The sequence below is a fragment of the Pseudomonas sp. GLN_2 genome, assembly GCF_043106005.1.
Classification (GTDB): domain Bacteria; phylum Pseudomonadota; class Gammaproteobacteria; order Pseudomonadales; family Pseudomonadaceae; genus Aquipseudomonas; species Aquipseudomonas alloputida.
Genome location: NZ_JBICMC010000035.1, coordinates 54,040 through 111,710, shown reverse-complemented (window position 1 = coordinate 111,710; position 57,671 = coordinate 54,040). Strand labels below are relative to the sequence as shown.

The window sequence follows — 57,671 nt, the reverse complement described above, 5'->3', positions numbered from 1 at the left end:
CAAATCTTGCGACAGCTCCCAGGCACGATCACGTTCGCGGGTACGGCGCTCAACCCGCTCGCCGAGCATCTCGTTCAGCTGACGCAGCGCCTGGGTGGCCTGGCGTTGCGTGTGGATGTCCTGCAGTACGCCTGAAAAGCGAACGCACTGATCATCGACGAACTGGCTCTGGCCGCTGCTCAGCAACCAGCGGGGCTCCAGGCCATTGGGTTGCGCGATCCGAAACTCCACGCGGTAATGACCGCCGCTTTCCGGGCGCATGGCATGTTCCACTGCCTCGCGCACCAGTGGCAGGTCATCGGGGTAGATGCCGGCGTAGAACACTTCAAGGCTCATTTCGGTGCTGGTGGGCACGCCGAACAAGGTCTTGCAGCGGTCATCCCACAGCAACAGGCCCTCTTGCGGGCGCAGGTCCCAGGTGCCCATGCCGGCGGCGTCGATGGCAATGCGAGCACGTGCTTCGACGTCCGCCAGGGCCTCTTCGGCGCGGCGGCGGCGTTGGCGTTCCTGCACTTCGCTCAGGGCTCGGCGCACGGCTTTGGGCAGCAGTGGCAGGTTCTTCTTCAGCACATAGTCGGTCGCGCCCAGGCGGATCATTTCCACCGCGTGCTCTTCGCCATAAATGCCGGACAGGAATATGAACGGGATGTCGGGTGCCAGGCGTTGGGCGATGGCCAGCACTTCGGTGCCGGATGAGCCTGGTAGCACGCAGTCACACAAGATCAGGTCGTAGCGGGCCTGGCGCAGGGCATGTTCGACACCTGCATGGTCGAACACCAGCTGTGACTGAACATGCAGCCCGCTGCGCTCCAGGCGCATCAGGGTCAGCTCGGCGTCCATCGAGCTGTCTTCGACCATCAGTATTTTCAACGGCGTTTGCTGCATCGTCGCGGCGGCCTCAGTTGCTACCGCGACGGTTCAGTCGCAGTGAGCCGGGTGGCGGTTCGTTTAGCACTGCCCAGAATACCCCGAGGTCGGAGATGGCGGTGACGAATTCCTTGAACTCCACGGGTTTGACCACATAAGCGTTTACCCCCAGCTCGTAGGCGCGCAGCAGGTCGGGCTCTTCGCGCGAAGAGGTCAGCATCACGGTGGGGATGCTGCGCAGTTCGGCAGTGGCGCGCACTTCCTTGAGCACTTCCAGGCCGTCGACCTTAGGCAGTTTCAGGTCGAGTAACAGCACGGCAGGGTTGCCGTCATCGCGCTCGGCATAGGCGTTGCGGCGCAGCAAGTAGTCGAGCGCATCGGCGCCGTCACGCAGCACGATGACCTCGTTGGCCAACTGGCTGCGCTCCAGGGCCAGCAGGGTCAGCTCCAGGTCTCGGGGATTGTCTTCGACCAGCAGAATGGGCTTGAGCATGATGGTAGCGGTGCCTCAGGTAGCAGTGTTTCGGGGTAGGGTGAAGTGAAAGCTGGCGCCCTGGTCGATCTGGCCAGTGGCCCAGACTCGACCGTCATGGCGCTCAATGATGCGGCGTACGCTCGCCAGGCCAATGCCGGTGCCTTCGAAATCTTCCATGCGGTGCAGGCGCTGGAAGACGCCGAACAGCTTGTTGGCGTAGGCCATGTCGAAGCCCACGCCATTGTCGCGGATGCAGACCTCGGTTTCGTCAGGGTGCTGTACGGCACTGATTTCGATGCGAGCAGGCGTACGGCCGCGAGTGTACTTGATGGCATTGGCTATCAGGTTGTGCAAGGCCATGTTGATGAATGCCGGGTCGCCGATCACCTTGGGCAGCGGGGCGATGTCCCAAACGATTGCGCGGCCTTCGTAATCGGGGGCCAGCTCGCTGCGAATGGCCTCGACCAGGGCGTTGAGGTCGACGTCGGACAGGCGCAAGGCCGAGCGGCCCATCTGCGAGAAGTTGAGCAGGTTGTCGACCAGGCTCCCGGCAAAGTGCGCCGCTTCACCGATATGCTGCAGGAAGCGCTTGCCGCGTTCGCTCAGGCCCTGGCCTTCGATTTCGCCAAGCAGTTCGGTATAGCCGGCGATGTGCCGCAGCGGGGCGCGCAGGTCGTGGGAAACACTGTAGGAAAACGCTTCGAGCTCCTTGTTGGAGCGGCGCAGTTCGCCAGCCAGTTGTGCCAGCTCTTCGGCCTTGCGCAGGACAATGCCCAGTACCGCGGTGCGCAGCTCCATCACGCCCTCGATCACCAGTGGGTCCCACGCCTGACAATAGCCGCGCAGTTCTTCCTGCCAGCGTTCAAAACTGTGCCGCGGGTCGAGGTTGCCCTGTGGCCCGACCTGCTTGGTCGGCTGGCCGGCCCAGTTGACCGTGCGTATCTGCTCGGGGCGGAACCACAGCAGGTAGTGCGAGTGGATCTGCGAGATGGCCACTGCCAGCACCCCGCCAGCATGGTTTGCCAGCTCGGGTAGCTCAGTGATGTCGCGGCGCAGGTTGTCGCTATGGAACACGCTGTCTTCGTCACGTTGGCCTAGCCAGTGCACCAGCGCCGTCACCTGGGCCTCAGGCGGGGTCTGGCCAATCAGGTCACAGCGGTCGGCCGAGATCACTGCCGCGCCCTGGGCGTCGGCGAAGGCCAGCAGCACGTGAGGCAGGTCGCGCAAGCCTTCACTGACGCTGTCGTGGTCGGCCATGGACGAGATCATGCGTACGATGTGTTGGCGCAGCGCCAGCAGCTTGCGCGTGCTGGCATGGGACTCGCGGGACTCTATCTGCAACGACAGTACGCTGGCCAACAGCTCGCAGGCCGTGCGGGTGCGCAGGTCCACCGGGCGTGGCTGCTGATGGTGGCAGGAAATCAGTCCCCACAGCTCGCCGTCGACCACGATCGACAGCGACATCGAGGCCAGCGTGCCCATGTTGCGCATGTACTGCAGGTGCACGGGTGACACGCTGCGCAGTACAGCGAAACTCATGTCCAGCGCCTTGCCAGTGCGCGGGTTGGTTGCGGGCAGCAGTGGCGAGGGCTGATAGTTGGCATCCTCGATCACGCGGATACGGTTGACCCGGTACAGCGCGCGCGCCTGGCGCGGGATGTCTGCAGCTGGGAAACACAGGCCTGCGTAGCTGGGGTAGCCCGGGTCGGCTACCTCGGCCAGCACCTGGCCATTGCCTTCGGCATCGAAACGGTAGGCCTTGACCCGCCCAAAGCCGGTAATGCGCTTGAGCTGCAGCACCGCTTGTTGCAGAAGGTCTTCGATACTGCCGGCCAGTTGCAGACTGGCGACAAAGCTGCGCACCAACGGGTAGTAGTCGCCTTGCCCGACCAGGTCTGCTGGCAGGCGGGGCGGTTCGAACTCGGCAATCAGTACCTGATCGTGGCAATGGACCAGCATGTGCAGCTGGGCACTGATGGGTGCGCCCTGGCGCAAGCGCACGTCGCCAATGTGGAAGGGGAAGACTTCGTCTTCGGGAAGCCGTGTGAGGTGCGCGTGCAGGTCAAAGCCCTCGTGAACCAGGTCGGCGAAGTGGCAACCGATCAGTTCGCGGGCTGGCAAGCCCAACCAGTGCTCGACATTTTCACTGGCCTGCAGCACGCACAGGTCGGTGGCATCCAGCACCAGCAGAAAGCCGTGTGGCTGGATGCTGCCCGGAACCTGGATCGGTTCTTGGGCACAGCGCTCCATGGCGTCTGCCAGTGAGTTGTCTGCAGTCATGATTGAAAAAGCTCCTGTCATGTCCGTCCGTGTACGGCACAGGTGTCTGGCGCGGGACGAATACGATTCACCCTAACAGAATCCCGGCGAATTTACCGGCTCCTGGCCATTGGAGGCACGGGGAGGCCACGGGTTCTGTGCGGTACAGGCTTTTTTTGATGCGACCGTATCGCTTTATCGCTAATACAAAAAAATGGCGTTATGCCACATCGGTTGCGCCGCCTCACTGCTACGCTCAGTTCAGGACGTTTCGATAAGGATAACAAGGTGACGGAGCGCATGCTGGCCGCGCTGTTCGGCCTGTTGTTCAGCGGCAGTACCGTGGCGGCGGATTTTCTCGTGGAAGTGCGGGTACTGGTGCAGCGTGGCTGCATGCTGGTCAACCAGACCCGCGATGCGGGAGCTCAGGCCCTGGGACGTATCGACCTAGGGGCGACGGCGCGCCTGGATGGCCCTGGCGCGCCCTTGAGTGGTGTGCTGCTGAGCCAGCGTCCGCCGCGCCTGGAGTGCAACCCGGATACGCCCTATCAGGTGCGCGTCGACGGTGGCCAGCATGGTGGCGTCGGCGAACTGCGCTACCTGGCCAGCGACGATCGCCAGGCGCGGCCCATTCCTTACCGCTTGTACCGTGACGCTGCCTGGCGTGAGCCTCTGGCGGTGGGGGTAGCCCAGTCGGCGCGTGTGCCGGGCAGCGGTTCGGTGGAGTTGCCGCTGTATGCACGTATCGACAAACTGGCCTGGGTGCCGGATGCAGGGGTTTATGCCGACCTGCTGAAAGTCACCGTCACCTGGTAGGGACGCCACCATGCACAAGGACGCCATGCCATGAGCCGCACTTCGATCCTGTTGCTCACCCTCGGCCCGCTGCTGGTCCCCGGCGGTGCGGTGCATGGCAGCACCACCGGTTTCATCCAGGCGCGGCTGGTGATCAGCGCGTCTTGCCAGATCAGCAGCAACGAGACGCAACCGGCCGTGCTGGGTGACCCAGGCGTACTGGACTTTGGCGAGCGCGGTCCGAACTGGGACCAGCCGTTGCGCAGCCAGGTGGACGAAGTGGGCGGCCAGGGCAGCCTGCAGATCAGTTGCACGCCTGAGGTTCGAGCCTTCAACGTGCGTATCAATGGTGGCCTCAATGGCGACGATGGCATTCGCCGCCTGAGCAACGGCCGTGAACTGATTCCTTATCAGCTGGCGGTCGACCCAGGCGGTAACAGCCGCTACGGCGTCGGCCAGGCGCGGGCCTTCACCATTCGCAGCAGCCAGCAAGTACCGATTCCCATCTACGGTGTGGTAGTGGCGCAACCGCGTGCGCTGCCGGCCGGGCTTTACCGCGACACCCTCAGAGTGACCCTGGACTGGTAACCACGCAAGGAGACTCCGATGCGAACGAACCTTTCATATTGCGTCCTCGCAGGCCTGGGCCTGGCGTTGGCTTCCCAGGCCCAGGCGGCCACGGTGACGGGGAGTATCAGCTCGACCCTGACGCTGACTGCGGCGTGCCAGGTCAATGGCACGTCGGGCACGTCGGGGCTTAACTTTGGTGCCTTGGACTTCGGTACCCAGGATGCCTTGTTCGTTACCGCCGATGCCCAGGTGCTGGGAGGCGGAGGTGGCGCCATGAGCATCCTGTGCTCGGCAGGTACGGTGCCTGTGATCAAAGTGAGTGCAGGCCTGCATGATGGCCAGTCGAGCGGTGGCACCCGGGCGCTCGCCGATGGTTCTGGCAACTTTGTGCCGTATGACCTCTATACCGACGCGGGGCGTACGGCGTTGCTGGCGGTCGACGACACCATCACCCTGCCGACCAGTACCGGCGCCGCTCAGACGGTCAACCTTTACGGCAAGGCCGTCGGCAAGCCGGGCCTGCCCGCAGGGGTCTACAGCGACACGATCTCGGTCGAGTTGTCGTTCTGACCCATGCGCGGCTGGCTGGCAGGTAGCCTGACTGGCGTCAGCATGTTGTTGGCCGCCCCATTGGGGGCAGTGACCACCAGTACCTTCACGGTGACGGCGCAAGTTGTCGCCGGGTGCCTGGTGGTGGGGGGTGTCACCAGCTACGGCACGCTCGATTACGGCTCGCAGTCGGCGCTGTCCACGGGGCTGCTCAGCACATCGCTGGGTGGTTCTACCGTGACGTTCCAGTGCACGCCGGGCGTGGCCATGAGCATGAGCCTGGACGGCGGGCAAAACAGTGCCAGTGGCACACGCAACCTGAAGCGCACCAGTGGCACGCAAGTGCTGGCCTACCAGTTGTACCGGGACGCCGCCTATAGCCAGGCCTTGGGAATCGGCCAGAGCGTGGCGGTGAGCTATTCCGACCCGGCGGCGATCAAGCTTCCGGTGTACGGGCGGGTCCAGCTGACCGGCACGTTGCCGGCAGGGACCTATACCGATGTGGTGCAAGTGACGGTGACCTGGTAACGGCCAGCGCCACCCCTGACAAGTGTCTAAGGAGAGCTGCATGCGGGCAGGCGCGAAGTGGACGCGTGGATTGACTGGATTGTTGTCACTGGCAAGCCTGCCGGCCTGGGCGGCCACTTCGGTGCTGATCTGGCCAATTGACCCGGTGCTGGAGGCCGACCAGAAGGCAGGTGCGTTGTGGCTGGAAAACCGTGGCACTGCACCGGCAAACCTGCAGGTGCGGGTATTCGCCTGGCGCCAGGGTGACTACCAGGAGCAGTTCCAGGCGCAGCGCGAGATTATCGGCAGCCCGCCGGTCGCCAACATTGCACCCGGGCAGAAGCAGCTGATCCGCCTGACCCGTACCGGCCCTTCACCCGCCGGCCAGGAGCAGGCCTACCGCATCATCATCGACGAGATTCCGCCCGCCATCCCGGTCGACAAGGCCGAGCCCGGCGCGACGGCGGCCATTCGTTTGCAGATGCGCTATTCGGTGCCGCTGTTCGTCTACGGCGAAGGGCTGTGGGGCAAGGCCGACCCTGACGGCAGACGCAATGCCGAGGGCGTGGGCAAGCCGCAGCTCAGTTGGCGCCCGGTGACGGTGCAGGGCAAGCCCTACATTGAACTGCGTAACACGGGCCCGGTCCATGCGCGGTTGACCGATGTGGTCGTGCAGCAAGGCAGCCAGAGCAAGCCACTGGCTGAAGGCCTGCTGGGCTATGTGCTGCCGGGGGCAAGCATGCGCTGGCCGGCTCCCATCGCATCCGGCAACGGCAGCGTGCTCATGGGCAGGGTCAATGGTCAGCGCTCGGCGGACGCCATCCGCCAAGGCCAATGAGCCAACGGCTGAATGAAGTGCAGGGGCCAAGGAGGACCCGGCAATGGTTGGAAACCGTGTGTGAAGTGGCTCCCGGCGACGACGTGCCGCTGGTGCCTGGGGCTGGCCATGGTCAGCCCCGCGCTGGTGCTGGCCGACGACTTGCCCCCACCGCCCACGGAGATGTCCGCCATCGCCGAGGCCACCCTTTACCTCGACCTGGTGGTGAACCAGATGCCCAGGGTTGAACTGATACCGGTGCAGCAGCGGGCCGGGCGGTTGTACCTGGACAGCGAACTATTGCGTGCAGCCGGCGTTTCGCTGCCGGGCAACCCCCAGGGGGAGGTGGCCCTGGACAGCATTGCGGGGCTGCATACCGATTACGACAGTCAGAACCAGCGCCTGCTGCTGCAGGTGCCGCCGGCCTGGTTGCCTGACCAGCAAGTAGGTGATCGCAACCTTTACCCGGCCAGCGATGCGCGCAGCAGTTTTGGCGCCTTGTTCAACTACGACCTGTATCTCAACGACACCGATGAAGGCGGCACCTACCTGGCCGCCTGGAACGAGCTGCGCCTGTTCGACAGCTGGGGTACCTTTTCCAGTACCGGGCAGTGGCGCCAGTCTTTCAATGGCGCACAGGCGGACGATACGCGCCGAGGTTTCATGCGTTACGACACCACCTGGCGCTTTACCGACGAGCAGCGCCTGCTGACCTACGAAGCCGGTGACTTCGTGACGGGTGCGTTGCCCTGGAGCAGTTCGGTGCGCGTGGGCGGGGTGCAGCTGTCACGCGACTTCGCGGTGCGTCCGGATCTTGTCACTTACCCGTTGCCTGCGTTCGCCGGTGAAGCGGCGGTCCCCACGTCGCTCGACCTGTTCATCAACGGTTTCAAGTCCAGCACCACCGAACTGCAGCCAGGCCCGTACACCCTGACCAACGTGCCGTTCATCAACGGGGCCGGGGAGGCGGTGGTGGTCACCACGGATGCCCTTGGCCGTCAGGTGTCGACCACCTTGCCGTTCTATGTCACCAGCAGCCTGCTGCAGAAGGGCCTGTCGGACTACTCGGTGGCCGCCGGCAGCCTGCGCCGTGATTACGGTGTACGCGATTTCAGCTATGGGCCGGGTATCGCCTCGGGCAGCCTGCGCTATGGGCTCAGTGACATCTTCACCCTGGAAACCCACGCCGAAACGGCTGAGTCGCTGATGTTGGGTGGGCTGGGCGGCAACATGCGCGTGGGCAACTTCGGCGTGATCAACGCTGCCTTGGCGCAAAGCCGGTTCGATGGCGACAAGGGCCACCAGGTCGCCCTTGGCTACCAATACAACAGCCAGCGCATCGGCTTCGGTTACCAGCGCCTGCAACGCCACGGCGACTATGCCGACCTGAGCCGGGTGGACTCCCCGGACATGCAACTGAGCAAAAGCAGCGAACAGGTTACCCTCAGTGTCAACCTGAACGCGTACGGCAGCATTGGCGCTGGTTACTTCGACGTGCGCGCCGGTGACGGTACGCGTACCCGGTTGATCAACCTGAGCTACAGCAAGCCGCTGTGGGGCAGCAGCAGTGTGTACCTGTCGGCCAACCGTGAAGTGGGGGACAGCCAGTGGGCGGTGCAGGCGCAGCTGGTGATCCCGTTCGACCTGCACGGCACCCTGGCGCTGAGCATGGAACGCAGCAATGAAGGCGAGACCCTGCAACGGGTCAACTACAGCCGTGCGGTGCCAGCGGGTGTCGGCGTCGGTTACAACCTTGGGTATGCCGCAGGCAGCGACCGTGATGCCTATCGCCAGGCCGACGTTACCTGGCGCCTGCAATCGGTGCAATTGCAGGCCGGTGTGTATGGCAGCAGCGGCGAGATGACCCGCTGGGCCGACGCCAGTGGTTCTCTGGTGTGGATGGATGCCGGCGTGTTCGCCGCCAACCGTATCGATGATGCCTTCGTGGTGGTCAGTACCGCAGGTTACGCGGATGTGCCGGTGCGTTATGAAAACCAGGAAATCGGCCGTACCGATGCCAAGGGGCACTTGCTGGTGCCTTACAGCAGCGGTTACTACCGGGGTAAGTACGAGATCGATCCCATGAACCTACCACCGGATGTCCTCGCGCCGGACGTTGAGCAGCGTGTGGCGGTACGACGGGGCAGTGGCTACTTGCTGGAATTCCCCCTCAAGCGCGTCATGGCGGCCAGTGTTGAATTGGTGGATGGCAATCAGCAGGTGCTCAAACTGGGTAGCCGTGTTACCCACGCAGAGAGTGGCACCCAGGCGGTGGTGGGGTGGGACGGGTTGGTGTACCTGGAGAACCTGTCGTTGCATAACCGCCTTGAGGTGGCGCTTGAAGGGGGTGGGCATTGCGAAGTAGCGTTCGACCTGCCTGACGCGCAAGGCTCGGTCCCTTTGATTGGTCCGTTGGTGTGCCGATGAATGCCTGGCGGCGGGGCCTGGTGGCGAGCGTGCTGCTGTTGCCAAGCGGCACGGCCTTGGCGCTTTGCTCGTCGGTAGCCACGTTGCCGGCAGCGTTTGGCAGCCTTAATTCAACGCAGGTTCGCAACACGGTACAGACGGCTTCCAGCCTCAACTCCGGGTTGCAGTGCACCGGTTCGCTGCTGACCTTGCTCAGCAGCGGTGATCATTTCTACGCCACGATCACGCCCGCCTCCGGTGGGCTGGTCGGCCCGACAGGCGATGTCATTCCCTACACGCTGTATGCCGATAACACCACCCGCTACCCGATTACCCGGGGTGTGGCCTACGACTTCGCCCGCAACGGCATCCTCGACTTGCTGGGGTTGCTCGGCGGTTCCACGCCCAAGGCGGTGCCGATCTACATGCGCACCCAGATTGGCAGCAATGTCGCGGCCGGGTTGTATCAAGAGGCCCTGACCGTGGCCTGGCGCTGGGATTATTGCTCGGGGATTGGCGCGTTAGGGATATGCCTTGGGCGCGACATCGGCTCGGGTAGCCAGGTCTTGAACGTGAGCCTGACGGTGACCAACGATTGCCAGATCACCACGCCTGACATCAGCTTCGCCAGTGCGCCGGTGGTGGCGGGGTTCGGCACGGTGAGCCAGGGCATAAACGTGTCATGCACCAAGGGCAGCAGCTACACGGTAGGGCTGGGTGACGGGCAGAACGTGTCCGGTGGCCGGCGGCGGATGAAGTCTTCGGCCAACAACTACCTGGCCTATGACATTTTCAAAAGTGCCGGCACCGTGCGCTGGGGGGCGTCAGGGGCTGCCAGGCGTTCCAGTACGGATGCCGACATCAACCCCGGCGCAGGTACCGGCACGGGTAGCCAGGTGTTCAACTACAACGCCAAGGTCTATACCGATCAGGCGACACCGCCGGCTGCGACCTATACCGACAGTGTGATACTGGATGTGCAGTTCTGAACGGCGGTCAATACCCCCGAAGGAGCCGCCGCCTATCGCAACGGGCTGCTCCTGCAGGGGCTGCGCAAGGCGAGGTTCAGCGCAAATCGCCAACCATGCTGGCCAAGGTCTCCAGCACCGCCCCGGCCAGTGCCTTCGAGCGCGCCCCCGACCACCCGGTGACTGCATCGGGCGCGTCGTCATGGTCCTTGAACGGCATCTCCAGCGTCAGTGACAGGCAGTCATGGGCCATGCCCACCGCATTGCAGGCCAGCGTCATGTTCGCCTGTCCGGGTTCGTCACGGGTATAGCCATGCACCGTCTGGAAGTCGCGGGTCAGGCTGCACAAGGTGCTACGGAACTGCTCTTCGAGTTTGGCCAGCCGAGGGGTGTAACCCGGGTTGCCCTCGCATGCAGCCGTGAACACGTGGGGGATTTCTTCGTCACCGTGCACGTCGATGAAGGCATCTACACCGTACTGCTTCATCTGCGCCTGTGCAAAGAACACTTCCGGGCTGAATTCGACGCTGGCGTCCTGCCAGGCGCGGTTGAGGTCCTTGCCCTTGAAGTTGGTGCGCAGGTGGCCGAGGAAGGCGCCGTCGGGGTTCATGTTGGGGATTAGATAAAGGTCGGCCTTGGCCAGCAATTGCTGGACCACCGCGTCGTTGGCCTGCAGGCGGTCGATCACGCCTTCCATGAACCATTCGGCCATGTGCTCGCCCGGGTGCTGCTGGGCAATCAACCACAGCTTGCGCTTGCCTTCGGCACCGTCGCCTGCCCGCAGCAGGGGGATATCGCGGCCCTGGATACTGCGGCCGCTGGCCAGCAACTCGACCCCCGGGAGTTGGCGGGCGCGTTCGACCAGCTGGTTGTGGCGGGCACGCGGGTAGGGCTCGAAATAGGCGAACCAGATCTGGTCCTCTTCAGCCTTGACCTCGAACGATAGCGCCGTACCGTCGAACTGGCTGGGCACGCGGAACCAGCGCTGCTGGTCGTAGCTGGCCACAGCGTTGTAGCCGCTCCACGCGTTCTTGTACGAGGAGCCAGAAGCGTTGTCCAGGCTGAAGCGATGGACCTGCCCCGGTGTGAGCCCGCTGACCTTGAAGTGGAACCACTGGTAGTGGCCGCTGTGGGTGTCCGGGCGAATGGCCAGGTGTACCTGGGCCGGGTTGCTGGCATCCAGTACCTGTATGTTGCCGGAGTCGAAATCGCAGTCGATCTGCAGGGGGGACAGCGTCACGGTCATGTGCCGGGCTCCTTTGCGGGCATTGTTGTAGGGGTACTGTATACGGCTTGGCGGGGATGCTGTGCAAGAACAGGCAGGGCGAGCCGTCAGCGGACGGCCCGTATGCGGCGGGCCAGTGCCGGCAAACGCGTGGACTTCAGGTTATCTGAAGAACTGACTGGGCGTGGTACCGAACTGGCGCTTGAACATGCTGGCGAAGGCACTTGGGCTGTCATAGCCCAAGGCGCCCGCCACATCGATGATTCGCTCGCCCAGGGCAATCCGCTCCAGTGCCAGCATCAGCCGCGCCTGCTGGCGCCACTGGCCGAAGGTCATGCCGGTTTCCTTGCGGAACAACCGCTGGATGGTCTTTTCGTCCACCCCCAGTCGCACGCCCCAGTCGGCAACGGTGGCGTTATCGTCGGGCCGTTCATGCAATGCCGTGCAGATCACCCGCAGGCGCTGGTCGCTGGGTTGCGACAGCTTCAGCGGCAAGGTCGGCAGTACGCAGATTTCGTCGAGGATCAGGCGCATGACCCGGGCTTCGCGCGAGTCCTCGGCAAACGGTGCGGTGAACCCCACCGAGGCCTTGATCAGTTCGCTGAGCAAGGGCGAGATGCTGATGGCCTTGCTCTGCAGGGGCAGGCCGGTTGCAGCGTCGATGCGCACGAACACACTGCGCATCTTCACGTCGCCGACACAGCGAATGGCGTGCACCTGGCCGCAAGGCATCCACACACCGCGGCTGGGTGGCACCGTCCAGCATTCGTTCCCGGACTCGACGATCATCAGGCCTTTGATGGCATAGATCAGTTGATGCTTGGTATGGCTATGGGGCTCGATGAACCAGTCGCTTGGGTAGTCTGTCGCACGGCTACCCACTTCCCAGGTCCACTCATCGACCTCCACCAGCAATTCACGCTGCGGCTTTACCATCGTGACCTCGTATCGAAGCAGCCTGGCAGCGCCACTTTAGCAGCAACGGACAGGGCGGGCCCGCGAGCGGGTGGCCGGTAGCAAGGCGGTGGCCAACCCGAGCAGCGGCAGGTACGCGATGGCTTGGTACACCCATTCGATGCCATGCCGGTCGGCCAGTGTGCCCAGGCCGGCTGCACCCACGCCGCTGATGCCGAACATCAGCCCGAACATCACCCCCGAAACCATGCCGACCCGGCCTGGCACCGCCTCCTGGGCATACACCACCAGGGCAGCGAATGCCGAGGACATCACCAGGCCGATGGCTACCGCCAGTACGGCTGTCCAGGCGAGGTTGGCATGGGGCAGGGCCAGGGCGAAGGGCGCCACGCCGAGGAACGAGACCCAGATCACGGCCTTGCGCCCGATGCGATCACCCACCGGGCCACCGGCAAAGGTGCCCAGCGCAACGGCTGCGAGGAACACGAACAGGTACAGCTGGCTGTGCTGCACACTCAGGCCGAAATGCTCGATCAGGTAGAAGGTGAAGAAGTTGGTGAACGAAGCGATGTAGACGAACTTGGCGAACATCAGCACGGCGATCACCACCACAGCGCGCCACATGGCACCCCGCGACAGGCCGGGGGCCTGTTGGCCCGCGAAGCTCTTGAGCCGGGCCTGGCCGTGGCGCACGCTCCAGCCCGTCACCCGCAGCAGCACCAGAACGGCCAGCGCAGCGGCCAGCATGAACCAGGCAATGGCCGGTTGGCCGTGCGGAATGATGATGGCGGCGGTGAGCAGTGGGCCGAGGGCCGAGCCGGTATTACCGCCGACCTGGAAGGTTGATTGCGCGGTCCCGAAGCGCCCGCCGGAAGCCATCCTGGCGACCCGCGAGGCCTCTGGGTGAAAGGTGGCCGAACCCACGCCGACCACGGCGGCGGCCACCAGCAGCATTTCATAGCTGCCGGCAAAGGCGAGCAGGGCGATGCCCACCAGCGTCACCAACATGCCGGCAGGCAGCAGGTAGGGTTGTGGGTGCTTGTCGGTGAACATGCCGACCCAAGGTTGCAGCAGGGAAGCGGTCACCTGATACACCAAGGCAATCCAGCCGATCTGGGCGAAGCTCAGCGCGAAATCGCTTTTCAGCATGGGGTAGATCGACGGCAGTACGGCTTGAATCAGGTCGTTGAGCAGGTGGGCGAATGCAGCAGCACCGACGATGCGCACGACAAAGCCCTGAGGCTGGTCGGCAGGCGTGGCGGCGGCTACGGAGGCGGCGGAGGTTGTCATGGGCAAGGTTCTTCTATGGCAAGGGAGCAAGGCGTCGCCGCAGCAGGTTATCCAGTGCCGAGGTTGCCTGTCTCACGCCGAACAGGCAGCCAATGTCGCGTTTCGGGCATCCGTGCCCACAGCCTGACAGGAGAACGGAGGCGCTCCTGCAGATGATTGCCTTCAGGCCATATCGGCTGCGGTCTTGCCGGCGACCTTGTGGCGCCCGCCCAGCCATACCAGCAACAGCCCCGCAGCTGCCAGCACACCTCCGGCCATCGGCACGGCGGCGTAGCCCAGGTTCAGGCTGATAACCGCACCACCCAGCGCCGCGCCCACGGCGTTACCCAGGTTGAACGCACCCACGTTGATCGACGACGCCAGGCCTGGCGCCTCGATGGCGGCAGTCATTACACGCATTTGCAGCGGTGGTACCACGGCGAAGGTGAACATGCCCCAGACCAGCAGGGCGATGGCTGCGCCGATGTGGCTACCCAGTACCAGGGGCATCGCCAGCATGATCAGCGCCAGCACGGCGAGGAAGATTTTCGCCGCGCCATCCAGTGACCAGTCGGCCAGGCGGCCACCCAGGCTGTTGCCAAGGGTGAAGCCAACCCCGATCAGTACCAGTCCCAAGGTTACGAAGCCGTCCGAGGCACCGGTCAGTTCGGCCAGCACCGGCGCCACGTAGGTGTACAAGGTGAACATGGCACCGGCACCGAGCACGGTGGTGGCCATTGCCAGCAGCACGCTGGGGCGGGCAATGACCGCCAGTTCCTGGCGCACATGCGGCACGCTGCCGCGTTCACCCTTGGGCAGGGCGTACCACAGCGCGGCCATGGCCAGCAGGCCAAGTACGGCGGTACCGGCAAATGCCATGCGCCAGCCGATCTGCTGGCCAATCCAGGTGGCGGCTGGCACGCCGCCGATGTTGGCGATGGTCAGGCCCATGAACATGGTGGCCACGGCGCTGGCCTGTTTCTCCTTGGGCACCACGCTGGCTGCCACCACGGCTCCCAGGCCGAAGAACGCACCATGGTTGAGGCTGGTGACCAGTCGCGAAGCGAGCAGGGTGTAGTAGTCCGGCGACAGTGACGACAGCAGGTTACCAAGGGTGAAGATGGCCATCAGCGCCATCAGCGCAGCGCGCTTCCCAAAGCGGCTGAACAGCAAGGTCATGATCGGCGCGCCGACCATCACGCCAATGGCATAGGCGGTGATCAGCATACCGGCGCTGGGGATGCTCACCTCCACGCCCTGGGCGATGACTGGCAGTAGCCCCATCGGGGTGAACTCGGTAGTGCCGATGCCAAAGGCGCCAATGGCCAACGCGAAGAGCACGCGGCCGGGTCTCATTGTTTGAGCAGTCATCAGTGTCAGTCCCAGGTTGGCGCCAGGCCGTCAGGGCTGACCTCGCGGCCATTGCGCTCCAGCTTGGCGATGCGTGCCATGTCGTCGCTGTCCAGCGTCAGGCCACGGGCAAGCAGGTTGCTGGCCAGGTTTTCACGCTTGGTCGACGACGGGATCACGGCATAGCCCAATTGCAAGGCCCAGGCCAGGGCAACCTGGGCGACGGTAGCCTTGTGCTTGGCGGCGATCTGGGCCAGCACCGGGTCTTTCAGCACTTTGCCGTAGGCCAGGGTCATGTACGAGGTCACGGTGATCCCTTGTTCCTTGAGGAACGCGGTCAACTTGCTGTTCTGCAGGTAGGGGCTGAGCTCGATCTGGTTGGTGGCGATCTCCCCTTTGCCGACCACGGCAATGGCTTGCCTGGTCAGCTCGATGTTGAAGTTGGAAATGCCGATCTGGCGAGCCAGGCCTTGCTGCTTGGCGTCGGCCAGGGCCTTCATGTACTCGGGCAGTTCTACGCCATTGCCCGGCGCTGGCCAGTGGATCAGCAGCAGGTCGACGTAGTCGGTGCGCAGCTTCTGCAAGCTGTCACGCAGGCTGGGGATCAGCTTGTCGGCGGCGTAGTTGTCGACCCAGATCTTGGTGGTGATGAACAGCTCGCTGCGCGGCACGCCGCTTTCGGCGATGGCCTGGCCCACTTCGGCTTCGTTCTTGTAGATCTGGGCGGTATCGATGACGCGGTAGCCGACTGCCAGGGCAGACTTGACCGAGTCGATGACGGTTTGGCCGGAGAGGCGGAAGGTGCCGAGGCCGAAGGAAGGAACGCTCATGGGGTTGCTCCTGAATAGGGGGGGAGGATCATGTGGTGCCCAGTGTGCAGGTTTGAACGGCAGCGAATAAGCCGCTATGGCGCCAAAGTCATTTGACCTGTAGTCACAAATACATTTTCAAGCTGTGCATTCACTACATAAATAGGGCCCGAGGGGATTGGAACCTTGTTCAGCTAGCGCTTTTATCAAGCGTTGAGGCTGCCCATGACCCCTTCAGTAATACCCGCCGATTCCATCGATGCGCTGATTGCCCGTCAGTTGCCAGGCTGGCTCAAGCGCGCATCTGCCCAAGAGCTGACAGGGCTGCGCGCCGCTGCTTTGCGCCAACAGCGGGCGCAGGACCACGTTGACGCCTGGTTAGGGGCTATAACCCCCTTGGATGAGTTCGCCGAGTCGTTGCTCAAACGTGCGCCCGAGGCTCGTTCGATCAAGCAGGTAGACCTGCGCCAGGCTCAGCTCAGGTTGGTGACCCTCCAGCCAAAACCGTCGATATCGCCTGCTTTACCTAGCACGTCAACACGCATCGTCAGCACCCAGACGCTTCTCTCGGCGGCACTGCATAACTTCCACGAAAAGGAAATGCAGCCTGGCTGGTTCGCGGCCGGGTCGCAGTTGGTCACTGCCAGCGGGCACCTGCTGCCGCTAAGTGCGCAAGCCTTTGTCCGCCTTTGCAGAGACATTGATATTGGCAGGCGTTATCAAAGCCATTTGCAATCGAAGCTTGAAGGCGAGGGGGTGGCCGTCGAGAGCACCCTGGAGGAGGCGTTGAGGGCCAACCTGGCGCTTGCTGCAATCGCCGCAAGAATCAAGGGTGAAATCGATGAGCAGACCTGTCAGTGGATCAACCAGGTGGTGGGCACAGCGCCTTTCCAGCCAGCCGACAACGCTGTGTTGAAGTGTCACACCCTGCGGCTGTTGGGGAAGGAGGTCATTGGCGCACTGGTGATCGAAGTGCGTCAGAACGCCCGCCTGCTTGGCGTTATCGCGTGGTTCCCTGAGGACCCGTATGCCCCGGTGAGTTGGCACACCAGCTGGGAGCTGCTGTACATGACCCTTGGCATACGTTTGCGTAATGAAGCGTATCGGCGCTACTTCCAGCGCTTCGTCGCAGAGCGTGATCGCATCGCCTTCTGCGCGGCGCTGAACGCGCTGCTCAGCCACGGTAATACTGTTCTCCCGCTTGAGCTGGATGGCCGCTGTTTTGCGATCGAGGGCGACGTGTTTGTCGCGCTGCGCCAGGCCCGGATCGACAAAATGCTGGATGACGCACGGGTATTGGCGGTATCGACAGAGGATGAGGATGTCGCCGACCGTCGCGCACGTTTGCAGGGCTATCTGGACTTGGGGTTGAGCGTGGCAGGCCTGGCAGCGCTGTTTGTGCCTGTGTTGGGACAGGCCCTGCTGGGGCTTACGGTCGTGCAATTGGCGGGGGAGGTGTACGAAGGCTACCAGGATTGGCAGTTGGGTGATCGCGACGCCGCATTGGGCCACTTGTTCAACGTGGCCGACACGGTTGTGATGACGGCGGTGACGACGGCCGGAGCGACGGCACTTGGCAAGCTGGCCCAGCGAGTGGCGCAGGTGGATGCCTTGGTGCCGGTAAGCCTGGGCGATGGCCAGTTGCGGCTGTGTGATCCGTCCTTGTCGGGCTATCAGCGTGAGGGCGTCGATCTGATGGTAGGGCAGGCCGTGAATGAAACTGGCCGTTCGCTGAGGCGCCTGCACGATGCTGTGTATGAAGTGAGCGAAGGGGACGATAGCGCATGGCGTATTCATCACCCATCGAGGCCACAGGCCTACGTACCGGTACTTGAGCACAATGGTGCCGGGGGATGGGTGCATGAGTTCGAACAACCGCAGCGCTGGCATGACGCCGCCTACATGGTGCGCCGCCTTGCCAGTCGCACGGCGCAGGTGCCCGATGAGGTGATATCTGTGGCGTTGCAGACCACCGGTCTGGATGCTGATTGCCTGCGCCGTTTGTTATTGGAAAATGCGCCCCCGCCGGCACGCTTGCTCGACGCCATCGAGCGCCAGCAATTGCACCGTGATTTCCCGGCGTTGCGAGGTGAGGCTTTCGAGGAGGTCTTCAACGAGCGACAGATCAGCCCGCAAGCAGCAGACCGGGTCTTGATGCGGGACTTCCCAGGCCTTTCCCCCCGCTGCGCACGGGAAATCGTCGAGGGGGCCAGCAGTGTCGAGATGGAGAGCCTGACTGGCGCAGCCCGGGTGCCCTTGGCCTTGGCAGAACGTGCACGCTGGGCAATACGCGACAGTCGGCTAGACCGTGCCTGCGCAGGGTTGCGCCAGGCCGCCGCAGAAAATGACGATACCGGTAAGCTCGCGCTGGGCCTGATCGATGCAATCGCCCCTTGGTCGGCTGGGGTCAACGTTGAGCTGCCTGCCGCGGGCAGGGGTGGGTTGCTGCAGATGTTGAGACGGCAGCTGGACAGCCGCCAGCGACAGTTGCTTGGTATTAGCCAGATGACGGATGACGCACTGGGTGAGCGGCTTGGGCGTGAGGCACTCGCTGACCGTGAAGCGGCGGCCCGAATGATTGGGCTGGCCCGTGTGGGGCAGGGGATTCGCCCTCCTGTGCGGTTGTTCGATGGGCGTTTGGGCTACCCGCTCAGTGGCCACCTGACAGGCACCCGCCAGGCACTGCGGCGCACGTTGAACCACGTGTTCCCGGTGATGAGCAGTGAGCAGCTGGAGGTCTACCTGCAAGACCTGGCGCAGCGGGGGGTGGACCCGTGGAACCATGTCAGCCAACTGTTACAGGCCAAGGTCAGCCTCAAGCAGGCATTGCAGACCTGGCGAAATGACGCAGGGCTGAACATTGTTCGCCGCCTGCGTCGTTTCAAGGTTGCCAGGCGCATTACGGCAAGCTGGCAGCGCCTTACCCCAGGGGAGGTGGCGGGTGACTACCACCTGACCCTCGTGGGTGAGCGGGTGGGTGAGTTGCCGACCTTGCCTGAAAATGTGAGTTTCGACCACATCACGCACCTGACCCTGCGCGATATGCAGATGACGAGCCTTGATGCAGGCTTTCTTGGTCGCTTCAGCAGGGTGCGCAACCTGGACTTGCGGAACAACCGGCTGACACGCCTTCCTGCAGGTATCGAGCAACTGACCGAATTGAAAAACCTGCGCCTTGGCGGCAACCAGATCGTGCTTTCCAGCGAGGATAACCTGCGTTTGAGCCAGCTTGTGGAACTGCGCCGCCTGGAGCTCAACGGCAACCCGGTCGGTTTGCTGCCACCCTTGGCGTCTTTCCCCCTGCTGCGCCGGCTATCCTTGCGCAACACCGGGCTGGGCGAACTGCCCGCTGATCTGGCCAGGCACGGTAATCTGGAGTTGCTGGACATGCGTGACAACCAGATCCAGACGCTGCCTGAAGCGTTGTCTTTAGTGCCGCTTCGCCTGTGGCGGGGCCTGGAGCTGCACGACAATCCACTCTCGGACGAAACCCTGCAGCGCTTGCAGTTGGCCAGGGCGTCGGCCGGAGCCGCTGAGCGGCGACGTGTAGCTCATGCCACTGCGATCCCGAATGCTGCAGCCCCTTGGTTGTCGGGATTCACGCCGGCCCAGCGCGAGGTGCGATTGGCGAGCTGGAACCGCTTGAACCAGGAAACCGGGGCGCAGGATCTGTTCCGCTTTTTCTCTGATTTACGCGACCTGCGTGAATACCATGCACAACCGCGCGACCTTCAGGCGCGGGTGTGGCATATCCTCGAAGCCTGCGAGCAGCACGCTGAAGTACGGGCGAGCCTGTTCGAGCAAGTTGCCCGACCGCGCAGTTGCAGCGACGAGTTGCTGCTGACGCTTAGCGAGCTGGAGGTTGGCGCGATGGTCGCCAAGGCCGGTACAGCCGGTACCGGGTTACAGAAGGAGCGGGCGCTGGTCAGGCTGGGGCGTTCGTTGTTCCGCCTGGACAAAGTCAATGCAATTGCCGCGCGGCATATTGCGGATTACTTTTCGAACGATCCCGTAGAGGTTTACCTGACCTATCGCGTCAGGTTGGCAGATAGTCTCGACCTTCCCGTGCAGCCCAGCCATCTTTCGTATGAGAGTTTCAGCGGGGTGGGCCGCGAAGACCTAGACGCCGCGCGCAGCGAGGTGCTGCGGCAGGAAACGCCACAAGCCTTGGCTCAGGCGCTGGCAGATCGATCCTTCTGGCAGGACTACCTGCACGAGCAGCAGGCGGCGCGCTTCAGCCGCCTGGACGAGCCTTTTCAGCAGCGCCTGGAGGCGTTGCTCGAACAATCGAAAACGCTGAGCGATGGCGACTATTTTGCCCAAGTCGAGCATATCTGCGCAGCGCGTGAGGTCGCGAAACGGCAGCTTTTGCTTGAATTGAGCCGAGAGGCAATCCAGCGCCACGGCCTGTGAACGAAACAGCCCGCCGGGAGGCGGGCTGTTCGCTGGGGCGGGACGATCAGCGGCGGCGGAACAGCGGCAGCGGTTCGTCGGTGGCGGCCTGGTAGGTCACCGAGAAGTCCTTCAGGCTTTGCAGCGCGTCTTCCGGGTCCTTGTCGGCACGGATGGCGAATGCGTCGAAGCCGCAGCGGGCCATGAAGAACAGCTGGTCGCGCAGCACATCGCCGATGGCGCGCAGTTCGCCTTTGAACTTGTAGCGGTCACGCAGCAGGCGCGCATTGGAGTAGCTGCGGCCGTCGGTGAATGCCGGGAAGTTCAGGGCGATGACCTGGAAGTGGTGCACGTCTTCACCGATTTCCTCCGCTTCCTGGTCGCTGTCCAGCCATACACCCAGGCCGCCATCGCGGGCCTTGAGCACATGGGCATGGTCGCGCCACATTTGCAGCGGCACGATGTAGTCGTCGCAGTTGGTCAGCTCGTCGAACGAGGTTTCCTTGGGCAGCAGGTGCCAGGTTTCGTCGACGATCTGGTTGTTCTTAATGATTCGCTGCATAGACGCGTTCCTTGAAGGGGTCGATGCCGATACGCTGGTAGGTGTCGATGAAACGCTCTTCCTCGGTACGTTGCTCGACGTACACGGCGATCAGCTTCTCGATCACATCGGCCATGTCATCCTGCGCGAAGGACGGGCCAAGGATCTTGCCCAGGCTTGCGCCGCGTGCGGCGTTGCCGCCCAGCGACACCTGGTAGAACTCCTCACCCTTCTTGTCCACGCCGAGGATGCCGATGTGGCCCACGTGGTGGTGGCCGCAGGCGTTCATGCAGCCGGAGATGTTCAGGTCGATTTCGCCGATGTCGAACAGGTAGTCCAGGTCGTCGAAGCGGCGCTGGATGGACTCGGCAATCGGGATCGACTTGGCGTTGGCCAGCGAGCAGTAGTCGCCACCCGGGCAGCAGATGATGTCGGTCAGCAGGCCGATGTTAGGGGTAGCGAAGCCGCCTTCGCGCAGTTCAAGCCACAGCGCGTGCAGCTGGCGCTGCTCGACGTCGGCGAGGATGATGTTCTGCTCGTGCGAGGTGCGCAGGAAGCCGAAGCTGTAGCGTTCTGCCAGGTCGGCCACGGCGTCCAGCTGCTTGTCGGTCACGTCGCCAGGGGCAACACCGGTAGGCTTGAGTGACAGGGTAACAGCCACGTAGCCCGGGCGTTTGTGGGCGCGGGTGTTGCGCGAGCGCCAGCGGGCGAAACCTGGATGCTCGGCATCCAGGGCGGTGTAGTCGACGTTGTCGAGTGCGAGGTACTCGGGGTCGACGAAGTGGCGCGATACGCGTTGCACTTCGGCTTCGGTCAGGGTGGTGGTGCCGCCACGCAGGTGGACCATTTCGGCCTCGACCTTTTCGGCGAACACTTCCGGGGTAAGGGCCTTGACCAGAATCTTGATCCGCGCCTTGTACTTGTTGTCACGGCGACCGTAACGGTTGTACACCCGCAGGATGGCGTCGAGGTAGCTGATCAGGTCCTGCCACGGCAGGAACTCGTTGATGAACGAGCCCACCACCGGGGTACGGCCCAGGCCGCCACCGACCAGCACACGGAAGCCCAGTTCGCCGGCAGCGTTGCGCACGGGCTCAAGGCCAATGTCGTGCACTTCGATGGCGGCGCGGTCTTCCTGCGAACCGTTGATGGCGATCTTGAACTTGCGTGGCAGGTAGGCGAATTCCGGGTGGAAGGTGGTCCACTGACGGACGATTTCACACCATGGGCGCGGGTCGACGATCTCGTCTGCGGCCACACCGGCGAACTGGTCGGTGGTGGTGTTGCGCAGGCAGTTGCCGCTGGTCTGGATCGCGTGCATCTGCACGGTGGCCAGCTCGGCGAGGATGTCGGGGATGTCTTCCAGCGCCGGCCAGTTGAACTGCACGTTCTGGCGGGTGGAAATGTGGGCATAGCCCTTGTCATAGTCGCGAGCGATCTTGGCCAGGGTGCGGACCTGGTTGGCGTTCAGCTGGCCGTACGGCACCGCGACACGCAGCATCGGCGCGAAACGTTGGATGTATAGGCCGTTCTGCAGGCGCAGAGGGCGGAATTCTTCTTCGCTCAGCTCACCGGCCAGGTAGCGGCGGGTCTGATCACGGAACTGCTTGACGCGGTCCTCGATGATCCGCTGATCGTACTCGTCGTATACGTACATAAAAGTCCTGTCTCAGGCATGCAGCTATTCGCGCGCACGGCCGCGCACTCCGGTACGGAGCCGGGGAACGATAGCAGGTTGCGGTTATGCGCTAAAGTGATGTTTTTGCATATGAAAAGAACCAAATGGACTATGTGAGATTGACTGCCATTTGTGCGCTGAGCATCACCAGGCGTTTATAATCCGGCGTTTGCTTCGCAGAGATGTGACCCCATGCTCAAGGCCCTGTGCCAAAGCTTGTGCCTTGCCTTGCCACTGGTGGCAAATGCGCAACCGGCTTCGGTGGTGTTCCTCAACCCGGGGCTGTCCACCGAGACATTCTGGACCAGCTATACCCGCTTCATGCAGGCCGCTGCGGACGAGCTGGGCATGACCCTGCAGGTGCAATACAGCGAGCGCCGAGCCGACCTGGCTCTGACCCAGGCCCGGGCGATCCTGAGCGCGCCGCAGCGGCCGGATTACCTGGTGCTGGTCAACGAGCAGTATGTGGCGCCGGAAATCCTGCGGCTGTCGCGTGGCACCGGGGTGAAGCTGCTGCTGGTCAACAATGGCCTGACCGCCAGCCAGCGCCTCAGCATCGAGGCCCAGCCCGACAAGTATGCCGAGCCACTGGGTACCTTGATGAGCAATGACGAGCAGGCAGGCTTCCAGATGTTGCACCTGATGCTCGCGCAGCTGCCTCGCGACGCAGGGCCGGTGGATCTGGTGGCTTTTGCCGGGGTCAAGACCACCCCGGCCTCGCAGTTGCGCGTTGAGGGCATGCGCCGCGCCTTGGCCGATTTCCCTCAGGTGCGCTTGCGGCAAGTGGTATACGGCGGCTGGAACCGCCAGCGCGCCTACGAGCAAGCGAAGCAGTTGCTTGAGCGTTACCCAGCCACCCGGCTGGTGTGGTCGGCCAATGACCAGATGGCTTTTGGTGCCATGCAGGCGTTCGAGGAGGCCGGGTACACGGCGGGTCGTGACGTGCTGTTCGCGGCCGTCAACAGCTCGCCCGAAGCCTTGCGCGCGCGTATCGATGGGCGCCTGAGCGTACTGATGGGTGGGCATTTCACCCTTGGCGGTTGGGCCATGGTGATGCTGCACGATGATGCCCATGGGCTGGCGTTGAACCGCGACGGCCTGCGCGAGCGCCGTGTTCCGGTATTGCAGGAAATCGATCAGGCCAAGGCCAGGCGTTGGCTGAAGCTGTTGGAAAGGGACGACTACGGTGTCGATTTTCGGCGTTACAGTGCCGAAGGGCGCCCGCCCGGTTATCGTTACCCGTTTCTGGCGTCACCGGTCGAATATTGAATGACCCTGCTTGAGGGAAGGGCATTGCTCGTCTTAACTGCTGGTGGTGAAGTGCATTCCCATAACCACTACAAGAGGCAATGCAATGGGAAACTCAACCAAGGTCCGCAAAGCTGACAGCAGCGTCGATGCCTGGGCGATCCTCTGCCTGATCGTTCTGGTGGTGGTCACTGCCGTGTATTGGGTCAGCCATCAGTGACTTGAAACTCAAGACCGTGATGTAGCAGGGCGCCTGTGGGAGGGAATCTCGCAGGCGCTTTAGTATTGCCTGTGCCCGTCTCTTTGCGGTGAACATCTGCCTTGAGAATGGCGCAGTACCGTCGTAGGCGCGGGTTCACCCGCGAAGAGGCCGGCACAGGTTAGCGGGTCAGGTGCAGGGCCAATTGCACCAGGCCGATCAATACCGCAATGAACACCAGGGTGAACAGCGCCCCCAGCGCAATGAAATGGCTGGCCTTGCCGTGGGTGAAGTCGCGTGCGCGGTTTTTGCCGCTTTGCACGCCGAAGGCGGCGGCGAGGATGCTGTGCAGCATCTGCCAGAAGGTCGGGGGTTTGCCCTGGCTGGAATCGTCCATGGTGGCTCCTGGGGAAATCAGAGGCAATCAAGGACAGTGTAGGCAATGGTTGTGAGGTTGCCTGTGCCGGCCTCTTCGCGGGTAAACCCGCTCCTACAGGTCAATCACGGCCCTTGAGGCCTGTTTCATACCTGTGTGGGCGAGCCCGCGAAGAAGCCAGCGCAGTCGTTTAGCTGTCATACCCCAGGTTAGGCGCCAGCCAGCGCTCGCTTACGCTGATATCCTGGCCTTTGCGTGCGCTGTAACGTTCGATCTGGTCCTTGTCGACCTTGCCTACGGCAAAATACTTCGCCTGCGGGTGGGCGAAGTACCAGCCGCTGACCGCCGCCGCCGGGAACATCGCGAAGTGCTCGGTGAGGTACACCCCGCTTGGCCCGGTCTCACCGATGGCGGTGCCATCGAGCAGGCGGAACAGGGTTTCCTTTTCGGTGTGGTCGGGGCAGGCCGGGTAGCCCGGTGCAGGGCGGATGCCGCTGTACTGCTCCTTGATCAGCGCCTCGTTGTCCAGGTGCTCGTCGCGGGCATAGCCCCAGTGCTCTTTACGCACCTGCTCGTGCAGCCATTCGGCACAGGCTTCGGCCAGGCGGTCGGCCAGGGCCTTGACCATGATCGAGCTGTAGTCGTCGCCCTTGTCCTGGTAAGCCTTGGCCACTTCCTCGGCACCGATGCCGGCGGTGGTGATAAAACCACCTACGTAGTCGGTCACGCCGCTGTCTTTCGGTGCGACGAAGTCGGCCAGCGACCAGTTGGGCTTGCCGTCCGGCTTGATGGTCTGCTGGCGCAGGTGGTGCAGGGTGGCCAGTGCCTGGCCGTCTTCGCCGTAGACTTCGATGTCGTCATCGGCCACCTGGTTGGCCGGCCAGAAGCCGAATACCGCGCGGGCGCTGATCAGCTTCTCGTCGATCAGCTTGTCGAGCATCTCGCGGGCATCCTTGTACAGCGCCGTAGCAGCCTCGCCAACCACCTCGTCGGTGAGGATGCGCGGGAACTTGCCGGCCAGGTCCCAGGAGATGAAGAACGGGGTCCAGTCGATGTATTCGGCCAGGGTGCGCAAATCGATGTCTTTCAACACCTTGACGCCGGTGAAGGAGGGCACCGCTGGCTGGTAGCTGGCCCAGTCGTACTGCGGCTTGGCAGCGATCGCCTGGGCGTAGCTGAGGCGCTCGGTGCGGGCGCTGCGGTTGGCGGTGCGCTCGCGCACGTCCACGTATTCCAGGCGGGTCTTCTCGACGAAGCCCGGCTTGAGTTCCTTGGACAGCAACTGGGTGGCCACGCCGACCGCGCGCGAAGCGTCGGTGACGTAGATGACTGCGTCGTTGCTGTACTTGGGCTCGATCTTGACCGCCGTGTGCGCCTTGGAGGTGGTGGCGCCACCGATCATCAGCGGCAGTTCGAAGCCCTGGCGCTGCATTTCGCGGGCAACGTGGACCATTTCGTCCAGCGACGGGGTAATCAGGCCGGACAGGCCGATGATGTCGCACTTCTGCTCGCGGGCTGTCTGCAGGATCTTCTCCGCCGGCACCATCACGCCAAGGTCGACGATGTCGTAACCGTTACAGCCCAGCACCACGCCGACAATGTTCTTGCCGATGTCGTGCACGTCGCCTTTCACCGTGGCCATCAGGATCTTGCCCTTGGCTTCCGGCTTGTCGCCTTTTTCGGCTTCGATGAAGGGGATCAGGTGAGCAACGGCCTGTTTCATGACGCGGGCCGACTTGACCACCTGCGGCAGGAACATCTTGCCCGCGCCGAACAGGTCGCCGACCACGTTCATGCCGTTCATCAGCGGGCCTTCGATCACTTCGATGGGGCGCGCGCACTGCTGGCGGCATGCTTCGGTGTCTTCGACGATGAACGCGGTGATGCCCTTGACCAGCGCGTGCTCCAGGCGTTTTTCCACCGGCAGCGAGCGCCACTCTTCGTTTTCCACTTCCTTGGTTGCGCCGCCACCTTTGTAGTCGTCGGCGATGGCCAGCAGTGCATCGGTGCCATGCGGGGTGCGGTTGAGCACCACGTCCTCGACCTTTTCACGCAGCTGGGCCGGGATCTCGTCGTAGATCTCCAGCTGGCCGGCGTTGACGATACCCATGGTCAGGCCGTTCTGGATCGCGTGATACAGGAACACCGAGTGGATCGCCTCACGCACCGGGTTGTTGCCACGGAACGAGAACGACACGTTGGACACGCCACCCGAGCTCAGGGCGTGGGGCAGGTGATCGCGGATATAGGCACAGGCTTCGATGAAGTCGACGGCGTAGTTGTTGTGCTCTTCGATGCCGGTGGCGACGGCGAAGATGTTCGGGTCGAAGATGATGTCTTCTGGCGGGAAGCCCACTTCGTTGACCAGGATGTCATAGCTGCGCTGGCAGATTTCCTTCTTGCGCGCGGCAGTGTCGGCCTGGCCGACTTCGTCGAAGGCCATGACCACCACGGCAGCGCCATAGCGCTTGCACAGGCGGGCGTGGTGCTTGAACTGCTCGACGCCTTCCTTCATGGAAATGGAGTTGACGATGCCCTTGCCCTGGATGCACTTGAGGCCGGCTTCGATCACTTCCCACTTGGACGAGTCGATCATGATCGGTACGCGCGAGATGTCCGGCTCACCCGCGATCAGGTTGAGGAACCGGACCATGGCCGCCTGGGAGTCGAGCATCCCTTCGTCCATGTTGATGTCGATTACCTGAGCGCCGGCCTCGACTTGCTGCAGGGCGACTTCCAGGGCTTCGGTATAGTTCTCTTCGCGGATCAGCCGGGCGAACTTGGCGGAACCGGTGATGTTGGTGCGCTCACCGACGTTGACGAACAGCGACTGGCGGTCGATGGTGAACGGCTCCAGGCCCGACAGGCGGCAGGCCTTGGCGATTTCCGGGATCTCGCGCGGCTTGTACTTGGCCACGGCTTCGGCAATGGCCTGGATATGGCCTGGGGTGGTGCCGCAGCAACCGCCGATGATGTTGAGGAAACCGCTGGCGGCGAATTCTTCGACCACCGCGGCCATCTCGGCCGGGGTTTCGTCGTACTCGCCGAAGGCGTTCGGCAGGCCTGCGTTGGGGTGGGCGGACACGTGGGTGTCGGCCTTGGTGGCCAGCTCTTCCAGGTACGGGCGCAGGTCCTTGGCGCCGAGGGCGCAGTTAAGGCCCACGGAAATCGGCTTGGCGTGGCGCACCGAATTCCAGAACGCTTCGGTGGTCTGCCCCGACAGGGTACGGCCGGAGGCGTCGGTGATGGTGCCGGAGATCATGATCGGCAGTTCGACGTTGTCGTCCTCGAACACTTGCTGCACGGCGAAGATCGCCGCCTTGGCGTTGAGGGTGTCGAAGATGGTTTCGATCAGGATCAGGTCGGCGCCGCCTTCGATCAGGCCGCGGGTGGCCTCGATGTAGTTTTCTACCAACTCGTCGAAGGTGACGTTGCGAAACCCTGGGTCGTTGACGTCTGGGGAAATCGAACAGGTTCGGCTGGTAGGGCCGAGCACGCCGGCAACGAAGCGCGGCTTGTCGGGCGTTTCGAGGGTCTTGGCATCGGCAACCTGGCGAGCGATGCGCGCGCCTTCGACGTTCAGCTCGTAAACCAACGACTCCATGCCGTAGTCGGCCTGGGAAATCTGCGTGGCGTTGAAGGTGTTGGTTTCGAGAATATCGGCACCGGCATCCAGATAGGCCTTCTCGATGGCGGCGATCACGTCCGGGCGGCTGAGCAGCAACAAGTCGTTGTTACCCTTCACATCGCTTGGCCAATCGGCAAAACGCGTGCCACGATAGTCGTGTTCCTCCAGACGGTAGCTTTGGATCATAGTACCCATGCCGCCGTCGAGGATCAGGATGCGCTCTTTGAGTGCGTTCTGGAGTGCTTGGAGACGAGCGCTGCGGTCGGACATAGGAACTACCTGGTCGGGCGATATCAGAAGGTGCCGAATCATAGCAAAGCTGCGCGGTTTTTAGGCATGTCGCCCATTTGCATGAAAACTGCTCATGTTGGGCGGGTGGAGGCAGCGCGAGGCACCCAGGACGACCAGGCAACAAATCGTGATGGCTTTCAAGAACCAGGACTTTCCGCACATGGTGCATCGTATCCTTGCCGGCGCCTTCGCCCTGCTCATCAGCGGCGCGGTATTCGGGCAGGCCCCCCAGTCGAGCCCGGCTATTTCCTACACCCGGGACATTCAACCGATCTTTACCGAGAAGTGCGTGGCCTGCCACGCCTGCAACGACGCCGCCTGCCAGCTCAAGCTGGAAAGCCCTGAAGGCGCGGTACGCGGGGCCAGCAAGGTCCTGGTGTACCAGGGCGAGCGGAGCAAGGCGGTGCCCACCACGCGGCTGTTCTACGACGCACACAGCGAAGAACAATGGCGCAAGAAGGGCTTCTACTCGGTGCTCGACAACCAGGGCGGTCAGGCCGCGCTGATGGCGCGCATGCTGGAGTTGGGCCACAAGACCCCGCTTACGCCCAACGCCAAGCTGCCCGAAGAGATCGTCCTGGGCCTGAGCCGCAACAACATGTGCCCGTTGCCCCATGAATTCGACGCCTATGCCGGCGCACACCCCAAGGAGGGCATGCCGCTGGCGGTGACCGGGCTGACCGATGACGAATACGCCACCCTGCGCCGCTGGCTGGCGGCCGGTGCGCCGGTGGAGTACCAGCCGATCCAGCCTAGCGCGGCCGAAGCCAGGCAGATCGCAGAGTGGGAAGAACTGCTCAACCGCCCAGGTTCCACCGAGGCGCTGGTGGGCCGCTGGCTGTACGAGCACCTGTTTTTGGCGCACATCTATTTCGCTGGCGGCGAGCAGGGCCACTTCTTCCAGTGGGTGCGCTCGCGCACGCCAAGTGGCAAGCCGGTCGATATCATTGCCACCCGCCGCCCCAACGACCCACCGGGCACGGACTTCTACTACCGGTTGATCCCGGTGCAGGGCGTGATCGTGCACAAGACGCACATCACCTACCCGATGGGGCCGCAGAAGCTCAAGCGCGTGAAGCAGCTGTTCTATGCCGGTGACTGGCATGCTGCCGCGCTTCCGGGCTACGGCCCGCGCCACCGGGCCAATCCGTTTGAAACCTTCGAGGCGATCCCGGCGGTGGCGCGCTACCAGTTCATGCTGGATAACGCCGAGTACTTCGTGCGCACCTTCATCCGTGGCCCGGTGTGCCGCGGGCAAATTGCCACTGACGTGATCCGCGACAACTTCTGGGCGCTGTTCCAGGAGCCGGCCTTCGATCGCTACATCACCGATGCCAAGTACCGCGGCGAGGCTACCCCGCTGCTGGCCATGCCTGGTCAGATCGATGACGTGGGCAGTGTGCTGAGCCTGTGGCACGCCTATCGTGACAAGCGCAACGACTACGAGAAACTGCGCCGTGAAGCCTATGCCGAAATGCCGGCACCGAGATGGTCGACGCTGTGGGCCGGTAACGACAATGCGCTGCTGAGCATCTTCCGCCACTTCGACAGCGCATCGGTGACCAAGGGCCTGGTGGGGGATGTGCCGCTGACCGTGTGGCTGTTCGACTACCCATTGTTCGAGCGCACGTATTACCAGCTGGCGGTCAACTTCGATGTGTATGGCAACGTTTCGCACCAGTTGCAGACGCGCCTGTACTTCGACCTGATCCGCAACGGCGCCGAGGTCAACTTCCTGCGCCTGATGCCGGCCGACCAGCGCAAGGCGATCCTTGGCGACTGGTACCAGAACAGTGGCAAGGTGAAGATGTGGATGGATTATGAAGACATCGACACCGACACCCCGAGTGGCATCAAGCTCGACCCGCGCAACCCCAAGCGCGACTTTGGCCTGAAGCTGCTGCAGCGCACCGGCAGCCTGAATGCCGCACCGGACCCGATCAACCGCTGCCAGGGCGCGTTCTGCTCACGGCCGCAGATGAGCGAAGAATTCCGCAATGCCGAGCAGTCGCTCAGCCGTCTGGTGTCGCGCCCGGCGGCGGGGCTTAAGGTGATCAACCAGTTGCCCGAGGCGACCATGCTGCGTATCGAAGGGCAGGACGGCCAGCGTCAGGTGTACAGCCTGCTGCGCAACCGCGCGCACAGCAACGTGGCGTTCCTGCTGGGTGAGGCGTACCGCTACCAGCCGGGGCTGGATACCCTGACCCTGTACCCGGGGGTGCTCTCCAGCTACCCGAACTTCATCTTCAACATCCCGACCACGGATGTGCCGGAGTTCGTCGAGGACATGGAGTATGCCAAAGATGACGCGGCGAAGTTCGAGCGCATTGTCATACGCTGGGGTGTGCGCCGCAGTCACCCGGCGTTCTGGCGCTATTTCCATGACCTGAACAGCTATATCAAGGAGACCGAACCGGTCGAGGCGGGCGTGCTGGACATGAACCGCTACGAGAACCTCTGATCGGGTTGGCTGACCTTTCCAAGTACCTTGCGGTCGGAACGGGTGGGTGGTCTTGATCGATTGCAAAGGGGGCTGCTTTGCAGCCCTTCGCGGGTGAACCCGCTCCTACAACAGGTACGGCGCTGCTCTCAAGGCTGGCGCTGGCCTCTGCACTCGATACGGGCCTCAATGCACCGCCAAGCGCAGGGTATTCCATGCTGTATTCGCTTCAGGCACTGCGGGCGTTCGCCGCCTGGGTGGTGGTCTGCCACCATTTCATGCAGATCTTCTTCGACTTCCACGCCACCGGCCCCATCGGCCAACTGCTCACCGACCGTGGCGCCGTAGGCGTCGACATCTTCTTCGTCATCAGTGGGCTGGTCATCTACCTGTCGACCCGCGACAAAACCATCGAACCGCGCCAGTTCCTGCTCAATCGGGCGCTGCGCATCGTCCCGGCCTACTGGTTCTACACAGCCCTGATGGCCATGTTGCTGCTGGCATTCAGCCAATGGATGCCCCATCAGGCGTTTGACTGGCGGCACCTGTTCCTGTCGCTGCTGTTCATCCCGGCGGAAAACCCAGGTGGCTATGGCCTGTACCCGACCCTGAACGTGGGCTGGACGCTGAACTTCGAGATGTTCTTCTACCTGCTGTTCGGCCTGGCCTTCCTGGTACGCCAACGGCATCACCTGCTGCTGGTGACTGCCGCTCTGTTGCTGGTCAGTGAGGTACTGGGGCGCATGGGCGTGGTCAGCCGCTTCTACAACAACGGCATCATCTACGAGTTTCTGCTGGGCATTGGTGTCGGCGTACTGTACCGCCGTGGGCTGATCCGCCAGGGCCGGTGGTTGCCGCTGGCGTTGCTGGGTGTGGCGGGCATGGCGATCTACTATCTGGACGCTTCCCAGCGCTTGCTGCACTGGGGGTTACCCAGTGCGATGGTCGTCCTGGCCTTCGTGGCCATGGAGCCGCTGTTCCAGGGCAATCGGCTGCTCAAGGCCCTTGGCGACTGTTCGTACTCGGTGTACCTGATACATGTGCTGGTGCTGTATGCCGGTTGGTTCGCCAGTCAGCGCCTGCATCTGAACCCGTTCCTGACATTTGCCCTGTGCGTGCCGTCCATTGGACTAATGTCGTGGTTCAGCTACCAGTGGCTGGAGCGCGGCCTGTACCGGCGAATGCAGGCCTGGCTGGCGGCGCAACGGGGGCCGGCCCCTGAATATGCGCTTTCCCGAGTCAATTGCTAGGACTTTGTTCGAAGGCTGGGTTGGCGTACACTTGGCCGCAAGTCTGTGAGGAACCTACATGAGCGCTATAACCATTACCGACGCCGCCCATGACTACCTGGCCGATCTGCTCTCCAAGCAGAATACGCCCGGCATCGGCATTCGCATTTTCATCACCCAGCCGGGCACCCAGTACGCCGAGACGTGCATCGCCTACTGCAAGCCGGGCGAAGAGAAGCCTGACGACACCGCCGTGGGTCTGAAAAGCTTCACTGCTTACCTGGACGCCGTCAGCGTACCGTTCCTGGAAGACGCACTGGTCGACTACGCCACCGACCGCATGGGCGGCCAGCTGACCATCAAGGCGCCAAACGCCAAGGTGCCGATGGTCAACGAAGACAGCCCGATCAACGAGCGTATCAACTACTACCTGCAGACCGAGATCAACCCCGGCCTGGCCAGCCATGGCGGCCAGGTGAGCCTGGTGGACGTGGTCGATGACGGCATTGCCGTGCTGCAGTTCGGTGGTGGCTGCCAGGGTTGCGGCCAGGCCGATGTCACCCTGAAGGAAGGCATCGAGCGCACCTTGCTCGAGCGTATTCCAGAGCTGAAGGGCGTGCGTGACGTGACTGACCACAGCCAGAAAGAAAACGCCTACTACTGAGTTGAAGGCGGCTCCCTTAGCAACAAAGTGTTACGGTTTCAACCCCTGCGACAACAGGCCGCAGCCCGTATTCAAAGGGCTGCAGGCCATCCCCGCCATGGTCGGGTAGAACCCCTCTGGGTGTCATGCCAGAATGCCCCGGTTTTTCGACCGGCCCGTCCCGAGGGCCGGCACCTTCCCTGTAAAGGATGGTTTCATGAATGATCTTTTGACCCGGCGTGCGGTTGTCGCCGGCATGGGCGTTCTCGGGCTTGGCCTGCTGGCAGGCTGCAGCCCGGCCCGGGGGCTCGAGTTCAAGTACGGCAAGAACATGAGCAACGAAATCCTCGGGCGCAAGTTCAGCCTCAAAGACCCGCAAGGTAACGTGCGCACCCTGTCGAGCTTCTACGGCAGCATGCCGATGGTTTTCTTCGGCTTCACCCAGTGCCCGGCCGTCTGCCCGACCACGCTGGCGCGGGCGGCGCAGATTCGCAAGCTGCTGAGGGGACGCGACCGCGACCTGTTCCAGGTGGTGTTCATCACCCTGGACCCGGAGCGCGACACGCCCGAGGTGCTCGATGCCTACGTCAAGGCCTTCGACCCGACGTTCACCGCGCTGACCGGCACCCCCGAGGAAATTGCCGCCGTGGCCAAGGAATTCAAGGTGTTTTACGAGAAGGTTCCGGCCGGTGACACCTACACCATTTCTCACTCGTCCACCAGCTACGTCTACGATACACGTGGCACCCTGCGCCTGAGCCTTGGCCATTCCCTGAACGCCAAGGAATGCGCCGAAGATCTGGTCACCCTGATGGAGATCTGCTGAATGTCGATGCAACCGATCAAACGCGGTTTGGCTGCCCTGGTACTGATGGGGCTGGCCCTGCCGGCCATGGCCCAGACCACGGTGAGTGATGCCTGGGTGCGTGCCAGCGTGCCGCATCAGCAGTCCACCGGTGCGTTCATGGTCCTGACTGCCAGCAGCGACAGCAAGCTGGTGGGCGTGGCTTCGCCCGTGGCCAAGACCGTGCAGGTGCACGAGATGACCATGAACGGTGACGTGATGGGCATGCGTGAGGTCAAGGCTGTCGAATTGCCAGCCGGCAAGGCAGTGACCCTGGACCCGAATGGCCTGCATGTCATGCTGATGGGCCTGCACAATCAGGTGAAGGAGGGTGACAAAGTGCCACTGACCCTGACCATCGAGGATGCCAAGGGCGCCAAGGAAACCCTGGACGTTCAGGCGCAAGTGCGTGCGCTCAACGCCGACGCGGGTGGTGGGCATGATCACATGCACATGAACCACTGACAAATCAAAGGGCCGCGTTCAGCGGCCCTTTTTTTCAACTGCGCCTTTCAGCTACGAAAGCGCGGCAGCGGTCTGTCGAGGGTCAGCGACGTCAGGGTCTTTCGAACCTGGGCCTCATCGGCCTCCAGTGCCTTCAGGCTAGCGCGGATCTTGCCGGCGGCGGGCACATCGCCCTGCCGGTCGATCCAGTCGGCAATCTCCTTGCAGGCACTGCTCAGACAGGCCTGGCGCTGGTTCATCAACGACAGAAGGGTGGTGAGCTCTCTTTCGGACATGGCAGGATCCTCCATTCAGCCCTGTCAGTGTAGCAGAGGGTTGGCCAGGCTCTTGCGGCCTTTGCAAGGTGCGTTGCGGCAGCTGCCAGTGGCTGCTCTTGCGGCGCAGTAACAACTCGTTACTTATAAACAGCATGTTTAAAGTTGATGCTCGTGCCGTGCAAGGGATTCAGGGCTCGGTATCTGAACGTGACCTGTTGAAGTGCTCAACTGCACAGTCTGGAAAATGCCGGCAGGTCTGCATTCAAAGCATGGTTGTTGTAGGAAAATTCCGGGTTTCTGATTTTCGCTTGCAGAAAGCATCGACGTCGTTACAACTTTCATGTTGAGCTCAATCCTGGCCGAGTCTTAGATTGAGTTGGCCAATATTTGGCAATCTCAATCGGCTCAAAGGAGTGCCCATATGAATCTACAATCCGAGTGTTCAGGAGCGATGTCGCCAGGATGTACCGGCTAATGCTGGCATTGAACCTCACCCCCGGAACGCGTTCGCTGTCGCTGGGCTACAGCTTTTCCAAATGTGGTGAATTTGCCTTCGAGGCTGCATTTGCTGTGGCGATCGTGTCCATCACAGATGCGGATATGCTTCTGATCGGCATCGCCTTACTTTTTTCGTTACTTGCCAAGTGTGGTGTTTTCTCCATTGGGTGGCTGGCTGGCAGATAACGCCAACAAGAAACACACACTGTTAGCAATCGAGGTGACAAAAGGCCTGCTGGCACTTTCCTTCTTTGCCTTGTTCAGCGTGTTCACGCCAGTATTACTTGCGTTGGTGGGCCTCGCAATGGTCATGACAGCGCTCGAATGCCTTTATGTGCCCACGTTTCGCGCGTACTTTCCGGACCTTGTCGAAAAGGATGAGTTAGCCACGGTGAACAGCGGTATCCAGGTAATCGAGGACGCCGCCTCGATCCTCGGGCCGCTGGTCTTTTCGGCCTGTGTGTTACTGCTGTCTCGAGAAGCGACTTTCCTGTTTTTTGCAGTGTGCCTTGTCGTGTCGGCCATTTGTATCGCTACCCTGACGCCTGCCAGGCGTAGTGTCCAACAGGCATTCGATGGGTACGCCATAATCAGGGATGCGGCGGGCAGTGTGAGTCAGTTGAGGGCCGGCAATGCGCCGTTGTTCGCTGTCATTGGCTGCACCACACTCTGTGCGATGTTCGCCACGTCGGTGATTCGCTTTATCCTTCCAGTATCGGTGCTGGAGCACTTCGCCTCTGAAGCGGCGGTTGGATACGTGTTTTCACTGCTTGCGGCAGGCACGGTGGTGGGGGGCATGCTTTACACGCGCTTCAATCCGCGTACAACCGCAGCAATGGTGCTGCGCTACTGGATGCTCTATGGCGGGCTGTTTTTTGCTGCAGCAGTGGCGCTGCAATTCAATAACTGGCTGTTCCTGTTGATTCTGTTCCTGGTTGGCTTCATTGGTGCATTTGTCGATATCGCAATCGTGACCAACATCCAGTGCCTGTCGAGGGAACATGAAGTGGGCAGGAATTTTTCCCTCTATTACTTCACCGCCGTGATAGGTGATGCCTTATCAGGGTTGATTGCCAGTTTGGTCTTCGTGCTTGCGGGGCCCGCAACCATCATCTGGATGACGCTCATGTTATTCATCGCGCCAGTGCGCTGGAACATGAAAGGACATGGCCCAGATGTCGACAATCGTACATAGCTTGGGCCTGGCGTATAGATGCAAGTTCGAGAGGGCGCTGCCGCCCTTTCACGCGCGTAGAGCAGAATGAACGCAGGCTTGCCGATACGCCCCCGGGGTCACCCCATAGGCCTGCTTGAACTGCCGGCTCAAATGGCTCTGGTCGGCAAAGCCGAGGTCGAACGCCACTTGCGAAGCGGCCAGGCCGTGCTTCAGCATTTCGCGGGCGCGGGCCAAGCGGCGTTGCTTCAGCCAGGCATGGGGTGGCAGTCCAGTGGCCTGGCGGAACACCCGGGCGAAGTGGAACGGCGACAGGTTGACTGCTGCCGCCAGGGCTTCCAGTGAGGGCGGGTCGGCCAGTTGGCTTTCCAGCAGTTCGCGGGCGCGGGCTACGGCCAGGGGTTCGTGGCCAGGGGCCGAAGGCTCGGCGCACTGCCCGTGCCGCTGCACCAGGGCCAGCACCGCCTGGCGCCAGGCCGTCTGCTGCTGCAAGGCGCTGGCGCTGGCTTCGGACAACTGATGCAGCTGGCTGAAAGCGATGGCCAGGGCCGGGTCATGGATCACGCTGTCCTTGAAGCTGGGCATGCCGTGGCGGCCCAGTTCCAGTTCGTCAAGCACACCGGTGACCCGCTCGTGCTCGGGATAGAAGCCGCGATAACGCCAGCCGGCTTCATGGGCCGTAGCGCCGGTATGCAGTTCGTCGGGGTTGATCAGCACCATGCTGCCAACCGGTGCCAGGTGCTCGCTGCCGCGGTGCCAGAAGCGCTGGGCGCCCGACTCGATCACGGTGAATACATAGCCCTCGTGCACATGCGGGGCAAAGCGCTGCTGATAGTAGCGAGCGTGCAGCATCTCGACGTCGCCCAGGGCTGGCGCCTGCCAGAGGTGTGTCTGCTCGCGCAAGGGCGGGCTCATGTCAGCCAGCTGCGCAGAAGGAAGAAGATCAACATGCTCACCAGCATGCTCAGCAATACGCTGCGGGTCAACAGCACCAGGGCGATGGCCACAAGGGAGCCCAGCAGGTAGGGGTTGAGCACGCTCAGGTTGAGCTGGTGGTCAGCCATGAAGATGATCGGGCCGCAGATGGCGGTGAGCATGCCCGGCACGGCAAAGCCGAGAAACTGCCGGGCATTCGAGCTCAGGCGCAAGGGCAGGCGCGGCTCCAGGAATGCGTAGCGGTTGAGAAACACGATTGCGCCCATGGCGAAAATCAGGATCCAGGTCATGCGCGGGCTCCGGCGAATTTCTGGCAGATGAACCCGGCGCTCATGCCCAGCAGGCCTGCGACCACCAGGGCGGTTTCCCAGTGCCAGTAGCTGAACAGCACCGAACAGAACAGCGACACGGCTACGCACACCACGGTGGCCAGGTTGCGCACCAGGGGCGCGATCAGGGCGACAAAAGTGGCGACAATGGAGAAATCCAGGCCGAACTGGTCCAGGTGTGGAATATTCTGGCCCAGCAGTATGCCGGCCAGGGTGAACAGGTTCCAGGCGATGTAGAAGGTCAGGCCCACCCCCAAGGCATACCAGCGGTTGAATTGCTGCCGGTCGTACTGGCTGGTCAGGGCGAAGAATTCGTCGGTCAGCAGAAAGCCCAGGCCCAGGCGCCAGCGCAGCGGCTGGCTGGACAGTACCGGGCGCATCGACAGGCCATACAGCAGGTGCTGCGAGGTCAGCAGCAGGGTGGTGAGCAGGATCGATGCCAGGTTGGCACCCCCCTTGAGCATGCCAATGGCCACCAACTGCGCAGCGCCGGCGAAGACGATGGCCGACAGCCCCTGCCCCTGCCAGGCGCTGAGGTTGGCCTCGATGGCCATGGAACCGGCCAGCAGGCCCCAAGGGGCAACGGCCAGGGACAACGGGAGAATGGCAATGGCGCCGTGAAGAAAGGCTTGGCGGGCGATGTGGGGCATGATGGCTGCATGACGGCTACGTGGCAGGCCAGCATGACAGACGGGGCAGGGGATGGCTTGAACGATCTTGCTGGTCGAGGCGTGTTCGCCTCAACCTCAGTGGCCAACTGACAACAGGGCCGCAAAGCGGCCCCGAATGACCCTGGCTTATGGGCGGCTGGTCAGCAGCTGTTGCGCCGTTGCGCAGCCATTGATGTCTACGGCTTTCTGCAGCAGGCTCGTGCGCTGCTGTGGGTCGAGGTCACCAAGCAGGCGGTACACCTCGGCCTGGTAGTCGCGCTGTCGCCCCCACAGCATTTCCAGGCCTTGTGGCCGGCTGCGGTTGCAAGCCAGGCGCGTGGCCGGTTGCGGGTAGTAGGGGGCGTACACGGTGGCCATGCTGGGGATGGCCTCCAGCGCTGTACGGTACTCGCTGCTGACGTTGTAGGGCTGGCACCAGGTGGCGATGGCAGGCGCCGGTGCGGCAAACCCCTGCTGGAGGCTGGCTTCGAGCAACGGGCAGGCGGCCTCCGGGATTTGCGCGGCGGGCAGGTACGTCATGTAATACAGCGCCAGACGGTACTGTGCGACCGGGTGGCCAAGCGCTACCGATTTTTTCAGCAGGGCAACCGCTGTCGGCAAGGTGTGAGCCATGGCCTGGCCCTGGCGGCTAAGCTCAGGGTCGCCGCCCACTGCGGTGCGCAGCGTGCTGGCAGCGTCGTCCTGGTTGTCGGCCTGCTCCAGTAGCGGCAAGGCCTGACGGTAGAGCAGGTCGGCATGAGGGTCGATGCGTACCTCCAGCGCTTGCGCGGCCAGTGGCATCAGCGCAGCCAACAGCGGGGGCAGGCGTCGCACAAGGCTCACAGGAAAACCCCATGGGTGGCCAAGTACGGATGGACGGCTTTGGTGTTCATGGCGGTCAAACGTGCGCCTCGGGCAAATCGTAACGACGACGTATTCTAGCCACCCTAAGGGGGTGGCCGAAAGACCACCCGACAACTGTCAGACGAGCTTGATCGGCGTGACCTTGCGCTGGGCATGTTTTTCCTGGGCCAGCCCAAGCTTGGCGGTGATCACCTTGGCCAAGGCATTGTTGCCCAGATCGTTCAGGTGCAGGCGGTCGATGAACAGGTCGGCGCCGAACACGGGCGAGCTGTCGAGCATGCAGTTCATGTCGTAGCAGGGCACCGGGTCGGCCTGGCTTTTGATACGGCGGAAAAATGCCGAATGCAACTGTCTGTCGAATGCCCCCTCCAGCAGCCGGTCGAAGTTGGCCGGTTGTTGCTGCAGCGCGGCCAACATGGCTTGCTCGCCGGCGGGGAGGGTATCCCGGCACCAGGGCAGCAGCGGTTGCAGGATGAAGGTGAGCGTGGCGTGGCTGTCTGCAAGCAGACGGTCCCATTGGCGCAAGGTGCGGCCAATGTTGTCGGCGGCACGGGCCAGTCGTTTTTCCGGGGAGGACAATGGCCAGCTGACCGGGGCTGTGACCACGGGAGGGGCCAGCGCCTGGCCGATGCGCCGCCACAGCGACTGCCGACGGGGCGGTGCGCAGGGCTGCATGCCTTCGCTGAAACTGTTGAGAAAGGCCTGGTAGGCCTTGGCGTGCTGCGGGTCGTTGGTACCTGCGAGGACTTCACACAGGGCTTCGTGGGCCAGGCTGTTGAGGCCACTGAGCACCACCACATGGCCGAGTTGGCCAAGGCGGTGCTGGTGGGTCAGGAACATCATCAATTCCTGAGTGGCGTTGAGCCCGCAGCCGGCCAGGCTCAGCCAGACTTCGCCCGTGAGCAGCGACAGGTGCGAGGCCACCGTGTGTTCGTCGGAGCTGGCGCCGATGCCCAGGGCTGTGGAGCCGCCGACCAGCAGGTTGATGCGCGACGCACCACCGTGCTCGGCCGCCGAAAAGCGCTTGCCGGCGCAATGGCTGTAGCGCAAGCCAAGTGCATCGGTGTTGATGGTGCCGGAGCGGTAGCCGGTTTCGTGCACATGCAGCATATAGGGGGCACGGCGACTGCCCAGCAGGAGAAAGCGCTGGTAGTCCTGCTGCAGCGGCGAAGGAGACGGGCGCGCATCAGTCGTGGTCATGGTCTCTCCTTCGCTTGAGCCAGGTACTTTGCAGCAGATTCAGGCCGCCAGTTCCTTGAGGTTGTACAGCAGGCCGCCGGCGGCGATCAGCAGCAGGGCGACGCCCGAGGCCAGGCTGATGATGCGGTTGCTGCGCTGCGAGGCGATCTTGCCGATGGCGAAGATGTACAGGCTGAGCACGGCGAAATCGATGGCCACCCACAGCAGCGACAGCACCACCATGCTCTTGCCGAACGATTCGGTGATCTGAATGAACTGCGGGAAGAAGGCGATGAAGAAAATGATGTCCTTCGGGTTGGAAATGCCCACCATGAAGCCTTGCATCAGCCCGCCGCGCCCAGCCTTGGGGGCCTCGCTCGCTGCGTCTGACGCGGGTGCCTGCAGGGCGTCCCTCAGCGTGCCCACGGCAATGTAGCCGATGAACAGGCAGCCCAGCAGGCTCATGGTGCTGAGCCATGTCTTGTCGATGGCGGCACTGGTGAGGATGATCCACGCTGCCGCGCCGATCAGCACCAGTGATGCCCAGTTGGTGCCGACGGCGGTGAACATGGCCTTGCGCGAGCCGGAGGCGGCCGCAGTGTTGACGATCAGTGCCACCACCGGGCCGGGAGTGGCGATCAGTAGCAGCACGGTGAGGGCGTAGGTGGCGGTGAGTGCGGTATTCACGGTCAGTTCTCGATCAGTATGTCGGGTGTCGGCTGGTGTGCGGCATGGGCGTGGAACGGGCAGCGTGACGGGTTGAGCGAGCCTGCCTCCTGCAGTTGATACTGCTTCCACTCGTAGTTGTCGGTATCGCCGAAAAAGCCAAGGGTGTCGGGCACAACGCCGTCGTTGTAGTGGTGCACGCGCTCGCGAATGCGCTCGCGGATGCGCTTGCCACTCTCGGTGTTGGCATTGGCCACTTCGTCGAAGTTCTCCCGCGGGTTGATGACGAAGGTGATGTGCTGGCCCAGATTGCGGCTTTTCATCTGCTGATGGCCGGGGAAGTTCATGTTGATGAACAGCGGCATGCCGGCATAGCAGAACGACCAGCCGGTATCGTCCGGATCGGTCGGAATGCCCTGAGGCCAAGGGTGCGGGTCGCGCGCATGCACGCCGCGCAGTACCTTCCAGGCCAAGGCCTGCTGCTCGGCCAGGCTGCTCCCGGCTGCGGTTTCGAGAAACACCACCAAAGGGCTGCCGATGCGCTGCTTGGGTGCGATCGGTGCGACGGTGCGCACATAATTGGCCAGGCCCTGTGCGATATCATCGGCCAGTTGCTCGGCCCGGGCGAAGAGAATGTGGCAGGTTTCGCCGTTTACCGCCTTGCGGCCGAACAGACAGGGGAATTCGGGGTTGGCGAGAATACTGCGAAAGTGTTCTATGGTTTTGAACGTCCAGTGTTGCATGGTGTGTCCATGTTCAGCGGCGAGCTCCAGCGCATCCAGGCGATAGCAATTTCCATATCCCGTAAACATGATTTCCCCAGGCGTTGATTTAAGTGAACGTTCCAGTCACATGCAGGCAGGATCTTGGTTATGTTTGTTATTTACCGGCATTTTCCGAGACGCTCCTGTCGTTGTAAAACGCGTGGAGTTATGACCTACTATTAGTCTTACTCATGCTCGGGACGCCGCCATGTCGGAACGAATTCAGGCCTTGCACGCGCTGCGTGCCTTCGAGGTGGCCTCTCGCTATGGCTCTTTCACCCGCGCTGCTGAGGAGCTGGCCCTGACCCAGGGCGCCGTCAGCCACCACATCAAGACCCTCGAAGCCCTGTTTGGCTGCGACCTGTTCGAACGTCGGGGCCCGAAGCTGAGCCTGACCGAGCACGGCCGCCTGCTGGCGCAAGAGCTGAAGGTAGGCTTCAAGATCATCGAAAATGCCTGCGCACTGCTGCGTCAGGATCGCTACGGCCTGCGCCTGAAGGCGCCGTCCACGCTCACGGTGCGCTGGCTGCTGCGGGCGCTGGATGCGTTCAAGAAGGTCGAGGACAACTGCAGCGTGCAGCTGTCCAGTGTGTGGATGGATATCGACAGCGTGGACTTCTATTCCGAGCCCTACGACTGCGCCATTCTCCTGGCCAGCGGGCGATTTCCCGCCGATATCGAGAGTTTCAAGCTGTTCGATGAATGGCTTATTCCGGTATGTCATCCGGATTACATGACGCAGGCACAACCGCAACTGTCCGACCTGCCCCGATGCGAGTTCCTGCACCCGTCACCCGACCGGCGTGACTGGCGGCGTTGGCTGGCGCGAATGGATGCGCTGGACATCAGCATCGACCAGGGGCAGGTGTTCGATACCCTCGACCAAGGCATATCGGCCGCCCAGCAGGGCTTAGGCATTTCAGTGGTCGATCTGGTACTGGCCAGCACCGACCTGGCCGCCGGGCGCCTGGTCACGCCTTTCAAGCATGCCGTGGCCACCGGCGACGGTTACTACATGACCTGGCTCAAGGCCAGCCCAAAAGCGCGGCAAATGCACAAGCTGCGTGACTTCCTGCTCGGCCAGGTACCGCCGCTGGCCTACAAGGACATCAACTACCTGTACGGTTGAATACCCGAGCGAGCATGAAGTCGATGAATACCCGCAACTTTGGCGGCATCTGCCGCCCGGACGGCCACAGCAGATAGAAGCTGCCGCGCCGTTCCATGAAGTCGTCGAGGACACTGACCAGTGAGCCATTGGCCAGCTCGCGACCTACGTTGAAGTCCGGCAGACAGGTAATGCCGCGGTGGTTCAAGGCAAAGCAGACGCGTGTTTCGACGTGGTTGCAGACCATCGAGATGGGGATGTCATAGGCTTGCTCGGGATGCTCCTGGCGCAGCGGCCAGGTTTCCAGCTTGCCGTTGCTGGGGAAGCGATAATGCAGGCAGGTATGCGCTGCCAGGTCGCGTGGGTGCAACGGTGTGCCGCGTTCGCGCAGGTACTCGGGCGAGGCTACCAGGCGATGCTGAAAGTGCCCGAGGAATTTGGCGCTGAGCCGGGAATCCACCGGCTGCCCGCCGCGCATCACCACATCGAAGCCTTCGCCAACGATATCCACCATGCGGTCGGAGAAGTCCAGGTCCAGTTCAACCTGTGGGTACAGTGCCATGAACTCGGCCAGTGCCGGCATTACCAGTCTGGTCACCTGCGGCATGCTCACCCGCAGGCGCCCGCGCGGCGTTTCGCTGGCCTGCGACAGCTCCTGCTCGGTGGCTTCGATTTCGGCAAGGATGCGCCGGCTGCGTTCGAGGAACATCGTGCCCTCGGCGGTGAGGGTGATGCTGCGTGTGCTGCGGTGGAACAGGCGCACGCCCAGGCGGCTTTCCAGGCGCGCCACGCGCTTGCCCACTGCCGAGGCACTGATCCCCAGTGACTGGCTGGCGGCAACGAAGCTGCGGGTTTCGGCCACCCGATTGAAGACCACGAAGCCGCTGAGGCTGTCCATGTCCCACTCCTGATTGCGGACGCTGTTGTCCTGGGTGAGCGGCATTGTAACCGTCTTTTTCCGCAATGGCCTGGTCTTGCAGACTGTTCGCCTCGTTTCTCACTCAAGGCATTTGCAATGTCCCAGACATCTTCCGCACCGTTGCTGGCTGCCAGCAACGAACGTCTGCCCATTGGCGGGCTGCTGGCGCTGGCCATGACCGGTTTCATCGCCATCCTCAGCGAAACCTTGCCGGCGGGTTTGCTCGACCAGATCGCCGATGGCATGCACATCAGCCAGGCCATGGCTGGGCAATGGGTCACGGCGTATGCCTTGGGCTCGTTACTGACCGCCATCCCGTTGGTGACGTTGACCCAAGGCTGGTATCGGCGCCGGGCGCTGTTGCTGGCGATCATCGGCTTCGTGCTGTTCAACGGGCTGACGGCCTTGTCGGACTCCAACACGCTGACCCTGGTGCTGCGCTTTTTCACGGGGGCTGCGGCCGGCCTGGCATGGGGCCTGATCGCTGGCCATGCCCGGCGCATGGTGCCGGTACCGTTGCAGGGCCGGGCCATGGCGCTGGCCATGCTCGGGCAGCCGATTGCCTTGTCGCTCGGCTTGCCGATTGCGACCTGGCTGGGAGCAGGGTTGGGCTGGCGCGCGACGTTCGTGGTCGTCACGCTGGTGGCGTCGCTGCTGGTGGTATGGGTGTTGCGATCCGTGCCGGACTACCCGGGGCAGGCTGCCGGCAAGCGCCCGGCGGCCATGCAGGTATTGCGCACGCCAGGGGTGTTGATCGTATTGCTGGTGATCCTCACCTGGATCCTTGGCCATAACATCCTCTACACCTATATCGTGCCGTTGCTGGCGGCGGCTGGCATGGCTGCGGACATTGGCCCGGTGCTGATGGTGTTTGGTCTGTCGGCGCTGGCCGGGATCGGCCTGGTAGGGCTGCTGGTCGACCGGCACCTGCGCAAGCTGGTGTTGCTGAGCCTGGCCGGTTTTGCCTTGGCCACGCTGGCATTGGGGCAGGCATCGTCGTGGCTTGTGTACCTGAGCATCGCCTTGTGGGGAATGACCTATGGCGGCGCCCCGACCCTGCTGCAGACAGCGTGCGCCGACGCCGCAGGCCAGGGTGGTGATGTGGCGCAGTCGATGCTGGTGACGGTGTGGAACTGCGCCATTGCCCTGGGCGGAATCATTGGCGGATTGCTGCTGGCTGGGGCCGGCGTGGCGTGGTTTGGCGGGGTGGTGCTGGGGTTGATCGCCTTGGCCTGGCTGCTGGCCGTGGCTGGGCGGGGGAGCGGTTTTGTGGCGGGGAGGCGCTAAAACACTCATGCCACGCACGACACAGGTAGAATAACGCCCTCTACAGACAATCCAGAGGTCGACGCAGTGGAGTTGCAGCAGGGTTTTGTCCTGACCCGGCACTGGCACGACACGCCGGAAGGCACCTGCGTGGAGTTCTGGCTGGCCACCGATGCCGGGCCGCGGCTGTTGCGGCTGGCGGCGCAGGAGTCGGTGGCTTTCATTCCTCAGGCGCATGCCGAGCACGCCCGTGTGCTGCTGGCCAACGAACCCGGGACCAAGCTCAAGCCACTGCGCCTGAAGGACTTCGAGCATCGCCCGATGCTCGGCCTGTATGCCCGCCAGCATCGCCAGTTGATGCAACTGGAGCAGCGTCTGCGCACGGCCGGTATCGACGTGTTCGAGGCCGATATCCGCCCGCCGGAGCGTTACCTCATGGAGCGCTTCATCACGGCGCCGGTGCAGTTCACTGGTCAGCCGGATGCGCAGGGCGTTTACCGGGACGCCCAGCTCAAGCCGCAGCCAGGCTATCGCCCGGCGCTGCGCCTGGTGTCGCTGGACATCGAGACCAGCGAGCGTGGCGAGCTGTACAGCATCGCGCTGGAGGGCTGTGGTCAGCGCCAGGTGTACATGCTCGGCCCGGCCAACGGCGATGCCACCGGGCTTGACTTCGACCTGGAGTATTGCGCCGATCGCGCCGCCTTGATTACCCGGCTCAACCAGTGGATGGCCAGGCATGACCCGGACGCGATCATTGGCTGGAACCTGGTGCAGTTCGACCTGCGCCTGCTGCATGAGCATGCCAAGTCGTTGCAGGTGCCACTGACGCTGGGGCGCAACGGTGCGGTCATGACCCTGCGCAGCCATGCCGGTGGCGGCCATGTCTTCGCCGATGCGCCGGGGCGGCTGCTGATCGATGGCATCGAGGCGTTGCGTTCGGCCACTTGGAGCTTTGCCTCGTTCAGCCTGGAGAACGTTGCCCAGACCCTGCTGGGTGAAGGCAAGGCCATCGACACACCGTACCAACGCATGGACGAAATCAATCGTCGCTTCGCCGAAGACAAACCGGCCCTGGCGCGCTATAACCTGAAGGACTGCGAACTGGTCACGCGCATTTTCGCCCATACCCGGCTGCTCGACTTCCTGCTCGAACGTGCCTCGGTGACGGGATTGGCCGTGGACCGCAGCGGTGGGTCGGTAGCTGCGTTCTGTCACTTGTACATTCCACAGATGCACCGCCTTGGCTTTGTCGCGCCCAGCCTTGGCAGCCGCCCTGACGAAGCCAGCCCCGGCGGGTTTGTCATGGATTCGCGGCCAGGGCTTTACGACTCGGTGCTGGTGCTGGACTACAAGAGCCTGTACCCATCGATCATCCGGACCTTTCTCATCGACCCGGTCGGGCTGATCGAAGGCCTGCGTCTGCCTGACGACGCACATTCGGTCGAGGGTTTTCGCGGTGGGCGTTTTTCACGCACACAGCACTGCCTGCCAGCCATCGTCGAACGGGTGTGGCAGGGCAGGGAAGCGGCCAAGCGCGAGGGCAATGCGCCGCTGTCACAGGCCTTGAAAATCATCATGAATGCCTTTTATGGCGTGCTTGGTTCCAGCGGTTGCCGTTTCTTCGACCCGCGCCTGGCGTCCTCGATCACCATGCGCGGCCACCAGATCATGCGCCAGACCAGGTCCCTGATCGAGGCGTGTGGCTACGATGTGATCTACGGTGACACCGACTCCACCTTTGTCTGGCTCAAGGGTGCCCACGCCGAGGCAGACGCGGCGCGCATCGGCCGCGAGCTGGTGGCAAAGGTCAACCAATGGTGGCAAGCCCATCTGCACGAGACCATGAACCTGCAGAGCGCCCTCGAACTGCAGTTCGAGGTGCATTACCGACGCTTCCTGATGCCCACCATCCGCGGTACCGATGAAGGCAGTAAAAAGCGTTATGCCGGCCTGGTGCAGCGGGCCGATGGTTCGCAAGAGATGGTTTACAAGGGCCTGGAATCGGTGCGCACCGACTGGTCACCGCTGGCCCGGCAGTTCCAGCAGGAACTCTACGGCCGTGTGTTCCGCAGCGAGCCCTACCGTGATTATGTCCGCGAGTATGTACGGCGCACGTTGGCGGGCGAGCAGGACGAACTGCTGGTTTATCGCAAGCGCCTGCGTCGCCCGCTGGCCGATTACCAGCGCAACGTGCCGCCGCATGTGCGTGCCGCACGCCTTGCCGACGACTACAACAAGCGTCTGCAGCGCCCTCTGCAGTACCAGCGTGGGGGCTGGATCAGTTACGTGATCACCACCGCCGGCCCTGAGCCGCTGGAAAACCTGCAGGCACCGATCGATTACGATCACTACATCAGCCGTCAGCTACTGCCGGTGGCCGACGCCATCCTGCCCTTTGTCGGCGATGATTTCGCGCGTCTTACCGACCATCAGTTACTGCTGTTCTGAGCGGGTGGTAGATAGCTAGGCGTCAGCCTGACGCTACAGTCTTCAGACTCGGACCTCCATGTCGTCGCGGAGGCAGAGATGCAGAACAATAGCCGTCAACCATCGGCTGCGGTCGATACCCTTGCCATGGCCCAAGCATGCCAGGACCACTACATTGCACAGCGGCTGCCGGCCTGGATGAAGCGGCTGAGCGTGGCCGAATTCACCCTGCTGAGCGAGGCGCTGCCTGAACTGCTGGCCTGCCGCGCAGGCTTGGTGTCAGCGCTGGCGCGGCTACGCAACCTGAATGCATTTACCCAGCCCTTGCTGCAGCAAGCGCTCGGTGCCCACGGCGACCTTGACGTCGATCGCCTGTACTTTCGCCAGTGGTACACCTTTACCTCGCCCACGATCCATTATGTAACCAGTCGGCTTCCGGTTGTCGGCAGCGATTACTACGACATCCCTCTGCTCGAGGCCGCTTTGAGCAATTTCACCGCAGAACAGCAGCGCGACCAGCCACAGGGCAATTGCCTGGTCGATGTGCGCGGCGCAAGGCGTAGTGAACTGTCTGCACCGGGCTTCGCCAGGCTGTGTCGAGCGCTGGATCTTGGGCAGAAATACCAGGCGCATCTGGATTCGGTACTCCAGCCTGAAGTCAGGGGGTTGCTGACGCGACGGCAACGCTACAGCATGCTGGTGGATGCCCTGCAGGCCAGGGCGCAGGGCGTATTGAGCGCAGACGAACTGCAGTGGGTGGTGGCGCTCTGCACCAAGGACACGCTCGGCAAGCTCGAAGGCGCATCGGTTCGCGTGCGGCAGTTGGCGGTGTTCGGTTGCCGCTTGCAGCAGATCGTCGTGCTGGACGTGATCGACGCGGGCCTGTTGTTCAACACCAGCAAGCGCGTGTTGGTCTATGTACCGGGTGACCCGCACGGCCCCTGGAGCGTGCGCAGCGACCTGGAAGATTATGCCCGCCGGGTGCTTGGCAAACGCCTGCGCGAAGATGACTACCGGCGCTTCTTCAACCGCTTCGTGCGCCGACGCGATAGCCAGCGATTCTTCTCGGCCGTCAGTGAGCGCCTCGATGATGTGCCCGGCTGGGCAACCCGCGACCTCGATGAGCAGACCTTTGCCTATCGCCTGCCATTGTTCGAACACCTTGCTGACGACTGGATTGCGCGGATCAAGGACGATGCTGCGGTCATCGCCCCGCCCGTGGCCTTGCTTGATCGCGAGGTCCAGGCCGAACACGCCCGCCGTTTGCGTGCTGAAGGCTGGACCCTGTTGCGTGTTGCAGGGTTTTTCGTTCCGGGCATCGGCGCGGTGTTGTTGGGGGTGATGGCCTGGGAGCTGCTTGAGCAGACGTTCCAGGCTGTAGGGGATTGGCAGGGCAACGAACGCAATGCGGCACTGGCGCACCTGCTGAATGTAGGCAAAGGACTGCTGGCTGTCGGGGCAACCGTTGCCGTAGTCGCCACGGCCCGACGCGCCTGGAGTGTGGTGGACAACCTGGTACCGGCGCAGCTGGAAAACGGTGAGGAAAAACTGTGGAACGCAGACCTCGGCCCCTATCGCTGCGAAAGCCCGCCAGACACGGCGGTGCCGGACATGGAGGGTATGCACCGCCTGGGCGAGCGCCGCTGGATCAGCATGGACGGGCACTGGTATGAGATGACCTGGCACAACGACGATGAACAGTGGCAACTGCTCCCTTATCAGGGCTATGCGCCGCCACTGCGTCACAATGGGGCCGGTGCATGGCGGCTGTGGTACGAGCAGCCCGCCGAGTGGGGCGACACACGCCAGTTGTTCCGCCGCCTGGGCGGGCCATTCGGCGACCTCGACGACGCGCAGATCGACCGGTCGCTGGCGATTCATGGCCTGGATGATCAGCATCTGCGGGCATGGCATGTGTATGGCCGACCGCCGGAGGCCGCGCTGCTCGACACCGTCACACGCGTGCGGCTCGCTGGCAGGATTGGTACGTTGGTCAACCAGTTGCGCGAGGGCGGTATAACCGCAGACCCGCAACTGCTGGAGCGGGTCATGCACCTTCCACAGGCCGCCGGCAAGGACGGAGCAGCGTTGGCCGAGGTGGCTTGGGCCGGGCGACGAGAACTGCTTCGGGCGTTGTACGAAGAGCAGAATCCCGACACGGAAACGGGCCGCCTCTTACGACAGAATTTTGCCAGCCTGCACCGTTTGGCCGCGGATGAGGTGCTGCGCGATGCCAGCGAGGATGACCTGCAGCTTTTGCGCGCGACGGGGCGTGTGCCGTTGCTGATGGCCGAGGCAGCAAGGTTGCAGGTTGCGCGGATTCGAATGGCGCGGGTATACGAGGCGCTGTGCATCGATACGCCGCAAAACCTCGACCTGGCGCGTGTGGTCCTGAATCTGCTGGTGCATGTGCCGGGGGCTGACGGGCCGGGGTGGCGATTGTACGACGGTGATGCCAGCGAGCCGTTATTGACGGTCGAGGGATCGGGGCAGACATTTGACCTGCTTCATCGTCATGGGCTGTTCCGCCTGCGTACCCGAACGCACACGGTTGCCGGTGAGAGGGGCGAGTTGTTCGAGACCTTGGCAGCAGCCTATGACGACGCATCGCAAGCGGCCATCGGCCAAGGCCAGCCCTTTGTGCCTGCGCTGCGCCAGGCGCTGACCAATGTGGCTTTCGACCAACGCCAGACCGTGGTGAACCTGCTCAGGCTGGAACAGCCGAGCGGCTCGTTTCTCGCGCCGCAACGTCTTGCTGATGGCCGGATTGGTTACCCCATGGCCGGTGGCAGGCTATGGGGGGCGTTAGGGCTAAACAGGCCAAGGGCGCTTCAGGCCCGGTTGCGAGACCTGTACCCGGCCTTTAGCGACGAACAGATCGGACGCTGGTTGGCCTCAAGTGACGCACAGGCCAGGTTATCTATGCTGGAGCAGCAATATGGGGTGCTCAAGAGACACTTGACCCAGTGGGCGCGCAGTGCCTTGCTGTCATCAGAACTGCCCGCCCGGCGTGAGTTCAGAAAGGGGCTGATCAACTGCTGGCGCTGTCTTGTGCCGGAACTGCAAGGGCAAGCAGCACTGGACGACGGGCGCTTCATGCTGACCCAGACCATCAGCCGCTTGCGCCATCTGCCGGCCCTGCCCGCGCAAGTGGGCTTTCCCCACGTCTCGATCCTGGCCTTGCGCGCCATGCGCGTGGAGCACGTTCCGGATGAGTTTCTGCGGGCGTTTCCCAACTTGCGCAACCTGGAAATCACCCATTGCCGACTCACGCGTTTGCCATTGCCGCTGATGCTTGTCCAGAAACTGGAGGTGCTCGACTTGTCTGGTAACCAGATCGCCCTCGACCAAGGCCAGGCGTTGGTCCTGGCAGATTGCCGGTCCCTGGTGTACCTGAACCTTTCAGACAACCCGCTGCGCAGGGCATTTTCCGTCCAGGCAATGACGGAGCTGAATGCCCTCTACCTGTCGAACACCCAGTTACCCGAGTGCCCCTACGGGCTGATGGACGCGCCAGAACTGCACACCCTGAACCTCAGCGACAACCGTATTTCTGGACTGCCCGAGGGTTTTCATCAATCGCAGCTGTGGCGCTCGGGCAGGGTCGAGCTTTCTGGCAATCGACTGGGGGCCGCGCAGGACGGGTTTTCAACCTGGCATTTGCTTGAGGGCAGTCGCGTGCCTTACCGGTTGCGCATCCTGGATGCGTTGCCTGGCGAGCGTCGAGATGAAATGGCTGCACTGTGGGCCCATCTGGAGGCAGAGGAGCAATCGGAAGCGTTCTTCAATACCCTGTCGATGCTGACGGAATCGGGCGCCTTCAGCTTCTCATCGACTGCATCTGCGCTCGCGGCCCGTGTGTTCGACATGTTCCAGGCGATGTCTGAGCATGATGCCCTCAGGCTGGAGCTGTTAGAGCACGCTGCGGCGACCGGTTGCCAGGATAACGCCACCGCGCGTTTCGCCAACCTGGAACTGCGAGTGATGATATGGCGCACGAGGCACAGCGGATCTGCCCGGCCTGAACGGGCCTTGCTGAAGCTCGGTGCCCGGATGTGGCGGTTGGCGGTGCTTGAGCAAATTGCCGCTGAACATGCTCATCGGGTGGGGGCGAGCGCTGAATCGATCGAATTCGCCTTGGCCTATCGAATCGGCTTGCGCACGTCTCTGGACTTGCCTGGCCAACCCGATGAAATGCTCTATGCAGGTATCCCTGCCTTGAGTAACCAGGACCTTCTCCTGGCCCGTGAAAGGGTTCTGGCGCGACAGACCCGGGAGGGCATTGCGGATTACCTGTCCCGCCAGTGGTTCTGGCAGGATTACTTGCGCAAGGTCTGCGCGGTTCGCTTGCAAGTGCCCCAATCCATGCACGCTGAGCTGGAACGGCTGATGGCGTTGGGGAATCGGGACGAGGAAATCGCACGGCTGCAGATCCGCAATCAGCAACGCGAGCATGCGGTATTGCTGCAGTTGACGCTGGAGGCGTTGGACCGGAATACGGTGCAGCGTGTGCTCAGTTAGCGGGTCGCCGGTTGTCGGGCCGCAGGCATTAGCTATATAGCGCCTGGCGGGGAGCAGGCAATTTAGTCTGGCCTCTTTTCATGAAGAGGCCCCCGCTATGGACACCCCTTTGCCGTCAGATGCGCAGGCCGCCATCGATGCCTTTCAGGACGGCATCATCGGCAGGCGCCTGCCACCCTGGTTGCGTCATGCACCTGCTGAGCAACTGCCTGAGATCGGCAGGGCATTGTCAAACAGCCTTCGCTGCTGTGAGCAAGTGAACACGGTGCTGCGAGGTATCGAGGGCCTCGACAGTTTCGTCGCATCAGCCCTGGGGAAAGCCCTCGACGAGCGTTATGGACTTGGCCGTAACCCGTACTCGCTCAGGTTTCTGGAGGGCCGCCGGGAAGCTGTGATCAACAGTCAGCCGGTGGGCGCGCACCTGACTACCGTGGTCTATGAAGAAAAGCCGCTGCTCGAAGTCGCATTGCGCAACTTCACGGCCGCGCAGGCGCAGGAAGGTGGCCAGCCGCGCGGTAACCGCCTGCTGCTTCCACGCCACGGCACGGTCAAACCCCCTACGAGCATCGAGTTTGCCGGACTGTGTCGTGAGCTGGACCTGGGTGAGCGCTATCAACGTCATCTGGATGCCATCCTCACGCCCTCTGGCAGTGCCGAGCGCCTGGTATCGCAGCTTGTCGATGCCACGCGCTACACCATGCTTGTGGACGCCTACAAAGCCAGGCAAGAGGGAAGGCTGGATGCCAGCGAACTCAATGTGATGGTAGCTGTGTGCGAGAAGGGAAAACTGCCGCGCATGGCGGGCGACCTTGTGCAGGCCAGGCAACTGAAATTGCTGGGTTGCCAGATTGAGCAGGTGACCGTGTTCGTAGTGGTTGAGCAGGGCGTTTTGTTCAACACGACGCGTCGGGTGTTGCTTTACGTGCCTGGAGACCCTTTTTCGCCCTGGCGCGCGTTCGAGAGCCTCGACAAACTTAATCGCGAACTGGGCCGTTGCTTGCGAGACAAGGCCTACCAGCGTTTTTTCAGCCGCTTCGTGCTGCGGCGCGACAGCCAGGCTTTTTTCGCCCAGGTCGCGGAGCGCTTCGATGGCCTGCCGGGCTGGGCTTTTCGCGATCTCGAACCGCGCTTGCAGGCTTACCCGCAGCCGTTGTTCATCAGCCTGGCACAGGCACGTATCCACCAGATCAAGGACGATGCGGCGATGATCGCGGTGCCTGTGGCCAGGCTGGATCGTGAGGTTCAGCGCCAGCATGACCTGCGCCTTGCAGCCGAAGGATGGGCGCTGCTCAACCTGGCCAGTTTCTTTGTGCCCGGGGTTGGCCTGGCGCTGCTGGCCGTGACGGCCTGCGAACTGCTGGGTGAGGTCTACCATGGCGCCGAGGCCTGGCAGCAAGGCGATCGTCAGGAGGCGCTCGACCATTTGACCCACGTGGCGACAGACCTTGCCGTGCTGGCGACCACAGTCGCCGGGGTGGGTGCCGCTCGACGGGTTTGGGCACGCTCTGCGAAGGTCGATGCCATGGTGCCGGCCCGGCTGGAGGACGGCACTGAGAAACTTTGGCAACACGACTTGACCCTGTTTCAAAGCCAGGCCCCCGTTGCGGCCTCGAGCCGGGATGCCTTGGGTATTCGGCGTCAGGACGGGCGGGCCTGGATTGAAATGGACGGGCATCACTATCGCGTGGCAGAGGCGGGTGATGATCAATGGCAGTTGTATCCGGTCGACGGCCACGGGCCGTTGCTGCGCCACAATGGCGCAGGTGCCTGGCGGTTGTGGAGCGAGCAACCGGCTCGGTGGACCGACAAATACCGCATGTTCCGGCGTTTGGGCGAACCCTTCAATGGGCTGAATGACGAACAGATCGATGAGGTTCTGCTGTTCCATGGCCTTGATGGCGACGACCTGCGTGGCCTGCATGTACACGCCCAGGCACCGAGCCCCGGGATGATCGACAGTGTGGAGCGAGTCAGGCTTGATCAACGCATCCGCAGCATGATTGGCCGTCTGCGCAGCGGCGAGCCGGTAGCAGATACAACAGTGCTCGATCACGCTCGGCGCCTGCCAGGCGCGAGTGGCCTGACAGATCAGGCACTGGCCACGTTGGCATGGACGCAGCGCCGAACACTGCTGCAGCACCTTTTCGAAGCCTTGCAGCCCAGCGACACCCCTGGCAGCGCGGCGCTGCGCCGGGTGTTCCCGGGGCTGAGCGCGCGCACCGCGCAAGCATTGGTACAGGCCGCCAGCAGCGTGGATCGCATGCGGCTGCGGTCCAGCGGCAGGGTTGCACTGGGGCTCGCCGAAGCGGCAAGGGGCAGTGTGCTGGCTGCCCGCCAGGCTCGGGTATTTGAAGCGTTGTACCTTGATACCCCGCAGCACGCAGACCTGGCACGGGTGGCCTTGGGCTTGCTGCGGTATGTACCCGGTGGTGAACAAGGTGTGTGCTGGCGTCTGTACGAAGGTTGCCTGGGCGGGCCGATGCTGGCGAAGACCGAGCAAGGGCAGCGGGCGTTCGATCTGGTGCACGTGAACGGTACGTTTCAACTGCATGGCAGCCAGGGCACGGCGCTGGGTGAGGCAGGTGAGTTGTTCGACGTCATGGCGCCAGCCTATACCGAAGCGCAGAGGGCGGCGATGGGGATCGGCGATCCATTTGCGCACAACCTCAGGGTGATACTGGCGCGCGAAGCGGCACGCCATCGTGATGAAATCAGTCGTTTGCTTGGCGCGGTACGCCCAGGTGCTGTCCGAGGGCCCATGCGCTTGGCCGATGGACGTATTGGCTACCCGCTGGGTGGTGGCGGAGTAGGGGGGTTTGCATCAAGGGGGAGTGCCCTGAGGGCAACGCTGCGCGATCTCTTTCCGTGGTTGAGTGATGAGCAGGTCGAGACCTTCGCCGATGACGCCAGGCGTTCAGGGCAGCAGATTGAACACGTACTGGCGGACCTTCGCAATGAGTTCGCCATCCTGCGCATCACACTGAATACCTGGGTGGCACGAGGGCAGGGCGATGTCAGGGAAGATCGAGAGGCTCTACGCCAGACGTTGTTCAATTGCTGGCGGCGGTCAGTCGGCGTGGGGGAACTGCAAATCAATGCACAGGAAAACCTCCACGTCATGTTCTGCAATTTCAGATCGAGCGGCTTGCCCAACATCCCCCCACAGGTCAGCTTCAGAGGTGTGACCAGCCTGTCGCTGCTGCACCTTGACCTTCTGGAGGTGCCCAGCAGCCTATTGCTGGCTTTCCCTAACCTGCAAACCCTCGATCTGGGAGGGAACCTGTTGACGCGCCTTCCGCAGCCGTTGCTGCAGATAGCGCAGCTGCGGCATCTGAGCCTGACCAACAACCGGATCGTCCTGAACATTGCACAAACCGCCACATTGGCCAGTTGCACGAACCTGCAGTCTCTCGACCTGTCCCACAACCCGCTGGGGAGCCGGTTCACGTTGGCAGGTTTGGCTGAATTGCGTTGGCTGAACTTGCGCGACACACAGATCTCGCAGTTTCCACTGGGCGTGTTCGACAACGCTCAGTTGGTATCCGTTGACTTGCGGGATAACCGGATCAGGCACATTCCGGAGGGTTTCTACCAGTTGCCCCTGTGGCATCGGCGGCGGTTTCGCTTGAATGCGAACCCCTTGGGCGAGGCCCAGACGTTACGCTTGCAGGCTTCGCTGAGCAGCGACGATCCTGCCCTCGACGAGGAGCAAGTGCTTCTGCGCCTGCAGCACGCGCGTGAAGTCTGGGGGGATGCCGTGGCCCCGGAGCATCGCGGCCTGATGCTTGCTGCCTGGGACTCGCTGGATTCAGGGCAGGACGCCGAGCGTTTTTTCCGTGTGCTTCGCCAGTTGTTGCTGTCCGAAGACTTTCGTGTCAATGCGCGTGCACTGGGCAATCGGGTAATGGCGGTATTGCAAGCGATGGCCATTACGCCAGAGCTGCGGCAGAACCTGCTGTCAGTGGCCAATGATGAGTGGGGGTGCCAGGACGGTGCAACCTGGTGCTTGAGCAACCTTGAACTGAATTTGCTGGTTTGGCAGGTTGAGCACGCGGCTCAGGGAGAAAGCGAACGCGCTTTGCTAGACCTGGGCAGACGTTTATGGCGCCAGGATGCAGTCGACATGTTCGCTACCCGATGGGCGCTACAGCATGGCAGGACGCTGGAAGGAAGCGAGGTGGGGTTGGCTTTCAGGATCGGGCTGAGGGAGCGTCTCGACCTGCCATTGCAGGTGGGAGAAATGAGCTTTCTTGCGATCTCAGGCGTCCTGGAGGCGGACCTTGCAGAGGCAGAGGCTGCGGTGCGGGATGCAGAAACGCCGGAAGAGATTGCCCGCTCCATGGTTGACCGTGAATTTTGGCAGGCGCACCTGGAGCGTTCCCATCCTGAGCGATTCGCTGCGGTCGACCTGCCGTTCAGAAGGCAGCTTGAAGCCGTGCTTGACGACGAAGCGCTGAGCGAAGGGGCCAGGATCGACCAGGCGGATGCCATTCGTGATGCTCAGCGCGCTGCACGCAGAGGGCTGATGCTGGATATGACGATTCAAGCGATGGAAATGGGACCCAAGGGGCCATCGATCGATGTACGTTGACATGCGCTCAGGGTAAGGGCTTGCTCGGCCCTGCCAAAGCGGCTTTGGGCTATGCTCAATCAAGCTGAATGTGGTTTGTACCAGCGCCGTAGTCTTGGCTTCAGGTGGCTCGGAAATCGACAGTTACTTTTACACACCCCGTTCTGGAATGAAGTGGTTTAGGCTCCCTGTCGGATTTTTCTCCGTGATCTGTAGTCATTGGTTTATCGAGACAATAAGGAGATACGCATGCTTGTCCGGTCACTGACCCTCGCAACCTTGCTTGCTGTTGCCGGCCCCCTGTTTGCCGCAGACAGTGATGCGCCTCTAGCCAAGGAACTGGGCAAGGCCAGACCATTGGTGGTTATCGCTCCCAGCAGTGCCGACCCAACGTTGCGAGGGCTGAACAAAGCGCTCGAGGACCCGGCCACCCAGGCAGCGTTCAAGGAGCGCAACCTTGTCCTGTACAGCGTCGCCAACATGATGGGCAAGCGAGAGGATAAGAACCTCGAGCAGCAGACCACAATGGCCCTGATTCGGGAACTGAAGCTGGGTGCGAGCAAGGGTACCAAGGTGATCCTGGTGGGCAAGGATGGTGAGCGGCACATGCTCAAGGACGACGACACCGGCGAGGCCATCGACCCACAGGTGATCCTCAAAGCGGTCGATGAACTGCCTGCCAGCGAAAAGGCGGTGGCGGCGCCCGAGCCCGTAGCGGCGGCCCCGCAAGCCAAGGACAAGGACAGCAAGCCGGCCAAGCCCGCCAAGCCAGCGGCCCCGCCCAAACCGCTGGAAGACTGATCATGCCTCATGGCCCCAAGGCAACTTGGGGCCCGTTGCCGGGTGGTGTGTATCGCACTGTATCTGCCTGTGCTGCAGACCTACTGCCATACAAAAGTGCGCCTGGCACGATACATCCACGACAAACCGCAACGGCCTAATGGCTCCACTTTCCAACCCCAGTGGAGCTGCATCATGACTCAAGCAAAAAACACCCTCGGCCTGCTCGGCGCCGCCCTGATCGGCAGCATGGCATTGAGCAACAGTGCGTTCGCCGTCGAGCCGCTGGCTCAAGGTTACCAACTGGCCTCGGCCAAAGTGGCCGGCGAGGGCAAGTGTGGTGAAGGCAAGTGCGGGGGGAGCGGCAAGGCTTCCCAAAGCGAAGGCAAGTGCGGTGAGGGTAAGTGCGGCGCCGGCGCCAAGGCCGGGGCTGAGGGCAAGTGTGGTGAAGGCAAGTGCGGTGACGCCTCGTTCGCCAAAACCGACAGCAATCACGATGGCAAGGTCTCGCGCGATGAGTTTCTGGCGGTGGCCAAGGACCGTGCCCGTGATTTCGACACGATCGACCGCAACCATGACGGTTTCATCTCCGAGCAGGAAGCGGCCGATCACCTCAAGGCGATTTATCAGGCCAATGGCAAAGCCATGCCTGATGGCTTGTTCAGCCACCTGACCGGCAAGCCCTGACGTTCTACCCCATGAAACGCCACAACGCTCCTCCTGCTGGCCAGGTGGGGCGTTGTGCTTGTTGGAGAACTTTTATGTTTCCTGCGATGTTGAACATCGGGCTAGGCTTGCGTCGCGGCCTGTTGCCGGAACTGCTGGCCATGGAGGCGGGTGCAGTGGACTTTCTCGAGTGTGCGCCGGAAAACTGGATTGCCGTGGGCGGCGCCTATGGCAAGGGCTTGGCCCAGTTGGCGGAGCGCTTTGCTGTCACCTGTCATGGGTTGTCTTTATCGCTGGGTGGCAGTGCCCCGCTGGACCGCCATTTCCTTGAGCAGACCCGGC

43 protein-coding genes and 1 pseudogene (2 of these 44 only partly in view) are annotated in these 57,671 nt (G+C 62.7%); 23 read left to right on the top strand and 21 right to left on the bottom strand.

Going from position 1 to position 57,671, the window contains the following annotated elements; all coding sequences use genetic code 11:
- The 3 genes in view from ACF8Q6_RS09940 to ACF8Q6_RS09930 are tightly spaced (at most 15 nt apart) and all read right to left on the bottom strand, a layout consistent with a single transcriptional unit that may run on beyond the window.
- Nucleotides 1-885, bottom strand: the beginning of a protein-coding gene (locus ACF8Q6_RS09940; protein WP_014753816.1) for a response regulator. Its footprint begins 1,503 nt before the window's first position; 885 of the gene's 2,388 nt are visible here — the first part of the coding sequence; it begins with the start codon at nucleotides 883-885; its stop codon lies off the left edge, out of view.
- Between the two features lie 13 nt (nucleotides 886-898).
- Nucleotides 899-1,360, bottom strand: a complete 462-nt coding sequence (locus ACF8Q6_RS09935) for a response regulator (RefSeq protein WP_003250360.1) — start codon at nucleotides 1,358-1,360, stop codon at nucleotides 899-901.
- Nucleotides 1,361-1,375: 15 nt separating this feature from the next.
- Nucleotides 1,376-3,622 (bottom strand): ATP-binding protein, encoded by a 2,247-nt coding sequence (locus ACF8Q6_RS09930; RefSeq protein WP_392494534.1) that lies wholly within the window; start codon nucleotides 3,620-3,622, stop codon nucleotides 1,376-1,378.
- A 267-nt stretch (nucleotides 3,623-3,889) separates the two neighbouring features.
- Between ACF8Q6_RS09930 and ACF8Q6_RS09925 the strand changes: the two genes are divergently transcribed.
- From ACF8Q6_RS09925 to ACF8Q6_RS09895, 7 genes are all read left to right on the top strand, one after another.
- On the top strand, nucleotides 3,890-4,417 hold the full coding sequence (locus ACF8Q6_RS09925) for a spore coat U domain-containing protein (protein ID WP_392494532.1): 528 nt from the start codon (nucleotides 3,890-3,892) through the stop codon (nucleotides 4,415-4,417).
- 30 nt (nucleotides 4,418-4,447) lie between these two features.
- Nucleotides 4,448-4,984, top strand: a complete 537-nt coding sequence (locus ACF8Q6_RS09920; protein WP_012052961.1) for a spore coat U domain-containing protein — start codon at nucleotides 4,448-4,450, stop codon at nucleotides 4,982-4,984.
- Between the two features lie 18 nt (nucleotides 4,985-5,002).
- Entirely contained in the window at nucleotides 5,003-5,536 is a 534-nt protein-coding gene (locus ACF8Q6_RS09915) for a spore coat U domain-containing protein (RefSeq protein WP_020192459.1), read from the top strand.
- 3 nt (nucleotides 5,537-5,539) lie between these two features.
- Nucleotides 5,540-6,043, top strand: coding sequence for a spore coat U domain-containing protein (locus ACF8Q6_RS09910; protein ID WP_392494530.1), 504 nt, complete (start codon nucleotides 5,540-5,542; stop codon nucleotides 6,041-6,043).
- A 40-nt stretch (nucleotides 6,044-6,083) separates the two neighbouring features.
- Entirely contained in the window at nucleotides 6,084-6,860 is a 777-nt protein-coding gene (locus tag ACF8Q6_RS09905; protein ID WP_012052958.1) for a molecular chaperone, read from the top strand.
- A 108-nt stretch (nucleotides 6,861-6,968) separates the two neighbouring features.
- Nucleotides 6,969-9,266 carry a fimbria/pilus outer membrane usher protein gene (locus ACF8Q6_RS09900; protein ID WP_392494553.1) on the top strand — a complete coding sequence of 766 codons (2,298 nt, stop codon included), beginning with the start codon at nucleotides 6,969-6,971 and terminating at the stop codon, nucleotides 9,264-9,266.
- Nucleotides 9,263-10,234 (top strand): spore coat protein U domain-containing protein, encoded by a 972-nt coding sequence (locus tag ACF8Q6_RS09895; RefSeq protein WP_392494529.1) that lies wholly within the window; start codon nucleotides 9,263-9,265, stop codon nucleotides 10,232-10,234. Before ACF8Q6_RS09900 ends, ACF8Q6_RS09895 begins: the two co-directional genes overlap by 4 nt.
- A gap of 76 nt (nucleotides 10,235-10,310) precedes the next feature.
- Here the strand turns inward: ACF8Q6_RS09895 and ACF8Q6_RS09890 are convergent, their stop codons facing one another.
- The 5 genes from ACF8Q6_RS09890 to dkgB form a co-directional block, all read right to left on the bottom strand.
- Nucleotides 10,311-11,459: a M14-type cytosolic carboxypeptidase gene (locus tag ACF8Q6_RS09890; RefSeq protein ID WP_392494527.1), complete on the bottom strand. Its 1,149-nt coding sequence runs from the start codon at nucleotides 11,457-11,459 to the stop codon at nucleotides 10,311-10,313.
- Between the two features lie 141 nt (nucleotides 11,460-11,600).
- Nucleotides 11,601-12,374 carry an AraC family transcriptional regulator gene (locus ACF8Q6_RS09885; RefSeq protein ID WP_392494526.1) on the bottom strand — a complete coding sequence of 258 codons (774 nt, stop codon included), beginning with the start codon at nucleotides 12,372-12,374 and terminating at the stop codon, nucleotides 11,601-11,603.
- Nucleotides 12,375-12,410: 36 nt separating this feature from the next.
- Entirely contained in the window at nucleotides 12,411-13,643 is a 1,233-nt protein-coding gene (locus tag ACF8Q6_RS09880) for an MFS transporter (RefSeq protein ID WP_392494524.1), read from the bottom strand.
- A 162-nt stretch (nucleotides 13,644-13,805) separates the two neighbouring features.
- Nucleotides 13,806-14,978: an MFS transporter gene (locus tag ACF8Q6_RS09875; RefSeq protein ID WP_392494551.1), complete on the bottom strand. Its 1,173-nt coding sequence runs from the start codon at nucleotides 14,976-14,978 to the stop codon at nucleotides 13,806-13,808.
- 20 nt (nucleotides 14,979-14,998) lie between these two features.
- Nucleotides 14,999-15,802, bottom strand: coding sequence for a 2,5-didehydrogluconate reductase DkgB (dkgB, locus tag ACF8Q6_RS09870; RefSeq protein WP_012052951.1), 804 nt, complete (start codon nucleotides 15,800-15,802; stop codon nucleotides 14,999-15,001).
- Nucleotides 15,803-16,006: 204 nt separating this feature from the next.
- Here dkgB and ACF8Q6_RS09865 point away from each other — a divergent pair, with 204 nt between their 5' ends.
- A complete protein-coding gene (locus tag ACF8Q6_RS09865; protein WP_392494523.1) occupies nucleotides 16,007-20,194 on the top strand; it encodes an NEL-type E3 ubiquitin ligase domain-containing protein in 4,188 nt (1,395 codons plus the stop codon).
- Nucleotides 20,195-20,240: 46 nt separating this feature from the next.
- On the opposite strand, the gene ACF8Q6_RS09860 is transcribed toward ACF8Q6_RS09865, so the two are convergent.
- On the bottom strand, nucleotides 20,241-20,735 hold the full coding sequence (locus ACF8Q6_RS09860) for a DUF934 domain-containing protein (protein WP_003250391.1): 495 nt from the start codon (nucleotides 20,733-20,735) through the stop codon (nucleotides 20,241-20,243).
- Nucleotides 20,719-22,371 (bottom strand): nitrite/sulfite reductase, encoded by a 1,653-nt coding sequence (locus ACF8Q6_RS09855; RefSeq protein WP_012052949.1) that lies wholly within the window; start codon nucleotides 22,369-22,371, stop codon nucleotides 20,719-20,721. The genes ACF8Q6_RS09860 and ACF8Q6_RS09855 overlap by 17 nt, the downstream gene beginning before the upstream one ends.
- Nucleotides 22,372-22,584: 213 nt before the next feature.
- Between ACF8Q6_RS09855 and ACF8Q6_RS09850 the strand changes: the two genes are divergently transcribed.
- Nucleotides 22,585-23,661, top strand: a complete 1,077-nt coding sequence (locus ACF8Q6_RS09850) for an ABC transporter substrate-binding protein (protein WP_012052948.1) — start codon at nucleotides 22,585-22,587, stop codon at nucleotides 23,659-23,661.
- 359 nt (nucleotides 23,662-24,020) lie between these two features.
- On the opposite strand, the gene ACF8Q6_RS09845 is transcribed toward ACF8Q6_RS09850, so the two are convergent.
- Together ACF8Q6_RS09845 and metH are read right to left on the bottom strand one after the other, a co-directional pair.
- Nucleotides 24,021-24,236, bottom strand: coding sequence for a DUF2970 domain-containing protein (locus ACF8Q6_RS09845; protein WP_004573790.1), 216 nt, complete (start codon nucleotides 24,234-24,236; stop codon nucleotides 24,021-24,023).
- 169 nt (nucleotides 24,237-24,405) lie between these two features.
- Nucleotides 24,406-28,113, bottom strand: a complete 3,708-nt coding sequence (metH, locus tag ACF8Q6_RS09840; RefSeq protein ID WP_392494520.1) for a methionine synthase — start codon at nucleotides 28,111-28,113, stop codon at nucleotides 24,406-24,408.
- 181 nt (nucleotides 28,114-28,294) lie between these two features.
- On the opposite strand from metH, the gene ACF8Q6_RS09835 reads away from it, so the two are divergent.
- The 5 genes from ACF8Q6_RS09835 to ACF8Q6_RS09815 all read left to right on the top strand — a co-directional run bounded on the left by ACF8Q6_RS09835 (nucleotide 28,295) and on the right by ACF8Q6_RS09815 (nucleotide 33,755).
- Nucleotides 28,295-30,595: a fatty acid cis/trans isomerase gene (locus ACF8Q6_RS09835; RefSeq protein ID WP_392494550.1), complete on the top strand. Its 2,301-nt coding sequence runs from the start codon at nucleotides 28,295-28,297 to the stop codon at nucleotides 30,593-30,595.
- A 194-nt stretch (nucleotides 30,596-30,789) separates the two neighbouring features.
- Nucleotides 30,790-31,824, top strand: coding sequence for an acyltransferase (locus ACF8Q6_RS09830; protein ID WP_003250411.1), 1,035 nt, complete (start codon nucleotides 30,790-30,792; stop codon nucleotides 31,822-31,824).
- Between the two features lie 58 nt (nucleotides 31,825-31,882).
- Nucleotides 31,883-32,467, top strand: coding sequence for a Fe-S biogenesis protein NfuA (gene nfuA, locus ACF8Q6_RS09825; protein ID WP_003250416.1), 585 nt, complete (start codon nucleotides 31,883-31,885; stop codon nucleotides 32,465-32,467).
- A 196-nt stretch (nucleotides 32,468-32,663) separates the two neighbouring features.
- Nucleotides 32,664-33,272 carry an SCO family protein gene (locus ACF8Q6_RS09820; RefSeq protein WP_003250418.1) on the top strand — a complete coding sequence of 203 codons (609 nt, stop codon included), beginning with the start codon at nucleotides 32,664-32,666 and terminating at the stop codon, nucleotides 33,270-33,272.
- Complete coding sequence (locus ACF8Q6_RS09815; RefSeq protein WP_392492412.1) at nucleotides 33,273-33,755, top strand: copper chaperone PCu(A)C; 483 nt, start codon at nucleotides 33,273-33,275, stop codon at nucleotides 33,753-33,755.
- A gap of 47 nt (nucleotides 33,756-33,802) precedes the next feature.
- Here ACF8Q6_RS09815 and ACF8Q6_RS09810 read toward each other — a convergent pair whose 3' ends face one another.
- Entirely contained in the window at nucleotides 33,803-34,030 is a 228-nt protein-coding gene (locus ACF8Q6_RS09810; RefSeq protein WP_003250422.1) for a hypothetical protein, read from the bottom strand.
- 456 nt (nucleotides 34,031-34,486) lie between these two features.
- Here ACF8Q6_RS09810 and ACF8Q6_RS09805 point away from each other — a divergent pair.
- Nucleotides 34,487-35,705 (top strand): annotated as a pseudogene (locus tag ACF8Q6_RS09805) (MFS transporter).
- Between the two features lie 48 nt (nucleotides 35,706-35,753).
- Here the strand turns inward: ACF8Q6_RS09805 and ACF8Q6_RS09800 are convergent.
- The 7 genes from ACF8Q6_RS09800 to ACF8Q6_RS09770 form a co-directional block, all read right to left on the bottom strand.
- A complete protein-coding gene (locus tag ACF8Q6_RS09800; protein WP_129932539.1) occupies nucleotides 35,754-36,599 on the bottom strand; it encodes an AraC family transcriptional regulator in 846 nt (281 codons plus the stop codon).
- Nucleotides 36,596-36,910 (bottom strand): AzlD domain-containing protein, encoded by a 315-nt coding sequence (locus ACF8Q6_RS09795; protein ID WP_014753798.1) that lies wholly within the window; start codon nucleotides 36,908-36,910, stop codon nucleotides 36,596-36,598. The genes ACF8Q6_RS09800 and ACF8Q6_RS09795 overlap by 4 nt, the downstream gene beginning before the upstream one ends.
- A complete protein-coding gene (locus ACF8Q6_RS09790; protein ID WP_010953341.1) occupies nucleotides 36,907-37,599 on the bottom strand; it encodes an AzlC family ABC transporter permease in 693 nt (230 codons plus the stop codon). Before ACF8Q6_RS09790 ends, ACF8Q6_RS09795 begins: the two co-directional genes overlap by 4 nt.
- A gap of 147 nt (nucleotides 37,600-37,746) precedes the next feature.
- Entirely contained in the window at nucleotides 37,747-38,442 is a 696-nt protein-coding gene (locus ACF8Q6_RS09785) for a sel1 repeat family protein (RefSeq protein WP_088512888.1), read from the bottom strand.
- A 138-nt stretch (nucleotides 38,443-38,580) separates the two neighbouring features.
- The gene (locus tag ACF8Q6_RS09780; protein ID WP_392492411.1) at nucleotides 38,581-39,663 is read right to left on the bottom strand and encodes a hypothetical protein; all 1,083 of its coding nucleotides are present in this window, start codon (nucleotides 39,661-39,663) and stop codon (nucleotides 38,581-38,583) included.
- A gap of 39 nt (nucleotides 39,664-39,702) precedes the next feature.
- On the bottom strand, nucleotides 39,703-40,329 hold the full coding sequence (locus ACF8Q6_RS09775; RefSeq protein WP_010953344.1) for a LysE family translocator: 627 nt from the start codon (nucleotides 40,327-40,329) through the stop codon (nucleotides 39,703-39,705).
- Between the two features lie 2 nt (nucleotides 40,330-40,331).
- Nucleotides 40,332-41,120: a YqcI/YcgG family protein gene (locus ACF8Q6_RS09770; protein ID WP_010953345.1), complete on the bottom strand. Its 789-nt coding sequence runs from the start codon at nucleotides 41,118-41,120 to the stop codon at nucleotides 40,332-40,334.
- Between the two features lie 160 nt (nucleotides 41,121-41,280).
- Between ACF8Q6_RS09770 and ACF8Q6_RS09765 the strand changes: the two genes are divergently transcribed.
- Entirely contained in the window at nucleotides 41,281-42,201 is a 921-nt protein-coding gene (locus ACF8Q6_RS09765) for a LysR substrate-binding domain-containing protein (RefSeq protein WP_003250438.1), read from the top strand.
- Here ACF8Q6_RS09765 and ACF8Q6_RS09760 read toward each other — a convergent pair.
- On the bottom strand, nucleotides 42,182-43,078 hold the full coding sequence (locus tag ACF8Q6_RS09760; protein ID WP_014591618.1) for a LysR family transcriptional regulator: 897 nt from the start codon (nucleotides 43,076-43,078) through the stop codon (nucleotides 42,182-42,184). The two genes, ACF8Q6_RS09765 and ACF8Q6_RS09760, sit on opposite strands and share 20 nt — an antisense overlap.
- A gap of 117 nt (nucleotides 43,079-43,195) precedes the next feature.
- Here ACF8Q6_RS09760 and ACF8Q6_RS09755 point away from each other — a divergent pair, with 117 nt between their 5' ends.
- The 7 genes from ACF8Q6_RS09755 to ACF8Q6_RS09725 all read left to right on the top strand — a co-directional run.
- Nucleotides 43,196-44,386: an MFS transporter gene (locus tag ACF8Q6_RS09755; protein WP_392492409.1), complete on the top strand. Its 1,191-nt coding sequence runs from the start codon at nucleotides 43,196-43,198 to the stop codon at nucleotides 44,384-44,386.
- Between the two features lie 66 nt (nucleotides 44,387-44,452).
- Nucleotides 44,453-46,813, top strand: coding sequence for a DNA polymerase II (locus ACF8Q6_RS09750; RefSeq protein ID WP_392492408.1), 2,361 nt, complete (start codon nucleotides 44,453-44,455; stop codon nucleotides 46,811-46,813).
- 78 nt (nucleotides 46,814-46,891) lie between these two features.
- Nucleotides 46,892-51,313: an NEL-type E3 ubiquitin ligase domain-containing protein gene (locus tag ACF8Q6_RS09745; protein WP_392492407.1), complete on the top strand. Its 4,422-nt coding sequence runs from the start codon at nucleotides 46,892-46,894 to the stop codon at nucleotides 51,311-51,313.
- 97 nt (nucleotides 51,314-51,410) lie between these two features.
- The gene (locus ACF8Q6_RS09740) at nucleotides 51,411-55,904 is read left to right on the top strand and encodes an NEL-type E3 ubiquitin ligase domain-containing protein (RefSeq protein WP_392492405.1); all 4,494 of its coding nucleotides are present in this window, start codon (nucleotides 51,411-51,413) and stop codon (nucleotides 55,902-55,904) included.
- Between the two features lie 228 nt (nucleotides 55,905-56,132).
- Entirely contained in the window at nucleotides 56,133-56,684 is a 552-nt protein-coding gene (locus tag ACF8Q6_RS09735) for a DUF4174 domain-containing protein (protein WP_003250449.1), read from the top strand.
- Nucleotides 56,685-56,858: 174 nt separating this feature from the next.
- Nucleotides 56,859-57,350: a hypothetical protein gene (locus ACF8Q6_RS09730; RefSeq protein ID WP_003250451.1), complete on the top strand. Its 492-nt coding sequence runs from the start codon at nucleotides 56,859-56,861 to the stop codon at nucleotides 57,348-57,350.
- A gap of 74 nt (nucleotides 57,351-57,424) precedes the next feature.
- A protein-coding gene (locus ACF8Q6_RS09725) for a DUF692 domain-containing protein (RefSeq protein ID WP_014753786.1) crosses the window boundary here: on the top strand, nucleotides 57,425-57,671 show its 5' end (the start). Its footprint extends 587 nt past the window's final position; the window shows 247 of its 834 coding nt (coding positions 1-247); it begins with the start codon at nucleotides 57,425-57,427; the stop codon falls past the right edge of the window.

Excerpts from the sequence above, each read along its gene's own strand:
- ACF8Q6_RS09885 (WP_392494526.1), bottom strand. The coding sequence starts at position 12,374 with ATGGTAAAGCCGCAGCGTGAATTGCTGGTGGAGGTCGATGAGTGGACC.
- ACF8Q6_RS09745 (WP_392492407.1), top strand. The coding sequence starts at position 46,892 with ATGCAGAACAATAGCCGTCAACCATCGGCTGCGGTCGATACCCTTGCC.
- ACF8Q6_RS09765 (WP_003250438.1), top strand. The coding sequence starts at position 41,281 with ATGTCGGAACGAATTCAGGCCTTGCACGCGCTGCGTGCCTTCGAGGTG.
- ACF8Q6_RS09900 (WP_392494553.1), top strand. The coding sequence starts at position 6,969 with ATGGTCAGCCCCGCGCTGGTGCTGGCCGACGACTTGCCCCCACCGCCC.
- metH (WP_392494520.1), bottom strand. The coding sequence starts at position 28,113 with ATGTCCGACCGCAGCGCTCGTCTCCAAGCACTCCAGAACGCACTCAAA.
- ACF8Q6_RS09935 (WP_003250360.1), bottom strand. The coding sequence starts at position 1,360 with ATGCTCAAGCCCATTCTGCTGGTCGAAGACAATCCCCGAGACCTGGAG.
- ACF8Q6_RS09895 (WP_392494529.1), top strand. The coding sequence starts at position 9,263 with ATGAATGCCTGGCGGCGGGGCCTGGTGGCGAGCGTGCTGCTGTTGCCA.
- ACF8Q6_RS09795 (WP_014753798.1), bottom strand. The coding sequence starts at position 36,910 with ATGACCTGGATCCTGATTTTCGCCATGGGCGCAATCGTGTTTCTCAAC.
- ACF8Q6_RS09800 (WP_129932539.1), bottom strand. The coding sequence starts at position 36,599 with ATGAGCCCGCCCTTGCGCGAGCAGACACACCTCTGGCAGGCGCCAGCC.
- ACF8Q6_RS09730 (WP_003250451.1), top strand. The coding sequence starts at position 56,859 with ATGACTCAAGCAAAAAACACCCTCGGCCTGCTCGGCGCCGCCCTGATC.
- ACF8Q6_RS09905 (WP_012052958.1), top strand. The coding sequence starts at position 6,084 with ATGCGGGCAGGCGCGAAGTGGACGCGTGGATTGACTGGATTGTTGTCA.
- ACF8Q6_RS09860 (WP_003250391.1), bottom strand. The coding sequence starts at position 20,735 with ATGCAGCGAATCATTAAGAACAACCAGATCGTCGACGAAACCTGGCAC.
- ACF8Q6_RS09820 (WP_003250418.1), top strand. The coding sequence starts at position 32,664 with ATGAATGATCTTTTGACCCGGCGTGCGGTTGTCGCCGGCATGGGCGTT.
- ACF8Q6_RS09735 (WP_003250449.1), top strand. The coding sequence starts at position 56,133 with ATGCTTGTCCGGTCACTGACCCTCGCAACCTTGCTTGCTGTTGCCGGC.
- ACF8Q6_RS09915 (WP_020192459.1), top strand. The coding sequence starts at position 5,003 with ATGCGAACGAACCTTTCATATTGCGTCCTCGCAGGCCTGGGCCTGGCG.
- ACF8Q6_RS09910 (WP_392494530.1), top strand. The coding sequence starts at position 5,540 with ATGCGCGGCTGGCTGGCAGGTAGCCTGACTGGCGTCAGCATGTTGTTG.
- ACF8Q6_RS09865 (WP_392494523.1), top strand. The coding sequence starts at position 16,007 with ATGACCCCTTCAGTAATACCCGCCGATTCCATCGATGCGCTGATTGCC.
- ACF8Q6_RS09790 (WP_010953341.1), bottom strand. The coding sequence starts at position 37,599 with ATGCCCCACATCGCCCGCCAAGCCTTTCTTCACGGCGCCATTGCCATT.
- ACF8Q6_RS09835 (WP_392494550.1), top strand. The coding sequence starts at position 28,295 with ATGGTGCATCGTATCCTTGCCGGCGCCTTCGCCCTGCTCATCAGCGGC.
- ACF8Q6_RS09930 (WP_392494534.1), bottom strand. The coding sequence starts at position 3,622 with ATGACTGCAGACAACTCACTGGCAGACGCCATGGAGCGCTGTGCCCAA.
- nfuA (WP_003250416.1), top strand. The coding sequence starts at position 31,883 with ATGAGCGCTATAACCATTACCGACGCCGCCCATGACTACCTGGCCGAT.
- ACF8Q6_RS09830 (WP_003250411.1), top strand. The coding sequence starts at position 30,790 with ATGCTGTATTCGCTTCAGGCACTGCGGGCGTTCGCCGCCTGGGTGGTG.
- ACF8Q6_RS09850 (WP_012052948.1), top strand. The coding sequence starts at position 22,585 with ATGCTCAAGGCCCTGTGCCAAAGCTTGTGCCTTGCCTTGCCACTGGTG.
- ACF8Q6_RS09755 (WP_392492409.1), top strand. The coding sequence starts at position 43,196 with ATGTCCCAGACATCTTCCGCACCGTTGCTGGCTGCCAGCAACGAACGT.
- ACF8Q6_RS09875 (WP_392494551.1), bottom strand. The coding sequence starts at position 14,978 with ATGAGACCCGGCCGCGTGCTCTTCGCGTTGGCCATTGGCGCCTTTGGC.
- ACF8Q6_RS09855 (WP_012052949.1), bottom strand. The coding sequence starts at position 22,371 with ATGTACGTATACGACGAGTACGATCAGCGGATCATCGAGGACCGCGTC.
- dkgB (WP_012052951.1), bottom strand. The coding sequence starts at position 15,802 with ATGAGCGTTCCTTCCTTCGGCCTCGGCACCTTCCGCCTCTCCGGCCAA.
- ACF8Q6_RS09810 (WP_003250422.1), bottom strand. The coding sequence starts at position 34,030 with ATGTCCGAAAGAGAGCTCACCACCCTTCTGTCGTTGATGAACCAGCGC.
- ACF8Q6_RS09815 (WP_392492412.1), top strand. The coding sequence starts at position 33,273 with ATGTCGATGCAACCGATCAAACGCGGTTTGGCTGCCCTGGTACTGATG.
- ACF8Q6_RS09740 (WP_392492405.1), top strand. The coding sequence starts at position 51,411 with ATGGACACCCCTTTGCCGTCAGATGCGCAGGCCGCCATCGATGCCTTT.
- ACF8Q6_RS09880 (WP_392494524.1), bottom strand. The coding sequence starts at position 13,643 with ATGACAACCTCCGCCGCCTCCGTAGCCGCCGCCACGCCTGCCGACCAG.
- ACF8Q6_RS09780 (WP_392492411.1), bottom strand. The coding sequence starts at position 39,663 with ATGACCACGACTGATGCGCGCCCGTCTCCTTCGCCGCTGCAGCAGGAC.
- ACF8Q6_RS09845 (WP_004573790.1), bottom strand. The coding sequence starts at position 24,236 with ATGGACGATTCCAGCCAGGGCAAACCCCCGACCTTCTGGCAGATGCTG.
- ACF8Q6_RS09760 (WP_014591618.1), bottom strand. The coding sequence starts at position 43,078 with ATGGACAGCCTCAGCGGCTTCGTGGTCTTCAATCGGGTGGCCGAAACC.
- ACF8Q6_RS09920 (WP_012052961.1), top strand. The coding sequence starts at position 4,448 with ATGAGCCGCACTTCGATCCTGTTGCTCACCCTCGGCCCGCTGCTGGTC.
- ACF8Q6_RS09890 (WP_392494527.1), bottom strand. The coding sequence starts at position 11,459 with ATGACCGTGACGCTGTCCCCCCTGCAGATCGACTGCGATTTCGACTCC.
- ACF8Q6_RS09770 (WP_010953345.1), bottom strand. The coding sequence starts at position 41,120 with ATGTTTACGGGATATGGAAATTGCTATCGCCTGGATGCGCTGGAGCTC.